A 57180-nucleotide genomic window follows, 5' to 3' on the forward strand; every position below is an offset into this window, starting at 1 on the left:
CCTTGGTAGGCCATTACCCCACCAACAAGCTGATAGGCCGCGGGCTCATCCTGCACCGCCGGAGCTTTCCACCAACCCCCATGCAGAGGAAGGTCATATCCGGTATTAGACCCCGTTTCCAGGGCTTGTCCCAGAGTGCAGGGCAGATTGCCCACGTGTTACTCACCCGTTCGCCACTGATCCACCCCGAAGGGCTTCACCGTTCGACTTGCATGTGTTAAGCACGCCGCCAGCGTTCGTCCTGAGCCAGGATCAAACTCTCCGTGAATGTTTACCCGTAGTCGGGTCCACACTCGCGTTGAGCGGCACGGCAACCACCGGAATAGGGTGATCCCGCGCACTGCGTCCTCGCTAGTGTTTGTTTCAAAAGGAATCTCCAACCCCAGGAAACCTGAGGCCGGGGATGTCAACATATCTGGCGTTGACTTTTGGCACGCTGTTGAGTTCTCAAGGAACGGACGCTTCCTTCGGACTGCCTTCCAGCAGGCCCTCCGGGCTTCGTTCTTTCGTGTTTCAAGCTTATCAGATGTTTTCCGCTCCGTTTCCGGGGCTTCGTTCATCCAACTCGCCGGTGTCTTCGAGGCTTTGACGCCCTGTCCGACGTTCCAAACTCTAGCCGATCCCCGCTCCGAAAAGCGAATCCGGCCGCAATCCGATAAAACGCGCACGCCGAATATGCCCCAGGCCGTCACGCGGAAAAGCGAAACGACCGGCACGAACCGGAAGTGGTGATTCAAAGGATTGGCCGCTCCGGGACCGTCCGCGCAAACGCGTGTCCGGTGCTCCCTGTCGAGCGACTAGAAAACACTACCCCTGTCCGGCGCCGGAGGCAAACCCGTCCCGGAGACGGTCCTGGTGCAGAGCGCCCGGCCGGGCTTCACGTACTCGCCGTTGGGGTGGTCGTTGCCGGTGACCCAGTGGCGGGCGGTGGTCTCGTCGCGGCCGCCGTCACGGTGGCGGCGGAGCAGGCGCTCCTCCCGAACGGTGTCGTCGGTGTGCACGTACCAGAGTTCGTGCAGCAGTCGGCGGGCGTCCGGCCAGGGGGCGTCGGCGGAGGCGAGGTAGTTGCCCTCGGTGATGACGAGGCGGGTGTGCGGGCGGACGACGTGGCGGGCGGCGACCGGTTCGTCCAGGGTGCGGTCGAAGTCCGGGACGTAGATGTCCTGGAAGCGGTCGCCGGCGATGCGGCGCAGCAGGGCGACGTACCCGTGGGCGTCGAAGGTGGCGGGGGCGCCCTTGCGGTGGGTCAGGCCGAGGCGGTCGAGCTGGGTGCCGGAGAGGTGGAAGCCGTCCAGCGGAACGTAGGCGGCGGTGCCGGGGCCCTCGGCGCGCTCGACCTCGGCGACCAGGTGGCGGGCCAGGGTTGACTTGCCGGCGCCGGGCGGGCCGGCGAGTCCGAGGATCGTACGGGCGTTGCTTCCCGGGCCGTGGAGGAAGCCGAGGGCAAGGGCGGTGAGGCGGTCCTCGTTCATGGCCGCACCCTACTCAGCGCGCACACCCTGCTCAGCGCACACCCTGCTCAGCGCGCGCTCTGCCCGGCACGTGCTTCGCCCTGCGCACGCCCTGCTCGGCCGGGCACGCTCCGGGCGCTCCGGATCGGGACGGCTCAGCGGTCGGCCAGGGCGGGCAGGTCCAGGGTGAGGGTGCCGGCATCGGCGTCGAGCAGGGCGGGAACGCCGAGCGGCACGGTGAGGGTGGACGGGCAGTGGCCGAAGCCCAGCTCCCAGAGCACGGGGATGCCGAGCCCGCCGAGCCGGTCGAGCATCACCGCGCGGACCCGTTCGGGCCGTCCGCAGCCCTCCCAGGAGCCGAGGGCTATGCCGGCCACGCCGTCGAGGGCGCCGGAGCGCCGGAGCTGGGTGAGCAGCCGGTCCAGTTGGTAGGGGTGCTCGTGCACGTCTTCGAGCACCAGGACGCTGCCCGCGAACGAGGGGCGGGCGGCCGGCGTGCCGCGCTCGGCGGTGAGGACGTGGAGGCAGCCTCCGGCCGTGACCCCGCGGGCCCGGCCGGGGACGAGCGGGGCGGCGGTGGGCGAGGTGAGGACGGTGGTGGACGCGGGGTCGAAGAGGGTGCGGCGCAGGTGCTCGGCGGTCGGACCGTCGTCGACGAAGGTGGCCCCGGCGGCCATCGGTCCGTACAGGGTGGCGAGGCCGAGGCACTGGGCGAAGGCCTCGTGCAGGGAACTGACGTCGCTGAAGCCGATGAAGGGTTTGGGCCGCGCCGCGCGCATCGCGGTCCAGTCGAGCAGGTCGACCATGCGGTGCACGCCGTATCCGCCGCGGGCGCACATGACGGCGTCGACGGTGGGGTCGAGCCAGGCGGACCGGAGGTCGGCGGCGCGGTCGGCGTCGGTGCCGGCCAGGTAGCCGAGGGCGGGGTGGGTGTCGAGGACGTGCGGGGCGACGGTGACGCGCAGCCCCCAGGAGCGGAGGATCGCGCAGCCGGCGCTGAGGCGTTCGGCGTCGATGGGGCCGCTGGGGGCGACGACGGCGATGTGGTCGCCGGGGCGCAGGTGCGGCGGGCGGGTCAGCCCCTGGCCGGGTGTGGTCGGGTGCTGGTCCATGGGCCGGGCCGCCTTTCGGGCGCGGGAACGGGGTACGGGCGGCCGCGCCGGTGGCGACCGCCCGGTGACGATATGCCCCGTGTCGGCCGGCCGATGTCCACCGGCCCGATGTCCTCCGGACGCCGATGCCTGCCGGACGCGGTCCACGGCCGGGACGGACCCGACGGAGGGCGCGGACGGACATCCGCGGCCGCCGGCAGGTTCCGGCCGGCGGGCGCTCCTCAGATCGCCGCCCCCATCACCTCCCGGACCTCGGCGAGGGTGGCCTCCGCGACGGCGTCGGCGCGTTCGGCGCCGTCGCGCAGGACCTGCCGCAGGTGGCCGCGGTCGGCGGCGAACTCGGCCCGGCGGGCCCGCATCGGGCGGAGGAACTCGTTGACGGACTCGGTGACGGTGCGCTTGAGCGCGGCGGCGCCGCCGTCGCCGATCTCCTCGGCGACTGCCTCGGGGGCACGGTCCTGGCAGAGCGCGGCGAGCAGGACGAGGCCGGCCACCCCGGGCCGGTTGGCCGGGTCGTAGTCGATCCGGCGGTCGGCGTCGGTCCTGGCGCCACGGATGATCCGGGCGGTCTCGTCCTCGGTGGCGCCGAGCGCGACGGCGTTGCCCCGGCTCTTGCTCATCTTCCCGCCGTCGGTGCCGAGCACCATCGGGGCGTCGGAGAGCAGGGCCTCCGGGCGGGGGAAGACGGCGCTGCCGTCGGCGTGCGGGTAACGCTCGTTGAAGCGGCGGGCGACGGTGCGGGCGACTTCGAGGTGGGGCAGCTGGTCCTGGCCGACGGGGACCAGGTCGGCCTTGCAGAAGAGGATGTCGGCGGCCTGGTGGACGGGGTAGGTGAACATCAGCCCGCTGACCGCGGACTGCCGGGAGTGGGCGATCTCGTCCTTGACGGTGGGGTTGCGGCCGAGTTCGGCGACGCTGACCAGGCTGAGGAAGGGGAGCAGCAGCTGGTTGAGGGCGGGGACGGCGCTGTGCGGGAAGATCGTCGCCCGCTCGGGGTCGAGGCCGGCGGCGAGGTAGTCGAGGACGAGGTTCTCGGTGTGCTCGGCGAGCCGGTCGGCGAGGTCGCGGTCGGTGATGACCTGGTAGTCGGCGACCACGACGAACATCTCGACGCCTTGGTCCTGGAGCCGGACGCGGTTGCGCAGGGTGCCGAAGTAGTGGCCGAGGTGCAGCGGCCCGGTGGGGCGGTCCCCGGTGAGGACACGGTGGGCGGTCGGGTCGTCGGACGGCACGGACGTGGCCGCGGCGGGAACGGGGGCACCGGCGGGAACGGCGGCGGCGATGGCAGCGGCAGTGGCGGCGGCGGTCTCGGTGGTCAAGGTCTCTCTCCTCGGTACGGCGGTGGTGGCGGCCGTCCGGGGCAAGGGGCCCGTCCTGCGGTGAGCGGTGGAAACGCAGCAGGGCCGTCCGTTCCGGACGGCCCTGCTCAGGCGAGTGGGGTGGCCGTCCTAGGACGGCCACCAGCACAGGCCCGTGAAGCGCTTCATGGACCCGAGGGTAACGGCGTCAGTCCTCCACGACCAGCGCCTGGGTGTCCTTGGTCAGCGTCTCGCCGCGGAAGAACTCCGGTCGGATGACGCCGTACCAGGTCATCAGGCCCGCGCCGAGCAGCAGGATGCCGACGCCGATCACGAAGACCGAACCGATGCCGAAGACCGACCCGCTGCCGTAGTCGGGGGCCCAGGCGTCGGTGAGGGTCTGGAGGAAGACCGCGCTGAGCAGCACGCCGCCGAGGAGCGGCGCGACGCCCTTGAGCAGCAGGTCGCGCACGCTGGTGCGCAGCGAGCGGCGGAAGTACCAGACGCAGGCGAAGGCGGTCAGCGCGTAGTAGAAGCAGATCATCAGGCCGAGCGCCAGGATGGTGTCCTGGACGACGTTCTCGCTGATCAGGCTCATGCCGACGTAGAAGACGGCGGTGGCGATGCCGGCCGCGACGGTGGCGTAGCCGGGGGTGCGGAAGCGCGGGTGGACGGCGCCGAAGCGCGGCGGCACGGCGCGGTAGGCGCTCATCGCGAGCAGGGTGCGGGCCACCGGGATGAAGGTGGTCTGGAGGCTGGCAGCGGCGCTGGCGACGACGGCCAGGAAGAGCAGGATGCTCCACGGCGAGCCGAGCACCGGGCGGGCCAGCGCGGCGAAGACGTTGTCCGCGGTGGCCGGATTGCCGAGGCCGTTGCCGGTGCTGCCGACGCCCGCGAACATCTGGGAGGCGATCGCGACCAGCAGGTACGAGCCGACCAGGGTGACCATGGAGATCATCGCGGCGCGGCCGGGGGTCTTGGCGCTGCCCTGGGTCTCCTCGTTCATGGTCAGGCAGGTGTCCCAGCCCCAGTACATGAAGATCGACAGCGACAGTCCGGCGGTGAACGCGCTGAACGAGCTGACCTCCAGCGGGTTGAGCCAGGAGAACGAGAAGCCGACCGAGTCGGGCAGGTCGCCGGTCACGGCCTTGCCGATGGCGATGGCGGAGAACAGCACCAGCACGGCCAGCTGGAGGCCGACCAGGCTGTACTGGAACCACTTGGTGGCGGTCATCCCCCGGTAGCTCATCGCGGTGGCGCCGGCGATCAGCAGGACCACGGTGAGCAGGTGGACGGCCTTGTTCTGGTCGAGTTCGGTGACCCAGCTGCTGCCGGTCATCTCCCCGAGCATCAGGTACAGGAAGTCGGTCGCGACCCCGGCCAGGTTGGAGAGGACGATGATGGTCGCCACCGTCAGGCCCCAGCCGGCCATCCAGCCGACCCGGGGGCCGAAGGCCCGGACGCCCCAGGTGAAGGACGTGCCGCAGTCCGGGAAGTCCTTGTTCAGCTCCTTGTACGCGAACGCGACGAGCAGCATCGGCAGGAAGCCCGCCAGGAACACCGCGGGCATCTGCACGCCGACCGCGGTGACGGTCGGGCCGAGCGTCGCGGTCAGGCAGTAGACCGGGGCGACCGTCGAGACGCCCAGCACCACGCTGCTCAGCAGGCCGACGGAACCGCCCCGTAGACCCTTGTCTCCCGCTCCCCCAGCGGTCCCCTGATCACCGGGGACTCCACCACTGATGCCACTGACCGGGGCACCCTGCGGAGCGCCGGGCGCCATTGCCCGGCCACTGCTCGTGTGCTCTGAGAGCTGCTGATCAAACACCAGCGCACCCTAGATGGGGGCATGGAAGGTTGAGTAGACCAACCCTTGGTGATCTAAACCACTTGCTTCGATTCGTTCCCACCAAGGGCAACAGGGCTGATGTATTAACGGCTTGTTAACCCCATGTACCTTTGTTTCCAAGGACTTGAGCCAAGGAAATTTCTCCTGTTTGCCAAGGTTTGACACGGTTTGACCCCCCGGGACGAGTGGGCCGCGACCCCGCCACTCCCACATCGGATAGGTTTGCCTAACCTAATTTCGATCGTGAAAAGGAGCGTCGCGTGCCCCCCACCTCCGACGACCTGGCCCCCTCCACCCGCACCCCCGGCCGCCGCCGGTTCCTCACCGCGGGGATCGCCGGCAGCGTGGTGCTCGGCCTCGGCGGACTGCTCACCGCCTGCGGCAGCTCGGGCGGATCGGGCGGCAGCGGCGGTTCGACCCCGGCCGCCGGCGGCTCCTCCCCGGACCAGAAGTCCGTCAAGCAGGGTGGCGACGACTACGCCACCGTGATCGAGAAGATGAAGGGCTTCGGCACCGACGCCGCCCCCGGCGTCTACCCGCGCACCCTCAGGCACGCGATGGGCGAGACCGTCCTCCCGGCCAGGCCCACCCGGGTCGTGGTGCTGGACACCGGCGAGCTCGACAACGTCGTCGCCCTCGGCATCCAGCCCGTCGGCATCGTCCACGCCGACGCTTCCAAGTCCCTGCCGTCCTACCTCAAGGACAAGGCCGGCAGCCCGGCCGCCGTCGGCACCATCAACAGCCTCAACCTGGAGGCGATCGCCGCGCTCAAGCCGGACCTGATCCTCGGCAGCCAGCTGCGCGCCCAGGACCAGTACGCCCAGCTGTCCAAGATCGCACCGACCGTCTTCTCGCTGCGCCCCGGCTACCCGTGGAAGCAGAACTTCCTGCTCAACGCGAGCGCGTTCGGCCTGGAGACCGAGGCCAAGGCGCAGCTCGACGCGTACCAGGCGGCTGCCGCGGCGATCGGCGCGAAGCTCGGCGACAAGCGGCCCACCATCACACCGCTGCGCTTCATGCCGGGCCGGACCCGGCTCTACGCCGAGCTCTCCTTCATCGGCACCATCCTCACCGACGTGCCGCTGCCGCAGCCCGGGATCGAGCAGGTCAAGGAACTCGCGGTGGAGGTCAGCCCGGAGCAGATCGACAAGGCGGACGCCGACTGGATCTTCTACGGCGTGTACGGCAGCCCCAGCTCCACCAACCAGGACACCGTGCTGGGTGGCGCGCTCTGGAAGACGCTCGGCGCGGTCAAGTCCGGTCAGGCGCGACCGGTTTCGGACGAGACCTGGTTCCTCGGGCTCGGCGTCATGGCGGCGAACGCGGTGCTCGCCGACCTCAAGGGGTTCGTCGCGCCCGGGAGTTGAGCCGGCCCGGCGGGCCCGGGGCTGATCGGGGCCGGGCCCGGGCAGGTCGCGAGCGGGCCTGGAGCGGGCCTGGGAGCGCGGGTCCGGGGCGGGTCCTCGCGGGACGCGGGGCGTCCTTCCGTCCGTACGGCAACGGTGTTCGCCCGGCGCGGTCTTGGGCGGTCCCGCGGTGATTCCACGGTGATTCCGCGGCGGTCCTGCGGGGGTGTCGCGGTGGTATCGCGCACACCATCGGGTCGGACGCTTGGAGCTGATCGCGTGGTGCGGGAGGATCGTCGGGACCGTTCCCCGAAGGGCCCGCAGATGACCTCGCTCCACCCTGCCGCAACCGATCCCTCCCTGCCCGGCCCGCCCCGGGACGCCGCCGGATCCTCGCCCCCGCACGCCGTACCCGGCCCGCCCGACCCGATGGCCCCGGCGATCCCGACCGTCCCGATGGTCCCGGCCGTCCCGATGTGTTCGATCGCGACCGCCGCCGAACCCGGTGCCACCACGCCGGGCACTCCGGACGGGGCTGCCCGCCAGGGCTGCGCCTCGCGCCACGACTCGGTGCCGCAGCCACGCAGCCGCAATGACGTGGAGGCAGCGGGCCCGTCTGCGCCCGGCCCGGAGGCGGACGACCCGGAGACGGACGACCCGGAGGCGGGCGGCGATCCGACCACGACGCGTCTGCGGGCGGCGTTCGCCGACCGGCTGCGGGCCGCACACGCCCAGGGCCGCTCCGTCGCCGAGCTCGCGCAGGCGTGCCGGCGGCCGCTCGCGGAGGTACGGGTGCTGCTCGGCCTGGACGCGGCTGCCGAGGACGGTCCGGCCGCGCCCGACGGCCCCTCCTCCGACGCCGTCATCGTCGATGTCGATGTCGACGGCCGGGCCGGAAGCGAGGCCGAGGACGGGTTCGTCCGGTTCCGGCCCGCCGACGCCCCGCCGGAGGGCGGACCGTCCGTACCGAAGCCCCGGACGGGGCGCGAAGACCAGCGGATCCTGGGGTCCCGACGACCGTCACCCTCGCGGCGGCTGCGCCGGATGCACCCGCAGGCCGCCCGGACCGGGCAGGGGGCGACCGCACGGGAGACGGCCGCGACCGACCCGACCGGGGCGGGCCTGCCGGACGCTGCCGGGTGGACGGACGGATCCGCCGGTACGGCGGGGACGGCTGAACCCACCACCGGCGCGGTGGTAGCGGCGGCGCAGGTGCCGCCGTCCGCGACGGGCACCGGGTCCTTCGGTGTGACCGCCCCCGCCACCGGATCGAGCCCCGCCACGACCGACTCAGCAGCAGTCGGCCCCGCCGCCGTCGAATCCACCGCGGGGACCCGGTGGGCCGAACCGCAGCTCGGCATCCTGATCGGCGGCAGCCCCGGACAGGCCGACGCCCTCGGCCGGCCGGAGGAGCGCGCACCGGTCCGGGTGGCGGCCCGGCCGATCAGGGTCGGCCGCGGCACCTGCCTGGTGGTGCTGCCCTCCTGGCGTCCCGCCATCGCCGTCTCGGTGTCGACCGAGCTGCTGCTGTCCGCGACCGGGCTCGGCTTCGGGCAGCTGGCCGACGCCCGGCTGACGGTGCTGATGAATCCCGGCGCACTGCACGACCGGGAGCTGGAACTGCACGGCTGGGAGTCCGGTCCCGCCGGGCGGCCCCGGCGCGGCGGGCGCCCGTAGCCGCGCCGTCCGGCGCCGTTCAGCGATGGGGAGCGCGGGTCTGGCGGGCCTGGCGGGGCTGAAGAGTCCGGCGGGCCCGGGGCCTAACGGGCGGCCGGGGCGTTCGGAACGTACCCGAGGTCGACGGGCACCGGCGGCCGCCCGTCCACGGCCCAGCCGGGGCGGACCGCGTCCAGCAGTTCCGGCAGCGCGGGCGGCCAGAGGGCGTCGGCGTTCTCGTCGGCCAGGTCGGCCGGGGTCCACCAGCGCCAGTCCAGGATCCGGTCGACGGCGTGCACCGCGCTGACGTCGCCGACCGGGCCCCGGTGCGGTCCGCCGGCGAGGTAGATGTGCTCGTGCTGGCGGACCGGGGTGCCGTGCCAGGTGAAGTCGTGCTCCCAGGTGCAGAGCAGCGGGCCGGGTTCGAGGTCGCTCCAGCCGGTCTCCTCCCACAGCTCTCGGCGGGCGCCCTCCCACGGGGTCTCGCCCGGCTCCAGTCCGCCGCCCGGCATGGTCCAGTGCACGCCGACCTCGTCGTTGTCCGAGCGGAGCAGGAAGACCGAGCCGTTCTCATCCAGGACCACCGTGCGGGCGGCCTGCCTCGGCTTGCGCTTGTGGGGTCGCAGCAGATTTCGCATCGGGTCACTCTCGCAGTGGCCGTCCGGGGCGTCGAGCGGTTTCGGCACTCCGGTCGGGTGCTTGCGCCGGCGGGCCCGTCGTGCCGGACGCGGGGCCCGCCCGTCGGCCGTACCCTGACGGCCATGCCCGTACCAGCGATCATCTTCCCCGCCGATCCGCTCAACCCGCGCCGGCCCGACCCGCACTTCGCCTGGGAGGCCAGGATGGTGCGGGAGCTGGGCGGCGAGCACCACCTGGTCGACCACGACGTGCTGCTCGCCGGTCCGGCCGAGGAGGCGGTCCGGCGGGTGCCGCGGGACAGCGGCCCACTCTGGTACCGGGGTTGGATGCTGCCCTCCGCCCGGTACGCCGACTTCGCCGCCGCGCTCAGCGCCCGCGGCGGCAACCTGCTGACCAGCGCGCCCGGTTACACGGTGGCCCATGAACTGCCGGGCTGGTACGACGTGTTCGAGGGCGCCACCCCGGCCAGTACGTGGATCCCGTCCGACGGGCCGGTGGTACCCGGGCCGGAGGAGCTGGCGGAGGCCGCGGCCCGGCTCGGCGGGCACGGGCCCGCGATCGTCAAGGACTACGTGAAGTCGCGCAAGCACGAGTGGCACGAGGCCTGCTACGTACCCGAGTTGGCCGACCTGACGGCCGTCGGCCGGGTGGTGGAACGGTTCGTCGAACTGCAGGGCGAGTTCCTGGCGGGCGGCGTGGTGCTGCGGCGGTACGAGGAGTTCGAGGGCACGGACGCTTCGACGGAGGGCCCGGTCGGCGCGAGTGGCGCGGCTGATGGAGCTGTCGGGGCCGGCGCGAACGGTGGGACCGGGGTGGTGCGCGCGGACGGCGGCGCGCCGGATGCCGGCGGGCGGGCCGTGGAGGCCCGGGTGTGGTGGCTGGACGGCCGGCCCGTCCTGGTCGGACCGCACCCGGACGCCCCGCGCCAGGCCGTCGAGCCCGACCTCACCGACGTCCGGGCGCTGGTGCGCAGGCTCGGCTGCCGCTTCGTCACCACCGACCTCGCCAGCCGGGCGGACGGCTCCGGCTGGCGGGTGGTCGAGGTCGGGGACGGGCAGGTGAGCGACCTGCCGCGCGGGATCGACGCCTCGGGGCTGCTGGCGTCGCTGATCGCCGCCTGACGGACCCGGAATGACGAACCCGGGATGACGGCCCGCCAGGCGGCTTACGGGCGAGTGGAGTTCCGCGCGGGCCCGCGCTATCCGGCGGCGACGGCCTCCGCCGCCGGGTGGCCGTCGGCGATGAACGCCTGCCAGAGCCGGGCGTAGGTGCCGCTCCGGGCGAGCAGTTCGGTGTGGGTGCCGTCCTCGACCACCCGGCCGTGGTCCAGCACGACCACCCGGTCGGCACGCTCGGCGGTGGTCAGCCGGTGGGCGATGACCAGGGTCGTCCGGCCGCCGCTGAGCCGGTCCGCGGCCTGGTTGACCACCGCCTCGGTGGCCAGGTCGAGCGCCGCGGTGGCCTCGTCGAGCAGCAGGATGTCCGGGTCGACCAGTTCGGCCCGGGCCAGCGCGATCAGCTGGCGCTGGCCCGCCGAGAGGTTGCGCCCGCGGCCGGCCACCTCGTGGTCGTAGCCGCCCGAGAGCCGGACGATCATGTCGTGCGCGCCGACCGCCCTGGCCGCCGCCTCCACCTCGGCCGCCGAGGCGTCCGGCCGGCCGTACGCGATCGCCTCGCGGACCGTGCCCGCGAACAGGTACGCCTCCTGCGGCACCACGCCCAGCCGGTGGCGGTACTGCGCCAGGTCGTAGCGGGTGAGGTCGACCCCGTCCACCCGGACGGTGCCCTCCGTCGCGTCGTAGAACCGGGCGACCAGCTTCACCAGCGTCGACTTGCCGGCGCCGGTCTCCCCGACCAGGGCCACCGTCTGCCCGGCCGGGATGTGCAGGTCCACGCCGCTCAGCACGGTCGGGGCACCGTCCGCGCCGCCGTTGTAGGCGAAGCCGACCCCCTCGAAGGAGATCTCGCCGCGCAGGCCCTTGGCCACCGGGACCGGGTCGGCCGCCTCGGCGGTGGTGGTCGGGGTGCGCAGCAGCTCGCGGATGCGGCCGAGGCCCACCGAGGCCTGCTGGTAGCCGTCGAACACCTGGGACAGCTGGTTGACCGGCGCGAAGAACAGGTCGATGTAGAGCAGGTAGGCGACCAGCGCACCGACCGTCAGCGTCCCGGCGTCGACCCGGGCGGCTCCGACGATCAGCACCAGCGCGGCGGCCACGCTGGAGAGGAACTGGACGAACGGGAAGTACAGCGAGATGTAGAGCTGGGCGCGGACCCGCGCCTCGCGGTACGCGATGCCGCGCGCCACGAAGCGGTCGGTGTTGGTGTCCAGGCGACGGAAGGCCTGGACGATCCGCATGCCGGCCACGTTCTCCTGGAGATCGGCGTTGACGGCGCTGATCAGGTCGCGGGAGCGCTCGTACTGGTCCCTGGACTTCCTGCGGAACACCAGGGTCGCGATCACCAGCAGCGGCAGCACGGCGAAGACCACCAGGGCCAGGCCGGCGTCGATGATCAGCAGGGCGGCGAAGATCCCGGCGAAGGTCAGCAGGCTGACCACCGCGGTGACCATCCCGGTCTGGAGGAAGGAGGTCAGCGAGTCCAGGTCGGTGGTCATCCGGGTCATGATCCGGCCGGTCAGCTCGCGCTCGTAGTAGTCCAGGCCGAGCCGGTTGAGGTGGGCGAAGATCTTGAGCCGGAGCGTGTAGAGGACGCGCTCGCCGGTACGGCCGCTGACCCGGTTCTCCGCGCCCTGCACCACCCAGTCCAGCAGGACCACGACGAGTGCGGTGAGCGAGGCCACCGCGACTCCGCCCATCACGCCCTTGCGGACGCCCTCGTCGATGCCGTGCCGGATCAGCACCGGCAGGACCAGTCCGGCCGCCGCGTCCAGGGCGACCAGCAGGAGGGCGATGAGCAGCGGGGTGCGGAAGGGGCGCAGCAGGCGGCGCAGGGTGAAGTCGGGGTCCCCTGCCTCGGCCTCGGCGCGGGGGACGGCCGGGACGTCCGAGGCGGGCGGGAGGGCCGCGACCTTGGCCAGCAGGTCGGGGTCGGCGGTGCGGGCGGCCTTGGTCAGGGCGGGGGTGGCCTGAGGTGCGGGGGCGGTCCTGGCCCCGGACGTGGCGTCCGCGGGAGTGCCGTCGGTGGACTGCGGCTCGGTGGACTGCGGTTCAGCGGTTTGCGGTTCAGCGGGCTGCGGCCCGGTGGGCTGCGTGCCGGCCTCGGGATCGGTGATCAGGGCTCGGTACCGGGGACATCGGGCTTCGAGTTCCTCGTGGGTGCCGAGGTCCAGCAGCCGGCCGCGGTCCAGGACGGCGATCCGGTCGGCGAGCTGGAGGGTCGAGCGGCGGTGGGCGATCAGCAGCGTGGTGCGGCCGGCCATCACCGAGCGCAGCGCGTCGTGGATCTCCGCCTCGATCTGCGGGTCCACGGCCGAGGTGGCGTCGTCCAGCAGCAGGATCCTGGGGTCGGTGAGGATCGCCCGGGCCAGCGCGACGCGCTGGCGCTGGCCGCCGGAGAGGGTCAGGCCCTGCTCGCCCACCTTGGTGTCGTAGCCGTCCGGCAGCGCGCGGACGAACTCGTCGGCCTGGGCGGCCCGTGCCGCGGCGACCACCTGTTCGTCCGTGGCGTCCGGGCGGCCGTAGGCGATGTTGGTGCGCACCGACTCGGAGAAGAGGAAGCTCTCCTCGGGGACGATGCCGACCGTCGCCCGGACCGAGTCCAGGGTGAGGTCGCGCAGATCGTGGCCGTACAGGCGGACGGCGCCGGCGGCCGGGTCGTAGAAGCGGGGCACCAGCTGGGCCACCGTCGACTTCCCCGAGCCGGAGGCACCGACCAGGGCGAGGGTCTCGCCGGGGGCGATCCTCAGGCTGAGGCCATGCAGGACGGGGGCGGGGTGCTCGGGGTCGTAGCGGAACTCGACCCGGTCGAACTCCAGGGCGGCGTCAGGGGTCTCGGCGTGCGCGAGGTCGAGGGTGCGGGCGTCCGGCCGCTCCTGGACCAGCGGGCGCTCGTCGATCAGTTGCAGGACGCGCTCGACACCTGCCCGGGCCTGCTGGCCGACGGTGATGACCATGGTCAGCATCCGCACCGGGCCGGTCATCTGCGCGACGTAGGTGGAGAAGGCGACGAAGGTCCCCAGCGTGACCCGGCCGTCGACGGCCAGCCAGCCGCCGAAGGCCAGGACGGCGACCTGGGCGAGTGCCGGAATCGCCTGCATCGCCGGGTTGTAGCGGGCGTTGAGCCGGATCGAGCGGAGCCGGGCGGCGAACAGGCTGCGGGAGACCCCCTCCAGCTTGTCGAGCTCCTGCGCCTCCTGGCCGAAGCCCTTGACCACGCGGACGCCACCGATCGCACCGTCCACCACGCCCGCGACGGCGGCCGCCTCCTGCTGGGCCGCCCAGGTGGCGGGGAAGAGGCGCTTGCGGCTGAGCACCGAGACCCCCCACAGCGCGGGGGCCATCACCAGGGCGATCAGGGTGAGCGGCGGGGACAGCCAGACCATCACGACCAGCGACATGACGAACATCAGCAGGTAGCCGGTCATCATCGGCAGCATGGAGAGCAGGCCGTTGACCAACTGGAGGTCGGAGGTCGCGCGCCCGATCACCTGGCCGGTGTCCAGCCGGTCCTGGCGGTGGCCGTCGAGCCGGCCGAGCGAGCGGAACAGGTCGCTGCGCATGTCGTGCTGGACGTCGAGCGCGAGCTGGCCGCCGTAGTAGCGGCGGACCTGGGTGCAGCCGAAGACCACGAGGGCGCCGAGCAGCAGCAGCACCGCCCAGGGGGCCAGCGAACGGGTGTGGGCGACGATGACGTCGTCGATGATCAGCTTGGTGACCAGCGGCACCAGCGCGGTGACGGCCATGCCGAGGAGCGACGCGCCGAAGGCGAGCAGCAGGCTGCGGCGGGACCGCCAGCTGTAGCCGATCAGGCGGCGCAGCCAGCCGGCCTGCTCGGTCTGCTCGGCCGGATCAGTCGGCTCGGCCTGCTCGGCCTGCTCGGTCGGCGTCGTGTGTGCGGCGGTGGTCTGCGGGCTGTCGACGGGGACCTCCGGGGTCGGGCCGGGGGCCGGGGGGCCGCTCGGGGATTGCTCCACCGTGGATCCGTGAGTCTCAGGCATATTTAGGAATGCTAACCATTTCGTCGGGTGGCCGCCACGGCGTTTCCGCCCCGGGTGGGTCAGGGGCGGGCCAGGGCAGCCCGGATCGTCCGGTCCAGTGGACTGGCCAACAGCCTGCGGCCTGCCGTGATTCCCGGCCGGGAGCCCACGCGGGCCACTCTCCCCCGACCGCTTCCAGGGTCGCCGACGGCCTTCCGGGCGCCCAGCGGCCAACGGGTGGGCGGGCGCCGTCCTTTGGGCCTAGGACTCGGGACGGGCTTCCGCCGGCGGCCTCACTCCGGGCTCCGGCAAGGCGCATCGCTCCGCTTCGATGTCGCCACAGACGCCGGAAACGGGTCCGGGAGCAGGGCGAGCGCGAGGCCGGGGCCCAGGGCGGGGCGCGGGATTCAGGCCCCCGCGGACGCCGGACCGCCGGCGGGCTCGACGGCCGGGTCGGCGACCGAGGCGGCCGCCGCCGCGAATGCGCCGTGGGCAAGGGCGTGGAGCAGCGCGGCCATGCCGTCGCGCTGGAGCGCCGGGCGCTCGCCCTGGTCGGGGTTCGGGCCGAGGCTGTGCGGGGTCGAGTTGATCAGACCGAAGACGGCGTGCACGGTGGCCCGCGCCACCGGCTCGGCAGCGGGGCCGGCCAGCGGCGGGTAGGCCTGCCGGACCACGTCCACCCACAGTTCGACGTAGCCGCGCTGGAGCCGGCGGACGGTGCGCCGGTCCTCCTCCTTGAGGTTCAGCAGCTCGCGGTCGTGCAGGGTGATCAGGTCGCGGTCGTTCAGGGCGAAGTCGACGTGGCCGCCGATCAGCGCGTTCAGCGCGGCAGCCGGACCGTCACCCTCGCCCGCCCGGCGCCGCCCCTCCTCCAGCAGCCGCTCGCTGATGCCGATCAGCAGGTCCGCGAGCATCGCGTCCTTGCCGGCGAAGTGGCGGTAGAGCCCGGGGCCGCTGATCCCGACGGCCTTGCCGATCTCGTCCACGCCCACGCCCAGGAAACCCCTGGCGGCGAACAGCCTCGCGGCCTCCCGGCGGATCTGGTCGCGGCGTGGGAGCGCGGAGGCTGCGGGGGCGTTCGACATGTCGACCATCGTAGACAGTCGGGTTATCGGCCGTTAACCTGGGCGCGTAAGTTAACGTTAATTAACGTGCGATGCCAGGCAGACCGCACCCGGCCGCCCACCTGGTGCCGAGGGCAAGGGAGCTCTTGGGAATGGTCATCTCAACCACCGGCGCACCCACCGGTGTCCGGTTCAACGCAGCGACCGGCACGGCGCCCGGCGCCGCACCGTCCGCGACCGCCGCACCGGCACCCCGGCTCGGCACCTCCGCCGACCCGGGCTCCGAGGCCTACCGCGCCAACACCGAGGCGCACCGGGCCCTGGTCGCCGAGCTGCGCGCGAAGCTCGACGCGGCCGCCCTGGGCGGCGGCGCCAAGGCCCGGGCACGGCACGCCTCCCGCGGCAAGCTCCTGCCCCGCGACCGGGTGGACACCCTGCTCGACCCGGCCTCCCCCTTCCTGGAACTGGCCCCGCTGGCCGCCGACGGGATGTACGAGGGCGCGGCCCCCGCGGCCGGGGTGATCGCCGGCATCGGCCGGGTCGCCGGGCGCGAGGTGGTGGTGGTCGCCAACGACGCCACCGTCAAGGGCGGCACCTACTACCCGATGACGGTGAAGAAGCACCTGCGCGCCCAGGAGGTCGCACTGGAGAACCGGCTGCCCTGCGTCTACCTGGTCGACTCCGGCGGCGCCTTCCTCCCGATGCAGGACGAGGTCTTCCCCGACCGCGACCACTTCGGCCGGATCTTCTACAACCAGGCCAGGCTCTCCGCCGCGGGCATCCCGCAGATCGCCGCCGTGCTCGGCTCGTGCACGGCCGGCGGCGCGTACGTCCCGGCGATGAGCGACCAGGCCGTGATCGTCCGCGACCAGGGCACGATCTTCCTCGGCGGTCCGCCACTGGTGAAGGCCGCCACCGGCGAGGTGGTCACCGCCGAGGAGCTGGGCGGCGGCGACCTGCACTCCCGCACCTCGGGCGTGACGGACCACCTGGCCGAGGACGACGCCCACGCCCTCTCCATCGTCCGCACGATCGTCGCCGGACTCGGTCCGCGCGCGGCCAAGCCGTGGCCGCTGACCCCGGTCGAGCCCCCGGCCGTCGACCCGGCGGGCCTGTACGGGGCCGTGCCGGTCGACCCGCGCACGCCCTACGACGTGCGCGAGGTGATCGCCCGCCTGGTGGACGGCAGCCGGTTCGCCGAGTTCAAGGCCGAGTACGGCGCGACCCTGGTCACCGGCTTCGCCCGGATCCACGGCCACCCGGTCGGCATCGTCGCCAACAACGGCGTGCTGTTCTCCGAGTCGGCCCTCAAGGGCGCCCACTTCATCGAGTTGTGCGACCAGCGGGGCATCCCCCTCCTCTTCCTCCAGAACATCACCGGGTTCATGGTCGGCCGGCAGTACGAGGCGGGCGGTATCGCCAAGCACGGCGCCAAGATGGTCAACGCCGTCGCCTGCACCCGCGTCCCGAAGCTGACCGTGGTGGTCGGCGGCTCCTACGGAGCCGGCAACTACTCGATGTGCGGCCGGGCCTACTCACCTCGCTTCCTGTGGATGTGGCCGGGGGCCAAGATCTCCGTGATGGGCGGCGAGCAGGCGTCCTCCGTCCTCGCCACCGTCCGCCGCGACCAGTTCGAGGCGCGCGGCGAGCAGTGGCCGGCCGAGGCGGAGGAGGAGTTCAAGCGCCCCGTCCGCGAGCAGTACGAGCGCCAGGGCAACGCCTACTACGCCACCGCCCGGCTCTGGGACGACGGTGTGATCGACCCGATGGACACCCGCACCGTCGTCGGCCTCGCGCTCACCGCCTGTGCCAACGCCCCGCTGGCACCGCCCGCCCCGTACGGCGTCTTCCGCATGTGATGCCTCCGGGTGTCACCCCTGGGTCCGCGACCCCTCCCTTCCGGTCCCTTCCGGGTGTGACTCCCCACGGCGCCGGCCCACCCGGGCCGGCGCCCCGACCGCCCACCGCCACCTCCTTCGTACGGCTCCCCTCGACCCGGAGGAACCCCTCCCATGTTCGACACAGTTCTGGTCGCCAACCGCGGCGAGATCGCCCTCCGGGTGATCCGCACCCTGCGGCGGCTCGGCGTCCGCTCGGTCGCCGTGTTCAGCGACGCGGACGCCGACGCGCCGCACGTCCGCGAGGCCGACGCCGCGGTCCGGCTCGGTCCGGCCGACCGCAGCGACAGCTCGGCTGCCGAGACCTACCTGCGGACCGACCAGATCCTCGCCGCCGCCCGCCGCACCGGCGCCCAGGCCGTCCACCCCGGCTACGGCTTCCTCGCCGAGAACCCCGGCTTCGCCCGCGCCTGCGCCGACGCGGGCCTCGTCTTCATCGGGCCACCTCCCGGTGCCGTCGAGCTGATGGGTGACAAGATCAACGCCAAGGAGGCCGTCCGGGCCGCCGGCGTCCCGGTGGTCCCCGGCAGCCGGGCCACCGCGCCCAGCGACGGGGATCTCGTCGCCGCGGCCGACGAGATCGGCTACCCCGTACTGCTGAAGCCGTCCGCCGGTGGCGGCGGCAAGGGCATGCGCCTCGTCCGGGACCGCGCCGACCTGCCCACCGAGATCGCCGCCGCCCGTCGCGTCGCCCGCACCGCCTTCGGCGACGACACCCTGCTGCTGGAGCGCTGGGTCGACCGGCCGCGCCACATCGAGGTGCAGGTGCTCGCCGACGCCCACGGCACCACCGTCCACCTCGGCGAGCGCGAGTGCAGCCTTCAGCGCCGCCACCAGAAACTGATCGAAGAGGCTCCCTCCGTTCTCCTCAATGCCGAGACCCGTGCCGCGATGGGCGCCGCGGCCGTCCGCGCCGCGGAGTCCTGCGGCTACACCGGCGCCGGCACCGTGGAGTTCATCGTCCCCGGCATCGACCCGGACGCCCCCGCCTCCACCGACGCCTCCACCTCCGAGGGGGTGCGGGACTTCTTCTTCATGGAGATGAACACCCGTCTCCAGGTGGAACACCCCGTCACCGAACTCGCCGTCGCGGTCGGCCCGGACGCCGCCCGGCTCGACCTGGTCGAGTGGCAGCTGCGCGTCGCCGCCGGCGAACCGCTCTCCTTCACCCAGTCCGACATCTCCTTCCTGGGCCACGCCATCGAGGCCCGCATCTGCGCCGAGGACCCGGAACGGGACTTCCTGCCCACCGGCGGCCGCATCCTCACCCTGGACGAGCCCCGGGGCGAGGGCATCCGCGTCGACTCCGGGGTGACCCCCGGAACCGTCGTCACCAGCGCCTACGACCCCATGCTCGCCAAGGTCATCGCGTACGGGCCCGACCGCCCGACCGCGCTGCGCCGGCTCCGCGCCGCGCTGGCCGACACCCGCATCCTGGGCGTCACCACCAACACCGGCTTCCTGCGCCGACTGCTCGCACACCCCGAGGTCGCCGCCGGCCGGCTGGACACCGGCCTCGTGGAGCAGACGGCCCAGGAGCAGCCGGCCCTGCTCGCCTCGCCGTACTCCCCCACGAACGCGACCACCCCGGACGCGACCGTGGCGGCCGAACCGCCGTCGCCCGCTCACCTCCTCTACTACGCGGCCGCGCTGGCACGGCACCTGGAACTCGTCCCCGCCGCTCGCCCCGGCGGCTGGACCGATCCGTTCTCCCTTCCCTCCGGCTGGCGCCTGGGCGGCACCCCCGCCTGGACCACCCACCGCCTCCGCACCCCCGGCCAGGACCCGGTGGCGGTGCGCGTCCGTTCGATCACTGCGGGCAACGTAGCCGATGCCACTGACAATTCCGCCGGGCCGACCCGCGAGGTGGAACTCCGACTCGACGAGGGCCCCGCGCACCGCGCCCGCGCGACCCTGGCCGACGACCGGCTGCACCTGACCGTCGACGGCCTCAGGACCACGTTCGCGCTGGCCACCGACACCGCTCCCGGCCTCGCCGCAGGCCCGGTGACCTGGCTCGGCGTCGAGGGCGACGCCTGGCCGCTGCACGCCTACGACCCGGTGGTCGAGAGCGCCGCCGGAGCCGGCGCGCACCACGGTGCCCTGACCGCCCCGATGCCCGGCACCGTCACGGTCGTCAAGACCACGGCGGGCGAGACGGTCCGCAAGGGCCAGGCCCTGCTCGTGCTGGAGGCCATGAAGATGGAACACGTGATCGCCGCACCGCACGACGGCGTGGTCGCCGAACTGCGGGCCACGGCCGGCGCCACCGTCGCGATGGAGGACCTGCTGGTCGTGGTCGCCCCGGTCGAGGACACGACGGCCGAGGGCACGACCAGTGGGGGCGCAACGGGCGGGGACGCCACGGCCGAACCGGCCGACGCTCCCGCCGAGCCCGCGGAGGTGCGGTCGTGACCGCCCGCGAGCCCGACGCCCTCGACCTGGGCCTGCCGGAGCCGGTCCGCGCCCCCGGCCTGCCCGAGGAGGTCCGGATCCACGAGGTCGGACCGCGCGACGGCTTGCAGAACGAGAAGTCCCTGGTGCCGGTCGAGGTCAAGGCCGAGTTCATCGCCCGGCTCGCGGCCGCCGGCCTGCGCACCGTCGAAGCCACCAGCTTCGTTCACCCGAAATGGGTACCGCAGCTGGCCGACGCCGAGGATCTGGTCCCCCGGCTCGCCGAGCTGCCGGAGCGTCACCCCGGCCTGCGGCTGCCGGTGCTGGTGCCCAACGAGCGCGGCCTGGACCGCGCGCTCGCCCACCACGCCTCCGACATCGCGGTGTTCGCCAGCGCCACCGAGACCTTCGCCCGCCGCAACCTCAACCGCTCGGCGGACGAGGCCATGGAGATGTTCCGGCCGGTCGTGGCCCGGGCCACCGGGGCGGGGGTCGCGGTCCGCGGCTACCTCTCGATGTGCTTCGGCGACCCGTGGGAGGGCCCCGTCCCGGTCGACCAGGTGGTCCGCTACGGCGTGCAGCTGCTGGAGCTGGGCTGCGCGGAACTGAGCCTCGGCGACACCATCGGGGTGGCCACCCCCGGGCAGGTCGCCGCCCTGCTGGCGGGCTTCGCGCGGGCCGGCGTCCCGGTCGGCCGGCTCGCCGTGCACTTCCACGACACCTACGGCCAGGCGCTCGGCAACACCCTGGCGGCACTGCGCGAGGGCGTCACCACCGTGGACGCCTCGGCGGGCGGCCTGGGCGGCTGCCCGTACGCGAAGAGCGCCACCGGCAACCTGGCCACCGAGGACCTGGTCTGGATGCTGCACGGACTCGGCATCCGGACCGGCGTCGACCTGCGCGCCCTCGTCGCGACCAGCGGCTGGATGGCCGGACGGCTCGGCCGCCCGAGTCCCTCCCGCACCGTCCAGGCGCTGCTCGGCTCGACCGGGGGCTGACCCCGCCCGCTCCACCTCCGGCGCCGGTCGCCCGTACCCGTCCGGCCGGCGCCACACCGCATCGCACTACCGCATCACCGCATCACCGCTCGACACCCATCCCTCAATCGCACCGTGCGACCGTCACACCTTCCGACGAACGCCGGTCATTCCGCTCACGTCCGCGGCCGCCCCGGCCGGGCGCCAGGAGGATCAGATGCTCGACCACCGACTCAGCAGCGAGTACGAGGAACTGCGGCGCACCGTCGCCGAGTTCGCCCAGGACGTGGTGAAGCCGAAGATCGGCGAGTTCTACGAGCGGGAGGAGTTCCCCTACGAGATCGTCCGGGAGATGGGGCGGATGGGGCTCTTCGGCCTGCCCTTCCCCGAGGAGTACGGCGGCATGGGCGGCGACTACTTCGCCCTCGGCATCGCCCTGGAGGAACTCGCCCGCGTCGACTCCTCGGTGGCGATCACCCTGGAGGCCGCCGTCTCGCTCGGCGCGATGCCGATCCACCGGTTCGGCACCGAGGAGCAGAAGCGCGAGTGGCTGCCCCGGCTGACCTCGGGCGAGCTCCTCGGCGCCTTCGGCCTCACCGAGCCGGAGGGCGGATCGGACGCGGGGGCCACCCGCACCACCGCGCGGTACGACGAGGCCACCGACGAGTGGGTCATCAACGGGACCAAGTGCTTCATCACCAACTCCGGCACCGACATCACCGGCCTGGTCACCGTCACCGCGCTCACCGAACCGATCGCTCGTTCGAGTGAAGAGGGCGAATTCCGCTCGCCTGTGCGGGAGATCTCCTCCATCATCGTGCCCACCGGGACCCCCGGCTTCCAGGTCTCGAAGAAGTACTCGAAGGTCGGGTGGAACGCATCCGACACCCGCGAACTGTCCTTTACCGACTGCCGCGTTCCCGCGGCCAACCTGCTGGGCGAGCGTGGCCGAGGCTACGCCCAGTTCCTGCGGATCCTCGACGAGGGCCGCATCGCGATCGCGGCCCTGGCCACCGGCCTGGCCCAGGGCTGCGTCGACGAGTCCGTGAAGTACGCCGGCGAGCGCCGGGCCTTCGGCCGGCCGATCGGCGCCAACCAGGCCATCCAGTTCAAGCTCGCCGACATGGAGCTGCGCGCCCACACCTCCCGCCTGGCCTGGCGGGACGCCGCTTCCCGGCTGCTGCACCGCGAACCGTTCAAGAAGGAGGCCGCGATCGCGAAGCTGTACTCGTCCGAGGCCGCCGTCGACAACGCCCGCGAGGCGACCCAGATCCACGGCGGGTACGGCTTCATGAACGAATTCCCGGTCGCCCGTTTCTGGCGCGACTGCAAGATCCTGGAAATCGGGGAGGGCACGTCGGAAGTCCAGCGCATGCTCATCGCCCGGGAGCTCGGCATCGGTTCGTGACGATCACTTCCTGATGGTCACCTCCTGGGCCGAGTCCACCGGGGTGGTGGACCAGTTCGATTCACCGCTCGGCGCGCCACTCAACGCTCCGCTTCACAGGCAGAGTTGTGGCGCCCGGTGGCACCCGGTGGCGAGCGAGGCATCAGGAGGAGGCCTCTGGAAGGGATTTCGAAGGAAGACGCGGGAGCAGGGCTTCAGGGGATCACGATCACCGGGCGGTTGGCCCGCCGCGCCAGCCGTCCGGAGACCGAGCCGAAGATCTTGCCGAGCAGGCCGTGCGTCGTGCCGACGACGATCGCGTCGGCGGCGTACTCACGGCCGACCTCCTCGATCTCGTGGCAGATGTCCCCGCCGCGCTCGACCAGGATCCACGGCACCCCGGTGAGGAAGTCCGCGCAGGCGAGTTCCAGTCCGAGGACCTCGGTCCGGTGGTCGGGGAGGTCGACGAAGACCGGCGGCTCGCAACCCGCCCAGACCGTCGCGGGCAGGCGGTTGGCGACATGCACGATCACCAGGCCGCACTGCGAACGGCGGGCCATGCCGACCGCGTAGGCGAGGGCGCGCTCGCTCGACAGCGAGCCGTCGAAGCCGACCACCACGCCGTGCTGGAACACCGGGTCGAGGGACGGCGCCGGGGTGTCCTGCCCGGACGGTTTGGTGGGCCCGCCCAGCGGACCGGCCGAGCCGGCGGCTGTCTCCGGACGCTCGGCACCCGGGCCCAGGCGGCCCGTCACCGGAAGATCCGCAGGGTCAGCCGGGGGTTCGCCACGCCGCTGGCGCGGCCCCGGGCGGTCCCCTCGGGCGGCGAGGCCGCCCCGGCGGCCGAAGCCGCGCAGAGCACGCGCGAAGCCGCTCCGCGGGTCGTCATGCCCCGGGTCGGGCTCCCCTGGCTCCGTCGGCTGTCCCGCGTCAGCATGTCCGTCCGCACGCCCGCCGGCGGACTCGTCCGCACCGTCGCCGCCACGGCCGTCGCACCCACTGCCGCCTTCCCCCCGGTCGTCACCCCTGCGATCGCCACCACGGCCGGCGCTGTGCCCGTCACCGCACCCGCCACCGTGCCCAGCACTGTGCGCGCCGCCGCGTCCGTCACCGTGGCTCTCGCTGCGGCCGTCGGTCCGGCGATCCGATCGGCCCTCGGCCCGGCCGTCGGGGGGATCGGAGGCAGACCCGCCGTCCGGGCCCACGCTGCGGGGTGTGTCCGGTTCAACCGGTCGGGGAGGCTCAAAACCAGCCATGGCTCACGGCTCTTCGATGGAGAGGGGCCGACAGAAGAGGAGGACAACGCTGCCCGGGCAGCAGGCCCGCCCACGGGATGACGTCGGTCTGCGCCGCGCAGCACCGTATGTGACCTGTTCCTTTCAGAGTACGACGGGCGCGGGGCCCAGCCCAGCGGCGAAGCCCCGGAGCGACGTTGTTCCCGCGAAAGAGGGATGCGCCCGCCGGGGCAGTGCGCCCCGTTCACAGGTGATCGCGCCCCCTCCGGAAAGGAGGTTCCCTGGAGCTTGACTGAGCGGACCGGGCCGCGCAACAGCCTCACGGGACACCGTGACCGGACTGTCATGGATCGGCGACGATCCGTTGCGGCACGTCGCGAACCGTGACGTCCGGGCTGCCCCAACAGTCCCCGTCCGTCCGGGGAATCGCCACTCGTCACGGGCGTGCGGAGGCCGTTTCAGCCACTCCGTACGGCTTCGCGACGCCGTCTGGCATTTGCCAGATGCATGGGCGCGGCCGCTGGCACCATGCTCGGCATGCCCCTGCTCCTGTTCGACCTCGACAACACCCTGCTGCCCCGGGACGCCGCGTTCCGGTCCTGGGCGCAGGACTTCCTGTCCGACCACCGGCTGCCACCCGGAGACCTCGACTGGTTCGTCACCCTCGACGGCGGCGGCTACGTACCGCGCAGCACCGTACTGTCCGCCGTCCGGCGCCGCTACGGCCTGGACGTGTCCGCCGAGTTCCTGCACGCTCACTACCGACGCGGCATCAACTCCCACATCCACTGCCCCCGCAGGAACATCGAGGCACTGCGGGCCGCCCGGGCCGCCGGGTGGACGCTCGGCATAGTCAGCAACGGCGGCACCCGCCCGCAACTGGAGAAGATCCGGCGGACCGGACTGGGCCCGCTGGTCGACGGCTGGGTCATCTCCGAGGAGGCCGACTGCGTCAAACCCGACCCGTTGATCTTCAGGATCGCCGCCCGGCGGTGCGGCATCGTGCCCACCGGGGACTGGGCCGCGCACACCTGGATGATCGGCGACCACGCACCCGCCGACATCGCCGGTGCCGAGCTGACCGGGCTGCGCAGCGTCTGGCTGCACCACGGCCGGCCGTGGGCGGAGAACGGCTACCGCCCGACGCTGAAGGCGGCCGGCCTGCCGGAGGCCGTCGGTCAGGTGCTCTCCGCGCGGAACGCGCCCTCGCCCCGGCCGGGCGTCCGCTCCGCCGGGACGCTCCGACGGGCAGCGGCGGGAGTGCTCGCGGGGGCGCCGACGGGGGTACCGGCGGAGGTGCAGGCACGCGCGACGGCGCTGGTCGGCGCACGGTCCGGCGCACGTCCCGCGGTGGCCGCCCCGGACGGTCCGAGTGCATCCGGTGCCGCCGACGCCGGGAGGGCCGGCGAACGCGTTCCCGCAGGCAGTTCCGGTGTCCGAAACCGATCCGGCGGATTTGCCGTGATCACCGAGGCCGGCACCGGCGCCGGAAAGGGCGCCGACGCCGCCGCGGCCACCCGCGCCGCCTTCGTCCCGGTCCCCCTCGCAGCACCCGCAGCCCCCACAGCACCCGCCGCGGCATCGACCGCAGTCGTGTCCGGCACCGCGGTGGCGGCCGCCCAGTAGCACCCCGGTCGACGCCCTACGACGATCCTGCCGCCACGACGGCCGGCGCCCGCACACCCCGGCCTCCCGACGCCCCGGCCCCCAACACCCCGACGTCCGCCCCACCCTCGCCCCGATTCCCCTCCGCCCCAGCCCCGGCTCCCCTTCACCTCGCGCCCCGGCCACCTTGCTCCGGTTACTCCGCCCGCACCACCGACGTACGGGTCCACCAGCAGGTGCGCGCCCGCTCGACGAACCCGAGCTTGCGGTAGAGCGGCTCGCCGAGCGAGGTGGCGACCAGGGTGGCCGGGCGGTCCGGGTGCGCGTGGGCCAGGGCGGTCCGGAGGACGGCGCGGGCCACCCCCCGACCGCGCCAGTCGGGCATGGTGGCGACCCAGTACACGCCGGTGGCCTGACCGTCGTCATAGGTGAGGCAGGTACCGGCCACCGTGCCGTCGACCCGGCCGAGCCACCCCCGCCAGCCGGGGACGTCCAGCAGCTGTTCCGGAAGGGCTTCGCCGCGGACCCAGGGCTGTCGGGCGGGCAGCGGGAAGCCCTCCACTATCGCCCGCTCGACCATGGCGAAGCTCTCGCCGCCTCCGGCCTCATCGACCGTCAGGACGCCACCGCCGTGTGCCTCCGAGACCGCGGGCAGGACGGTGGTCGCGTCCTCGACCGGGCCTGGGTCCCGGACCATCACCGGCATGAGCGGCATCCGCGAGGCCCCGAGGCCGGAGAGGTCGAGGCCGTCGTACGGGTCCTCCACGGTGCAGCGCACGGTCGACCACTCGGCCAGAAGGTCGGCCAACTCCTGCTCCACGACGCCGGGTTCGTCATAGGGGCGGGTCAGCACGATACGGTGCGCGTCGTCGGGGGTGCGGGCGCAGCGGACCGCGGTCAGCCCCGGTCGGGTGCGGGTCTGCCAGCCGTGGACACGGGCCTGGGCGAGCCAGAAGGCGGCGGCGTTGTCGTTGGCCCGTTCGAGCCGGCTGTTGGTGTTCACGGCAGGACCGTAACCCGGCGGTCCGGTTCCCGGTTCTGCCGTCTCCCGCTTGGCCGGATGAAGCCTGGGAGGCGCACGACTTCTCCCTGTGCGCCCCCTCGTGCACCGCCGATTTTCGGTCAATTTCACGCCGGTCCCTCCCGCTTGGGCAAATCCGCAGCCCAGACCAGCCGGCCGGGCGCGCCGGAGCCGGACGCCCCAGGAACGGCCCCGCGACAACCAGCCACCGTTACCCCGGCCCTCTTCCCAGAAAGGTCGACGGGTGCCACGCTTCGTGATCGAATGCATCACGCCAAATTGCCATGTCGACATAGCGTCGGATGGTGAACTTGTCACAACGGCAACGGTCCACCCGATAGATTTCGATCTTGGCCAGCAGTGCCGCACCACCCACACCACACCACCGAGGGGGCTTGAGCGCCTTGAGCAGGGTGAGCAGGAGCGACGCGGGTCCTGACAGCGGCCAGGCGGTGGCCGGCAGCACCGGCCGACCCGCGAGAAGCACCGGCACCTCCGCGATCGCCACCACCCGCGCCCCGGGCGCCGCCTCGCACTCCTCGTACCCCGCGGTGCCCTCCCCCGGGGCGGGCACCGGCGTCGGCCCCGGTGCGGCACCGGCCGCCGAGTACGGTGCCGCGACGCCCTACGGAGGCCAGCCGGCCTTCGGCGGACCGTCCTTCGGAGGGCAGTCCCTCGGCGGACCGCCCGTCAGCCGAGGACCCGTCAGTCCCGGCCAGTCCTACGGCGGCGAGCACCCGGGCCATTCCGGCCACCCGGGTTACGGCGGCCACCCCGGCCATGCCGGTCATCCGAACCACCCCGGCCACGCGAGCCATTCCGGCCATCCCGGACACTCCGGCTACCCCGCCGGCCCCCCGGGCCTGAACGGTGTCCCCGGCGGGCCCGTCCCCGGAGCGGGCAGCGGTCCGCTCGGCGGCCTCGCGCTCGGCGCCTCCGGCCACGGCCCGATGGGCCACGGCGGGCCCGGCGCGAACGGCTCCCCGACCCCGGTGACCGCCTCCGCCCCGCGCAAGCTGTCCGGCCGCCGCCGCCGGGAGACCGTCGCGGTCCTGATCTTCGGCGGCGCTCCGATCTTCGAGAGCTCCATCCCGCTCTCGGTCTTCGGCGTGGACCGCCAGGACGCCGGAGTGCCCCGCTACCGCCTGCTGGTCTGCGCCGGCGAGGAGGGCCCGCTGGCCACCACCGGCGGCCTGACCCTCTCCGCCCCGTACGGCCTGGAGGCGCTCGCCCGGGCCGGCACGATCGTCGTCCCCGCCTGGCGCTCGATCTCCCAGCCGCCGCCGGTCGAGGCGATCACCGCCCTGCGCAAGGCCCACCACGAGGGCGCGCGGATCATCGGGCTCTGCACCGGCGCCTTCGTCCTGGCCGCCGCCGGCCTGCTCGACGGCCGCCCGGCGACCACCCACTGGATGTACGCGCCGACGCTGGCCAAGCGCTACCCGCGGGTGCACGTCGACCCGCGCGAGCTGTTCGTCGACGACGGCGACGTGCTCACCTCGGCCGGCACCGCCGCCGGGATCGACCTGTGCCTGCACGTGGTGCGCAGCGACCACGGCGCCGAGGCGGCCAACGCGCTGGCCCGCCGCCTGGTGGTGCCCAGCCGTCGCGGCGGCGGAGGACAGGCCCAGTACATCGATCAGTCTTTACCTGAAGAGATCGGCAACGACCCGCTGGCCGAGGTGGTCACCTGGGCGCTGGAGAACCTCAACCAGCAGTTCGACGTCGAGGTGCTGGCGGCTCGCGCCTACATGAGCCGACGCACCTTCGACCGGCGGTTCCGCACGCTCACCGGCAGCGCGCCGTTGCAGTGGCTGATCACCCAGCGGGTGCTCCAGGCGCAGCGGCTGCTGGAGACGTCGGAGCTGTCGGTGGACGATGTCGCGCGCCGTTGCGGGTTCCGTTCGCCGGTGGCGCTGCGCGGGCACTTCCGCCGCCAGCTCGGGGTCTCCCCGGCCGCGTACCGGACCAGCTACCGGGCCCGCCGTCCCGGTCAGCAGCCGACCGCGCCGGCCGGTGCGCTCGGCGACCTGCGGCTGTCCGGAGCACTGCCGCACCCCTCGGCGGGCGCGGTCGCCGCGACGGGCGGACCGCTGTTCGGCGGGGCGCACGGCATGCCGTCGGCGCAGCCGTTCCCGGCCGGGCCGGGGGCACAGGTACCGGGCGGCCCGCACGGGCAGCCGGTTCCGCACGGCCAGCACGGCCAGCAGATCGGCCACGGGCAGCCGGGAGCGCACGGGCAGCCGGGCGGGTTCGGTCCCGGCCAGGTCGGGACGCCGGCCGGTCAGGCCTTCCACGCCCGCGCCGCCCAGTCGTACCCGCACCAGCAGGCCGCGCAGCAGTCGCACCCCGGGCAGCAGGGTGCGACCGCGCGCGGTCCGGTGCGGCCGCCGGTGATCCCGCCGCAGGCCGGACCGGGCGCGGGGACGGGGCGTCCGCCGCGCACCGCCGAGCACGCGGCGGCGGAGGACGGCCTCCCGCAGCCGGGGGCGCGCGGCCAGGGCCAGGGGCACCGGAGCGCGGTCGAGCGGTCCGCGGACGAGCCGGGTGCGGCCGGACGCGGTCACGGCGCGGGCGCCGGACGGATGCCGGCTCCGGCCGGGCAGCCGGGTTCCGGCCCGGGTGAGCTGCGCGGTCGCCAGGCGCGGGTCCCGCAGGTCCGCGGCCAGGCAGGACGGCCCGCGGCCGAGGGCGCCAGGGCGGCGCGCGAGGCCAGGACCGGACGCGACGGCCACCCGGTCAGGACCGGCCGGGAGGGCGAGCTCCCGGACGGCCACGGCTCGCACGACGGGCCGGAGGAGCACCAGGCCGAGGCCCCCCGCTCGGCTCCACCGGTCCCCGCGGCGCGGGATCGCGCCGTAGGGTGAGTTGTGTGAATGACCGTTTGGTATGGATCGACTGTGAGATGACTGGCCTCGACCTCGACCGGGACGCCCTGGTCGAGGTCGCGGTGCTGGTGACGGACTCCGAGCTGAACATCCTCGGCGAGGGCGTGGACGTCATCATCCGGCCGCCGGCGGAGGCGCTGGCGAACATGCCCGAGGTGGTGCGCACGATGCACACCGCCTCCGGGCTGCTGGAGGAGCTGGAGCAGGGCGTGACCCTGGCCGAGGCCGAGGAGCGGGTGCTCGCCTACGTGCGCGAGCACGTGCCGGAGGCCGGGAAGACGCCGCTGTGCGGCAACTCGGTGGCCACCGACCGCGGTTTCCTGGCCCGGGACATGCCCGCCCTGGAGAAGCACCTGCACTACCGGATCGTGGACGTCTCCTCGATCAAGGAGCTGGCCCGCCGCTGGTACCCGAAGGCGTACTACAACAGCCCGCAGAAGGGCGGCAACCACCGGGCGCTCGCCGACATCCGGGAGAGCATCGACGAACTGCGGTACTACCGCGAGGCGGTGTTCGTCCCGCAGCCCGGCCCGGACGCCGACACCGCGCGGACGATCGCCGGGAAGTACCGGGCCCCGGCGAGCTGAGCCCCCTGCGCCACCCCGCGCGCCGACCCGGCACCGCACGCCGGGATCCCGCCGGAGGGCCGGGAGAGGGTGCTCGCGTTCGCCGGAACGAAACCCTGGCGCGAGCACCCTCCCGGATCCTGTAGAGTTCTTCCTGTCGGAACGGGAACGCGGAAGCGGGAACGAGCCGGACAGATGGTGGGTGTAGCTCAGTTGGTAGAGCACCTGGTTGTGGTCCAGGTGGCCGCGGGTTCAAGTCCCGTCACTCACCCCAGAGCCTGAGGGGCCGATCTCTTCAAGAGATCGGCCCCTCAGGCGTTTTCGCGTTCCCTCAGCCTTGTGGAGCCTCAGCTGTCCGCCCCTCACGTCCATGTGCGCCGCCTCACACCCGCGCGACCGGCCGGTTTTCGGCGCACCCCTGCCACCCGAAGCTACTCACTAGTAACATCGTCGCCATGACCACACCCACGATCGGCCAGATGCTCGACTCCACCGTGCCGATGGCGCACACCCTGAAGCTGGAGTACCTGGAGACCACCGCGGAGCGCGCCGTGCTCCGGCTGCCGGACCAGCCCGCGTACCACAACCACGTCGGCGGCCCGCACGCCGGCGCGATGTTCACGCTGGCCGAGTCCGCCAGCGGCTGCGTCGTGATCGCCGCCTTCGGCGACCAGATGTCCCGGGCCGTGCCGCTCGCCGTGAACGCCGAGATCGCGTACAAGAAGCTCGCGATGGGCGACGTCACCGCCACCGCCGTGCTCGGCCGCCCGGCCGCCGAGGTCGTCGCCGAGCTGGACGCCGGCGGCCGCCCCGAGTTCCCGGTCACCGTCGAGATCACCCGCGCCGACGGCGCCGTCACCGGCGTGATGACGGTCACCTGGACCCTGCGTCCCAACTCCTGACCGCCACGCGGTCGGTGGCCCCGGGAGCAACGGCCCCGGGGCCATCCGTACGATGACCGTCCGTGACGGCGGGCGTGACCTCACCGCCCGGCCGCTCGTTCTCGACTCACGTGCGAGCCAATCACGCGACCAAGCCCCAGGAACCCGCCCCCCGCGGCGTCGCCGGTGCCCGCCGTGGGATCGCCCGGTGGCTGCCCCGCCCCCGCGCCGTCGCGGCCGCCGGGGCCCTGCTCGCACAGCTCTGGGGCTTCGGCGCCCCCGGGGCGTACGCGGCTTCCGCCGACCCGCCGCGCGGCCCCGCCCAGTCCGCCGCCCGCCGCGCGCTGCACGGCGCACCGGCGCTCGGCCGGCCCACCCTCGAGCGGCCGGTGCTCGACGGGATCGCCCTCGACGGGCAGTCAGCCGAACGTCCCCTCGGGTCGGGGCAGTCGGCGAACGGAACGGCCGAACACTCCCCCGGGCTCCTCGGGGAACCGGCCGCCGAGGGGCCGGTCGGCGGGGTCGCGGGGGCCGCCGGGGTCACCGGCGCCGTCGGGGCCCTCGGCGACACCCTCCAGGACCGGATCCGGGCCGGCGGACTGCCCCTGCCCGGCCAGCGCGCGGCCGTCCCGGACGCCTTCGCCCTCGCCTCCGGCCTGCTCGGCACCACCCCCGCCCAGGCCGTGCCCGCCGAGACCCGCGCCCCCTCCGTCGGCGAACCCGCCGACCGGCCCAGCGCCGCCCGCCGCCACCCCGGCACCGACCGGCCCGCCGCCGCTCGGCAGCGCGAGGCCGCGGAGGCTCCGCCCGTCCAGGAGGCGGCGTCCACGGCCGCCGCCGAGTCCGGGCCCGCCGGGCCCGAGGGGGCGGCGGCCGCCCCGCCCTCCCCCCTGCCGGGCGGCGGCGGGCCACCGGGGACGGTGGCCATCGCGGACACCGCCACCGTGACCGCCCCGGGTCACGGCTCCGCGACCGCGACCGCCGTCCTCGCCCCCATCGCCGCCGGACTGCTGCTCACCGGGGCGGCCATGTGCAAGCACCGCGGACTGCCGCGCGGACACTGACCGGACCGGACCGGACCGGACCGCGCCGCGCCGCGCCGGCCCGACCGCCCCGGCTAGGACCTCGCCGGTTCCAGGACCAGCAGCGGGAGTTCGCGCCCCGGGATCGAACCGGACCGGACGCTGCCGATCCGGGTGGCGCCCATCGCCAGGTAGAACGGCTCGGCGTTCGGATCGGAGGCGATGGTGAACCGGCGCAGCCCGAGCGCCACGGCCCGGTCCCGGGCCCGCTCGAACAGCGCCCGGCCGACGCCCCTGCCCATCGACGCGGGCTCGACGAAGAGCATGTCCATCGACCCGGTCGGCGGCGTGGCGGAGAGCGAGACGAACCCCAGCACCCGCCCGCCCTCCTCGGCCACCACCGTGGCCGAGCGCTCGATCACGTCGGCGTCCATGGCCAGTTCCTCCCGGCAGGCGGCCATGAACGCCTCGTCGTAACCCCAGTAGGCCTTGGCCCGCAGCGCGAGGTCGGTGAGCAGCGCGGCCTCCTCCGGCCGGGCCGGTCTGATCTCCATGGCGTCCCCCTCGGGTCGGCGGCCGGTCGGTGGCACCATCGTCGGGCGCGATCCGGTCGTCCGGCAACGGTTTCACAGCGGGCGGACGAGCGGTTCCGGGCCGCGAGGGCCTCGAAAGCCGCGAGGACCGCGAGGGCCACGAGGGCGGCTCACGACAACCGCGGCCGGCACCGTCAGCCGGGCAGCACCGTCAGCCGGGCCTCCCGCTCAGCGGAACACCCCCGGCGGCGGTTCCGGGGACGGAGCCGCCGTGGCGTCCGTCGCCGGGGCGGCGCCCGCCGCGAAGTCGGTGAGCGCACGGCCGTGTTCGACCCGGGCGTGGGCGGAGTCGGAGGCGGCCCTGCGGGTGAGGTCGGCGACCGGGAGGGGGGCGTGGGCGGCGGCCAGGACGAGATTGCCGAAGCGCTTGCCGCGCAGCACGGCGGGGTCGGCGATCAGGCACAGCTCGGGGAAGACCGCGCCAAGGGTGGCCACCTGGGAGCGGGCGAAGGGCAGGGCGCCGCCGTCGGCGATGTTCGCGGTGTACCAGCCGCCGGGGGAGAGGGCACGGGCGGCGAGGGTGGTGAACTCGACGGTGGTGCAGTGGGCCGGGGTGCGGGCCCCGGAGAAGACGTCGGTGATCACCAGGTCGACGCTGCCCTCGGGGGTGCGCTCCAACACGCCGCGGGCGTCCGCGCCGCGCACCTTGATCTGCCAGCCGCGGTCCAACGGCAGTTCGGCGCGCACCAGTTCGGTGAGCGCCGTGTCGATCTCGGCGACCTGCTGGCGGGAGCGCGGCCGGGTCGCGGCGACGTAGCGGGCCAGGGTGAGGGCGCCGCCGCCGAGGTGCAGGACGGTCAGCGGCCGGCCGGGCGGGGCCACCAGGTCGATCAGGTGGCCGAGCCGGCGCTGGTACTCGAAGCCGAGGTGGGTGGGGTCGGCGAGGTCGACCAGGGACTGCGGGGCGCCGTCGATCAGCAGCGACCAGGCCGCGGGGCGGTCGCGGTCGGGTCGCAGCTCGGCGACGCCGGAGCCGACGGGACGACTGAGCGGGCCCTGGGCGTGGGTACGCCCGGCCTCGCCGGTGGTGGCCGCCGTTTCACTGCCGCGGGCGGCTCTGCTGCTTCGTCCCATGTCGGCCATTATCGCCGCCGCGCGGGGGACGGCCCCGGCGGCGGGGGGACGGCGCCACAGGTCAGCGGGACGGCGCCACGGGTCGGCGGCGTGCCGCGGGGACCCGGCCGGTGGCTCACGGGCCCGGCCGGATCCGCGCGGCACGCCCGCTAGAACGGACCGAGGCCGCCTGCGGTGAGCGTGCAGGCGGCCTCGCAGAGGGCGGAGCGGAGCACCCAGGCGTCGGTGGCGCGCGCGGTGCGGCCGGCACCGGAGGGCGGGATCACCCAGCGCGGGTCGGTGGCGGTGGGCACCAGGGCGCCCGCCGTACAGGAGCTGCCGGGCAGGTGCCAGGTCTCCCAGGTGCCGGCCGGGACGAGGAAGGAGACGGTGCTGTCGTTGCGGCTCTGCAGGACGACTCCGCAGGCGCGGCGCAGTCTGAGGATGTCGACGGCCTCCAGCCCGTGCCGTAGGGCGACGGTCACGGTGTCGCAGGCGGTGACGCGGGTGCCCTCGTCGGGGGTGGTGCGCTCGCGCCGGTGGCCGCCCCAGCGGACGTGTCCGCCCTCGACCGGCCCCCGGCCGGAGGCCCGGTCGTCACCGGGTTCGGGGAGCAGGGCGGGAGACGCGCCGGCGAACACTTCCCCGGGGACGGGGCGGTGCTGCGGCAGTCCGGTGGCCATCATGAGCCCTCCTGTACCTCGTCGGGTCCGGAAGCACAGCCGCTGGGAGGGGCCGCCGGGCTGGGACGGGCCGGGGCGACGGCATGGGCTTTCCTCGTACCAGCACAACGGAGCGGGCGCGCCGCAGGCCACGGGGCGCCTTACAGCAAGGCATGGCATTTCATGGCAGATATCCCGCAACATGGCCCACTTTGCCCCGACTTGATGGCAATTATCCCGCAAACCGAATGTGGCCGACCGGTGACTCCGAGTACTCTCGGCGCCATGGCAGCCACCCCACCGGCCGAGCCGAACCGACCGTCCCCCAACACCGCGATGCGCGCCCTGCGCGGCGACCGCTCACCCGGGGAGTTCGCCACGGCCGTCCGCAGGGCGGCCCGCGAGATCGGCGAGCACGTGTCCTGCGACGCCCGCTACGTCGGACGGGTCGAGTCCGGTGAGATCCGCTGCCCCAACTACGCCTACGAGCGGGTGTTCCGGCACATGTGGCCGGACCGCACGCTCACCGACCTCGGCTTCGCCCCCAGGACCTCCGTCCGCGGCCGCCCGGCGGGCGGCGGCGGGCGGCCCCAACCGCCTCCGCTCCACCCGACGTTCCCGCCCCTGCCCGCCCCGCGCTCACCACTCTCCACCCAACTCCCGTACGCTGCCTCGCCGTACGCGGATCCAGCCGCTCCGGACGGGCCCCCGTGGCCGAGCCCAGGCACGGTGCCCCGGGGGCCCGATGGATCGCCCTATCTCGACGAGGAGAACGACGACGTGCGTCGCCGTACGTTCCTGGCCGGCGGCACCACCGCGCTGGCCACCGTGATCGGCATCGACCGACCGGCCGCGGCCGCCGGCCGGCCGGCCGGCACCGCCGGCGCCTCCGGTGTACTCGCCGGCCAAGGTGCCCTTCCCGGTGCGGAGTTCACCGCGCCGTCACTGCTCGGCACCGAGCCGGTGGTGCCCGGCCGGCCCGGCCCGGTGGGGCCGCTGCGCCGGGTGGGCGCCGCCGAGGTGCTCCGCGTCGAACAGGCCGTCCGGGAGATCCGGCTGGCCGACGACGCGCACGGCGCGGACGCCCTGTACGAACTCGCCGGGCAGTCGCTGCGCAACGCCTACGTGCTGCTCAACGAGTGTGAGTACAGCACCGAGACGGAACGCCGGCTCCAGGCCGGTGCGGGCGAACTCGCCATCTCGGTGGGCTGGTTGGCGCATGACTCGAACCGGCTCGCGGACGCCCGCTCGTTCTACGCGGAGGCGCTCGCCACTGCCAGGATGGCCGGGGACTCCGCGATGGAGGCGCACGTCTTCTGCAACAGCGCCTTCCTCGCCCGGGACGCCGGCCGGCCGCGCGAGGCGCTGCGCGCCGCCCAGGCCGGGCAGGTCGCCGCCGGGGGGTTGGGCTCCGACCGGCTGATCGCCCTGCTGACCATGCGCGAAGCCGGCGCCTGGGCGCTGCTCCAGGACCGCGCCTCCTGCGAGCGCGCGATCGGCCGGGCCTACACCCTGTTCGACCGCGGCCCCGGCGAGCAGGACCCGGAGTGGATGTCCTTCTTCGGCGAGGCCGAGTTCGCCGGCCTCCAGTCGCAGTGCTGGTCCGCGCTCGGCGACTGGGACCGCGCCAGTGAGCAGGCCGGGCTGGCGATAACGCTCCAGAAGCCGCACTTCGTCCGCAACCGGGTGCTGTACACCGCCGAACTGGCCCACGACCGGCTCGGCCGGGGGGACCTCGCGGGCGCGGCGCACCACGGCTCGGCCGCCGTCGCCCTGTTCGGCGCCGTCCGCTCGGCCCGGATCCGGTCCATGCTCGCGGACACCGCCGGGCGGCTGCGCCCGCACGTCACGGTGCCCGAGGTGCGCCGCTTCCTGACCGAGTACGACCGGGCGTCCGCCGCCTGAGCACGCTCCGGGAGACACCGGCGAGGCCCGGCGAGGCCCCGCGGGGCGCCGCGGAGACACCGGCGAGGCTCCGCGCACACCCCGGGGAAGCCGTCCGACGAGCCGGGTCGACGGGCCGGGGGCGACGGGCCGGGGATCAGTGCCCGGCGGTCAGCCCCTCCAGGTGGGACAGGTCGTTCCAGACCTCCACCGCGGGGGCGCCGTACTCCCAGGACAGCACGCAGAGCGCGGCCGTACCGAGCTTGAACCGCTGGGCGAACTCGGGCGGCAGGCCCAGCCAGCGGGCGGTCAGGATGCGCAGCAGGTGGCCGTGCGCGAAGAGGATCACGTCCCGGTCGGCGCAGTGCATCACGGTGGTGTCCGGCTCCGGGACGCCGTGCTCCTCGTTGAGGCCGGCGAGGAAGGCGTCCACCCGGGCGGCCACCTCGGAGAGCTTCTCGCCGCCGGGCACGCCGTCGCGCCAGATCAGCCAGCCGGGCTGGTCGGTGGCCCGGATGTCCGAGCCGGTGCGGCCCTCGTACCGGCCGTAGTCCCACTCCATCAGCTCCGGGCGCTCCACCGCGCGGTCGCCGAAGCCGGCCAGCTCGCAGGTCTCCCTGGCCCGGCCGAGCGGGCTGGTGTAGACGAGCGCGTCCGGCAGCCCGTTCCAGGGGGCCTTGGCGAGACGGGCGCCGAGGGCCCGGGCCATCGCGCGGCCCTCCTCGGTCAGCGGGATGTCGGTGCGGCCGGTGTGGCGGCCGGTGGCGGACCACTCGGTCTCGCCGTGGCGGACCAGCACGATTCGGGCGGGCATGGGGGCTCCTCGCGACAGGGCGGTCAACGGTCGGTCTCACCATTGAGCACCGGGCTCCATGATCCCCCACCCGGGTGCCCGCCACGATCGCGGGGCCGCGGACCCGGGGCGGCCCACGGCCCGCGCGGCGTCGGGTCAGGGCCGCCGGCGCGTCGTCCGGTGGCCGGTCCGCACCGCGCTGTCGGACCGGGATGCGAGACTGGGCCGCACCATGAACGTCTCGACGAACGTCCCGCCCGGCGGGTCCGCTGAGCCGCTCGCCCAGCGGCTCGCGGAGCTGCGCGGACCGGCCCCGCAGCGCAGTCTGAACGCCCGCTCCCTCGCCGCGCTCGCCGCCAATCCGGGCTGCCGGCGCCGCGCCGTGCTCGACGCGGCCGGGGTGGACAAGTCCGCGCTGGCCGCCCGGCTCGGCCGCCCCGCCCCCTTCGGTCAGTCCCCGTTCGCCATCGCCCGCGGCGTGATCTTCGAGTCCCGGCTGAAGGCGGACGGCTACGCCCCCCTGCTGGAACCGCTCCGCCACCACCTGGGCGTCCCGGCGGACGGCCACGCCCCGCTCCTGGTCCCCGACCTGCTGCACCGCTCCGGCCCGGCCGTGCGGGCCGACCGGACCGTCGAGGCGCTGGCCCTGGCCGCCGCGGAGCCGGAGGCCTGGACGCTGCTGGACCACCCGATGCTGCGCCTGGAGGTGGCCGGCAGCACGGCCTACCTGGAACCGGACGCGCTGGTGGTGCACGGCGGGCGGTGCACCGTGGTCGAGATCAAGTCCTTCCCGGTGCTGGACGGCAGCGCCGACCCGGCGAAGGTCGGCGCCGCCGCCCGGCAGGCCGCGGTCTACGTGCTGGCGCTCCAGCGGGCCGCCGCCGCGGCGGCCGGGCAGCCGCTCGCCGAGGACCCGTACACCGAGCAGCGGCTGCCGGGCAGCCCGCGCACCAGCGTGCTGCTGGTCTGCCCGAAGGACTTCGGCAACCGGCCGACCGCGGTCGCCGTGGACGTCCGCCGCGAACTGGCCACCACCCGCCGCCAGCTGAGCCGGATGACCGGCATCGGCCCGCTGCTGGAGGCGCTGCCGCCGACCGCCGACTTCGACCTGGCCACCGACGAGGACGGCGCTCCGGCCAGGACCGCCGAACAGCTCACCGCCTCGGTCGAGACGGTGCCCGCCGCGTACAGCCCGGACTGCCTCTCCACCTGCGAACTCGGCTTCCACTGCCGCGCCCGGGCCCGCTGCGACGACCGGGTCGAACAGCTCGGCCGGGGCGTGCGCGGCGAGCTGGGCAGCATCCGCACGGTCGCCGGGGCGCTGGCCGCCGCCGGTACGAAGAGCGGCGACCTGGACGGCGCGGACGACGCCACCGAGCGGCTGGCCTACGCGGCCGCCCTGCGGGCCGAGGCCCTCGGGGCGGCGGCCCTGGGCGCCGGCCCCCTGACGGCGCGGGCCCCGGGAGCGGGCGCATGAGCCTGCTCACCACCCTCGCCCGGCTGGAGGCCGTCCGCAGCGGCCGGGCCGAGCCGCTGGCCACCGTCCGGCACCGGCACCTGTCCGACCGGCCGATGGTGCTGGTCCCGCTGACCGCCGCCGGCGAGTCCGGCGCGCCGCTCGCGGTGATGCTCGGCACCGACCGGGATTCGCCCCGGCTGCACCTGGTGCCGCAACCGCTCAACCGCACCCTGCGGTTCGACTTCCTGGCCGAGCTGGCCGCCGACCTGCTGCCCTACCTGGAGTCCTACGCCGAGGACGTCGAGCAGATCGAGGGCTCCGAGAAGGACCCGGAGACCGGCGAGAAGACCCAGGTGTTCCGCGAGCTGTGCGCGGACGCCCCGCAGCTGGTCGTGCCGAACGGCGCGGGTGTGCACCACCTCGCCCTGATCGGCCGCTCGACCCGCTTCCGCCGCACCGTCGAGGACGAGGAGCCCGGCCCCTACCCGGCGCCGGTCCGGGTGCCGCTGCTCGGCCGCTGGCTGACCCACCTCACCGACCGCGCCCAGGTGCCGGGCTCCTCCCTGCTGCTGCCGATGACCGGCCTGCTGGCCAGGCACTGGGCGACCGGCCAGAGCCACCTGGAGGACCAGCACCTGGCGGCCAGGCTGGCCTGGCACCGCCCGCCGGACGGCCTGTCCGGCGCGCAGGCGGCCGAGCTGGCCGAGTCCGCCCGGGATGACCGGGGGCAGTTGCTGCACCCGCCGGCCGGCCCGGCCACCGACCCCCGCTTCGACGAGTTCGTGCTCGCCCCGGCGATCGCCCGCTACGACTCCGCCGTGGGCGCCCTGCAGCACAGCACCGAGCAGGACGACGAGGCCGCCGCCGGGCGCGCCAGGGCGGCGGTACGGGCCTCGGTCACCGCGCTGGAGGAGGCGCTGACGGCCGTCCTGCTGCCCACCTGGCAGGACGTCTGGCAGGGCCTGGACCTGCTGCGCGCGCTGCCGCCGGCCGGCCACCTGGCGGAGCGCTGGACCGGCGACCGCTGGTCCTACACCGGCCACCGGGACCGGCTGGCGGCCGGCGAGCCGCCGCAGCCCCGGCAGGACGACGCCGTCACCGCCGCCCGCAAGCTCGCCCAGCGCGAGCGCGAGCAGACCCGCCTCGACGTTCAGGAGGCGCTGGACGACCCGCTGGCGATGGCCGAGCACCGGCTGGCCGGCGAGGCGTTCAGCGGCGTGGTGACGGAGGTGGTGCCGGACTGGGACACCACCGGCCGCTCCCCCAAGCCGCGCCCGCTGGTCACCCTGCGGACCGTCGACCGCCCGCACGCGGACCTCGGCCGGGAGGTGCACCGGGTCTGGGGGTCCCCCCGGCCGGAGGCCGGAGGAGGCCCTGCCGCGCAGAAGGCCGAGATCGTCGCGGTGGACACCGCCGAGGGCACCCTCACCCTGCGGGTGCTCTCCGGCATGGGCCGCAGGAAGGAGCCGGAGCCCGGCAGCCTGCCCGAGCCCGGCGAGACGGTCACCTTCACCCTGTTCGAGCTGACGGTGCGGCAGTCCGCTCCGCTGCCGGAGCCCGACGACACCCCCTGGACCCACGGCGGTCCGCCCGGCGCCGCGCCCGTGCCCGCCCCGACCGTCTCCGAGGAGTGGGAGTGAACCGTCCCATGACCCCCGAGCAGGCCCCGGGCGCGGCCGCCGACGCCGCGGTGGCCCGGATCCTCGCGGCCACCGTCCGTCCGCCGGCCGGCGCCCCGCGCGGTGTGGTGGTGGACTCCCCGCCCGGCGCGGGGAAGTCCACGCTCGTGGTGCGGGCCGCGCGTGAGCTGGTCGAGGCCGGCGAGCGGCTGATGATCGTCGCCCAGACCAACGGCCAGGTGGACGACCTGGTCGGCCGACTGGCCGAGAAGGCGCCGGAGTTGACGATCGGCCGGCTGCACGCCGCGGATTCGAGGCCGGGCCCCGAGGTGCTGAAGCACGCCAACGTCACGCCCTCCGACAAGGTCGCCGACCTGGTCGGGCACGACGTGGTGGTCTCCACCTCGGCCAAGTGGCAGTGGGTGCGGACCGAGGCCCCGTGGCGGCACGCGATCGTCGACGAGGCGTACCAGATGCGCTCGGACGCCCTGCTCGCGGTGGCCCGGCTGTTCGAGCGGGCGCTGTTCGTCGGGGACCCCGGCCAGCTGGACCCGTTCACCGTGGTCGGCACCGAGCAGTGGGCCGGTCTGTCGTACGACCCGTCCGGCAGCGCGGTGGTCACCATGCTGGCGCACAACCCGGAGATCGAGCCGCACCGGCTGCCGGTCTCCTGGCGGCTGCCGGCCAGCGCCGCGCCGCTGATCTCCCGGGCCTTCTACCCGTACACGCCGTTCCGCTCGGGCACCGGCCCCGGGGACCGCCGGCTGACCGCCGCCGTGCGTCCCGACGGCTCGGCCCTGGACGCGGTGATCGACCGGGCCGCCGAGCACGGCTGGGCCCTGCTGGAACTGCCCGCCCGGCACACCGTACGGACCGACCCGCAGGCCGTGGCGGCGGTCGCGGCCACCGTCCGCCGACTGCTGGAGCGCGGGCTGACCGCGAGCTCCGAGCAGGGCGAGGCGCCGCTCACCGCGGACCGGATCGCCGTCGGCACCGCCCACCGGGACCAGGCGGCGGCGGTGCGCGCGGCACTGCTCAAGGAGGGCGTGCCGGTGGACGGCACCGCCGGCCCGGCCGTCACGGTGGACACCGCCAACCGCCTCCAGGGCCGCGAGTACGACGTCACCGTGGTGCTGCACCCGCTGTCGGGACGCCCCGACGCGACCGCCTTCCACCTGGAGACCGGCCGGCTCTGCGTGCTCGCCTCCCGGCACCGGCACGCCTGCATCGTGGTGGCCAGGGCGGGGATCGCCGGGCTGCTGGACGAGCACCCCTCGACCGAGCCGGTCCAGCTGGGCGTCCCGGTGACCTTTCCGGACGGCTGGGAGGCCAACCACCAGGTGCTGCACCACCTGAGCGGCCACCGGGTCCACCTGCGGTAGCGGCCGGGGTCAGTCCTCGGTCTCGCAGACCGCGAAGGCCGCCACGGAACCCCGCTCCACCTCCGCGCTCCACCCGCGCGCGTCGTCGGTGGGGCCGCTGGCGCGCACCGGGCCGTCCGCGTCCGGCTGGAGCCGGTAGCCGCCGCCGGTCAGGTGGGTGCCGGGCGGGCAGGTCGCCGTCGAGACGCCGCCGGGGCCGCTCGGCTCCCCGGCCACCACCAGCGCCGTCTCGGCGGCCACCGCGGCCGGGGCGACGGAGGCGGCGGCCGCGAGCAGGACGCCCAGCACGGACAGGACGGACAGGGCGAGGGCCGTGCGGCCCCTTCTCACACGCATGGGGGTTCTCCCGTTTCGCTGGGTGCCCGCGTCCGGCCGGCGGCCCACGGACCGGAACGACCCCGGACCGGAGCGATCCACGGACCGGAGGGGCCCACCGGCCGGAGCGGCCGGTACACCGGGACAACCGGTTCGCACCCGCCCCGGAAGCGCGGCGCCCGAGGCGCACGCCCGGCGCACATCCGGGAATAGCGCCCGCGTGCGCACCGTTCCGCTACCGGCCACCGCCGCGAGACAATGGACGGCGGCCACGACCGGGCGGCGCAGCCCGGAGCAGGTTCCGCCCACCCCACCCGAAACCCGGAGGTGTCCGTCCATGCCCGACTCCCCAGAGTCGTCCGAGCCCCCCAGGCGCCTGCGTCCGGTGCAGCTGCTGTTCGAACCGCAGTCCGCCGAACCCGAGCCGGAACGATTCTTCGACCTGGAGTCGATCGAGGACCCGGCGGAGCTGCTGCGCCGCTCCACGGAACTGGCCCTGGCCTTCCGGGCCGCCGCCGAACGGGCGACGGACTTCCAGGCGGTCGCCGCCGCCCAGCTGGCCGACCCACGCCGCTTCGACGCGCTCTCGGACACCGAGGTCGCGCAGCGGGCGGACTGGACCCCGGACTACGCCGCCAAGATGATCGAGTACGGCCGCACCCTGCTTCAGCCGCGCAGGCACGAGGACTGATCCCCCGCGCGCCGTCGCCGGACCGGGCCTCTGGCATATGCACGGCGGGGAAGGGTACGCCGTTCCCCGCCGCCCTGTCCGGCGAACCGCGCTTTCCGTCCCGCCCCGGGCGCGGGCCGCACAGGCTGCTCTCCGTGGAGATCTGGACACAGCAGTCGATGACACGACAACCGGTGACGCGGCAGCCGGTGATGTACCCGTCGGTGATGTCCCCGTCGGTGGAACACGTCAGCGCGGCCGGGGAGGCCTGGCTCGCCTCCGCCAGCGAGTACCCGCGCAGCATGCGCGCCCTGTGGGAGAGCCGCCCCTGGGCCCCCTCGGTGCTGCCCTGCGGTCGTGCCTTCGACGTGATCAGCATGCCGGCGCTGTTCGGCCGCCGGGTGCTGGACGAGCTGTGGGTCTCGGGACCCGGCTGCGGACCGGCCGCGAGCCACCGGGGGCGGATCCTGCTGTTCGTCCAGCCGGGCGCGGCGCCCCGGCTGCGCCGGCTGCTGGCCTGGGAGGAGTGGGCCAGGGACGTGCCGCCGCTGCTGTGCCACGGCAGGGGCGACGCGGTGACCGTGCCGCCCCTGCAACGGATGGTGAACAGCCCGGACTCCCCCGGGCGGGGCGCCGGCCGGTGGATCGTCGCGCCGGAGCAGCGGGAGCCCCGGCTGCCCGGCGCCGCGGTGGTGCTGTGGGCCTGTGTCCGGGCGGCGCGCGAGCCGGGTGCGGCGGCTGTCGCCGGGCCTGCCGTCGTGACCGGCGGGTGAACGCGGGGCGGCCGGTATTCGATTTTGGCCCGGCCGCGGGGCGCTGCTAGAGTCTTCTCTGTCAGCAGGCGCCGCTAGCTCAGTTGGTTAGAGCAGCTGACTCTTAATCAGCGGGTCCGGGGTTCGAGTCCCTGGCGGCGCACAGACAGCCGGAAGGCCCTTCGCGAGAGCGAGGGGCCTTCCGGCGTTTCGGCGTCCGACCACGCGTCCGACCACCCGGCGGACGCCCGCACGGCGGCCGGCAGGGCCAGGGCCGCCCGCCGGAGCGAGCGGCCCGGCCCCGGCTCAGCGGCCGCGCAGCGCCCGGTAGCGGGCGACCAGCTCGGCGGTGGAGCTGTCCAGCCGCTCGGTGCCCTCGCCGGTGAGCAGCACCGGCTCGATCCGCTTCGCGAGCACCTTGCCCAGCTCGACGCCCCACTGGTCGAAGGAGTCGATGTTCCAGACCGCGCCCTGGACGAACACCTTGTGCTCGTAGAGCGCGACCAGCTGGCCGAGCACCGAGGGGGTCAGCTCGCCGGCCAGGATGGTGGTGGTCGGGTGGTTGCCCTTGAAGGTCTTGTGCGGGACGAGTTCGGCGGGCACGCCCTCGGCCGCGACCTCCTCCGGGGTCTTGCCGAAGGCCAGTGCCTGGGTCTGCGCGAAGAAGTTGGCCAGCAGCAGGTCGTGCTGGGCGACCAGGCCGGGCAGCAGGTCGGCGACGGGCCTGGCGAAGCCGATGAAGTCGGCCGGGATCACCTTGGTGCCCTGGTGCAGCAGCTGGTAGTAGGCGTGCTGGCCGTTGGTGCCGGGGGTGCCCCAGACCACCGGGCCGGTCTGCCAGTCCACCGGGGTGCCGTCCCTGGTCACCGACTTGCCGTTGGACTCCATGTCCAGCTGCTGGAGGTAGGCGGTGAACTTGGACAGGTAGTGCGAGTAGGGCAGCACCGCGTGCGCCTGGGCGTCGAAGAACGCGCCGTACCAGACGCCCAGCAGGCCGAGCAGCAGCGGGACGTTCTGCTCCGCCGGGGCGGTGCGGAAGTGCTCGTCGACCAGGTGGAAGCCGTCCAGCATCTCCCGGAAGGCGTCCGGGCCGATGGCGATCATCAGCGAGAGGCCGATCGCCGAGTCGAAGGAGTAGCGGCCGCCCACCCAGTCCCAGAACTCGAACATGTTGGCGGTGTCGATGCCGAAGTCCTGCACGCCCTGGGCGTTGGTGGACAGCGCGACGAAGTGCTTGGCCACCGCGTCGGTGTCGGCGCGCAGCCCGGTGAGCAGCCAGTTGCGGGCGGAGACCGCGTTGGTGATGGTCTCGATGGTGGTGAAGGTCTTCGACGCGACGATGAACAGCGTCTCGGCCGGGTCGAGGTCGCGGACCGCCTCGTGCAGGTCGGCGCCGTCCACGTTGGAGACGAAGCGGACGTCGAGGTCGCGCTCGGCGTACGAGCGGAGCACCTCGTAGGCCATCGCCGGGCCGAGGTCGGAGCCGCCGATGCCGATGTTGACGACGGTGCGGATCCGCTTGCCGGTGTGGCCCTTCCACTCGCCGCTGCGGACCCGGTCGGCGAAGGCGGCCATCCTGTCGAGGACGGCGTGCACGGCGGGCACCACGTTCTCGCCGTCGACCTCGACCACGGCGCCGCGCGGGGCGCGCAGCGCGGTGTGCAGGACCGCCCGGTGCTCGGTGTTGTTGATCTTCTCGCCGCGGAACATCGCGTCCCGCAGCTCGGCGACGCCGGTGGCGGCGGCCAGCTCGCGCAGCAGCTCCAGCGTCTCGTCGGTGACCAGGTGCTTGGCGTAGTCCACGTGCAGGTCGCCGACCTGGAGCGTGTGACGGCGGCCGCGCTCCGGGTCGGCGGCGAACAGCTCGCGCAGGTGGGTGTCGCCAAGTTCGGCGCGGTGCTTGGCCAGGGCGGCCCACTGCGGGGTGCGGTCCAGCGGGGTGCGGGCGTCGGCGCGGGTCTCCGACATCGGTGGGTCCTCGATTCATCTGGGTGCAGAAACCGGCAGGGCCAGGCGTGAGGGCCAGGCCGTGGCGGCCTGGATGCGAGGTCGTGCGGGTACTCGTGGTGCGCCGACTCCGTTGACGGCCTGCCCGGGTTCAGCCTATGCAACCCCGGAGCCGGTCGCGCACATTCCGCCCGGCGGTCCTGCGGCCGGGTGTGTTCCGCTCCCGCGGGGCGGACGCCCCGCCCCGCGGGAGCGGACGCCCCGTCACTTCCGTTCGGAGCGCAGGTCGAGGCCGCGCAGCACCTCGTCGACCATCTCGGGATCGGCGCCGAGTTCGCTGCGGGCGGAGAGCATCTCGCGCCGGGAGGCGGCGATCATCTCCTGCTCGACGTCCCTGGCGGCCCGCCACTGGGCCATCCGCAGCTTGGCCTCGGCGGCCTCCTCCTCGGCGTAGTTCTCCGGGCAGAGCCTGGCCAGCCGGTCGTGCTGACGGTCCCGCAGGCGGTCGGCGACCTCCGCGGGCAGCCGGTCCTGTTCCTCCAGCTCGCCGAGCCGCTTCAGCCCGGCCTTGGCGGCCCGCCACCAGAGCTGCCGCACGGCCTGCTCGTGCTGGTCCTGGTCGATGTCCAGCTCGAACCGCTTGGCCAGCCAGGGCAGCGTCAGGCCCTGGACGAGCAGGGTGAACAGCACCACGCTGAAGGCGATGAAGACCAGCCGGCCGCGCTCGGGGAAGTCCTCGCCGGAGTGCAGGGTGAGCGGGATGGCGAGCGCCAGGGCGACGGTGGCCACGCCGCGCATGCCGGACCACCAGAGGATCACGCTCTCCTTCCAGCTGAACGGGGTGTCCTCCTCGTCGTTGGAGCGCAGCTTCTTCGACAGCCAGCCGGCCGGCAGCAGCCAGAGCAGCCGGACCCCGACGACCACCGCGATGACCACGGCGGCGTCGCCGATGAAGCCGGTCCAGCCGCTGCCTGCCTCCTTGAGCACGGTGGCCAGCTCCAGGCCGATCAGGCCGAAGGCGACCCCGGTGATCAGGATCTCGACCACCTCCCAGAAGGCGTTGCCGACGAGCCGGTAGGCGACGGCGTCCGCGTCGGAGGCCCGCTCGGCGAGGTAGAGCGCGCAGACCACGACGGCGAGCACGCCGGAGCCGTGGATCTCCTCGGCGAGGGTGTACGCGGCGAAGGGCACCAGCAGGTTGAGCGCGACCTGCTGGGTCGGGTCGTCCAGGCGCTCGGCGAGCTTGGTGTTGACCCAGCCGAGCGCGACGCCGACCACCACGGCCAGCACCGCGGACAGGACGAAGCGCAGCACCGCGTCGCCGGCCGAGAAGTCGCCGCTGACCATGGCCTCGATGGACAGCGAGTAGATGACGATCGCGGTGACGTCGTTGAACAGCCCTTCGCTCTCCAGGATCGCCACCAGGCGGCGGGGCAGCCCGACGCTGCCGGCCACCGCGACGGCGGCCACCGGGTCGGGCGGGGAGACCAGTGCGCCGACCGCGATGGCGGCGGCGAGCGGCAGGGTGGGCAGCAGCCAGTGCACGGTGCCGGCCACGGCGACCGTGGTGACCGCGACCAGGGCGACCGCCAGCAGCAGGATCGAGCGGGCGTTGGCCTTGAAGTAGCGCACCGAGGAGCGTCTGGCCACCGCGAAGATCAGCGGCGGCAGGACCAGCGGGAGGATCAGCTCGGGCTCGATGCTGACGTCCGGGATCTGCGGGACGAGTGCCATGACGATGCCGAGCAGGGTCATCAGCACCGGTTGTGGCACTCCGGTCTTCCGCCCGAGCGGCATGGTCACCACGGAGGCGAGCAGCACCAGGAAGAACAGGGGCAGCTGGCCCACGGGGAGGTTCCTCTCGACGATCGACGGACGGCTGAGCGCCGCCCAGGATAAATCTGACAATGCGCCCATCAGTATCGACACGCTGAACAAAAGCTTGACCTCAAGCGCACTTCACATCCGATGATCGTAGAAGTCGAAGTGTCGAGGAGGGGTGGGGACAGGCATGAAGGCGGTCACCGTGACGGGGAACGGCGGTCCCGAGGTGCTGCGGGTCACCGAGGTGCCCGACCCGGAGCCCGGGCCGGGCGAGGTGCGGGTCCGGGTGTACGCGGCGGGAGTGCAGCCGGTGGACCTGGCGATCCGCGAGGGGTTCCGTCCACCGGGGATGGCGGTCGAGCCGCCGTTCGTCCTCGGCACCGAGTTCGCCGGGGTGGTGGACGCCCTCGGTCCTGACGCCGGCGACTGGCGGGTCGGGGACGAGGTGCTGGGCTTCCGGACGCTGGGCTGCCAGGCCGACCGGGTCACGGTGGACGCCGGCCGGCTGGTGGCCAAGCCCGCCGGGATGCCCTGGGAGCAGGCCGGCTCGCTCTCCGCCTCCGGCCAGACCGCTCACCTGGCGCTCACCGGGCTGGGCGTCGGCCCGGGCGACACGGTGCTGGTGCACGGCGCCTCGGGCGGGGTCGGCACGGTCGCCGTCCAGCTGGCCCGGACCTGGGGCGCCACGGTCGTCGGCACCGCGAGCGAGCGCAACCACGGGTACCTGCGCGAGCTGGGCGCGGTGCCGGTCGCGTACGGCGAGGGGCTGGTCGAGCGGGTCCTGGCGGCGGCGCCGCAGGGGGTGACCGCGGCCTTCGACGCCGCCGGGCGGGGCGCCCTGGAGGCCTCCGTCGAGCTGGTCGCCGACCGGGACCGGATCGTCACCGTGGTCGACTACCCGGGCGCCGAGCGACTGGGCGTCCGGGGCCTGCGGGGCGAGCGGACGGCCGCGCGGCTGGCCGAGCTGGTGAAGCTGTGGGAGACCGGCGGGCTGCGGCTGGAGGTCGAGGAGGCGCTCCCGATGGGGCGGGTCGCCGAGGCCCACCGGCTGGTCGGCGCCGGGCACGTCCGGGGCAAGGTGGTGCTGGTCATGTGAGCCGGCCGGGCTCCGCGCTCCGGCCCGATTGTGAGTTTCGGTGGCTGACCGGGTAATGTTCTCCAGGTCAGCAGGCGCCGCTAGCTCAGTTGGTTAGAGCAGCTGACTCTTAATCAGCGGGTCCGGGGTTCGAGTCCCTGGCGGCGCACAGACAGCCGGAAGGCCCTTCGCGAGAGCGAGGGGCCTTCCGGCGTTTCGGCGTCCGGCCACGCGGCGGCAGGGCCCAGCGGGTGGCAGGCCTCAGCGGATGGCAGGAAAGGTGGGAAGCAGGTCATTGCTGCCGCCGCTCCCCCTTGGGAGGCTGGCCGCATGAGAGCGCGCAGCGTGGTCATCGTCCTCTTCGAGGGCGTGCAGAGCCTCGACGTGACCGGCCCCCTGGAGGTGTTCGCGGGAGCGGACAAGGCCTGCGGACAGCCGGGGACGTACCGGGTGACCACCGCCTCCCCCGGCGGTGCTCCGGTGCGCTGCCACAGCGGACTGCGACTGCTGCCGGACGCGGACCTGGCGCAGGCCGGTCCCGTGCACACCCTGCTGGTCCCCGGCGGGCAGGGCACCGTGCAACCGGACCCGGCGCTGGTGGCGCGGATCCGGGAGCTGGCCGGACGGGCCGAGCGGGTGGTGTCGGTGTGCACCGGGGCCTTCCTGCTCGCCGAGGCCGGGCTGCTGGCCGGGCGCCGGGCGACCACCCACTGGGCGCACTGCGACGCGCTGGCCCGGCGGTTCCCCGACGTCGAGGTGGACCCGGACCCGATCCACGTCCGGGACGGGCACGTCGCCACCTCGGCCGGGGTCACCGCCGGGATCGACCTGGCACTGGCCCTGGTCGAGGAGGACCTGGGGCGCGACACGGCCCTGCTGGTCGCCCGCCACCTGGTGGTCTTCCTGCGCCGGCCGGGCAACCAGGCCCAGTTCAGCACCCAGCTGGCCGCCCAGGTGGCGGCCCGGCAGCCGCTGCGCGAGGTGCAGCGGTGGATCGCCGAGCACCCGGAGGCCGACCTGTCGGTCGAGGCGCTGGCCGGCCGGTCGGCACTGTCGCCGCGGCACTTCGCCCGGACCTTCGCCGCCGAGGTCGGGGTCACCCCGGGCCGGTACGTGGACGGGGTCCGGCTGGAGGCCGCCCGGCGGCGGCTGGAGGACACCGCCGACGGCGTCGAGGAGATCGCGCGCTCCTGCGGCTACGGCACCCCGGAGGCGATGCGGCGCGCCTTCGTCCGGGCCCTGGCCGCCCCGCCCGCCGAGTACCGACGCCGCTTCCGACCCGAACCCACCGGAGGTCACTGATGCGCATCGCCATCCTGCTCTACCCCGAGTTCACCACCCTGGACGCGGTCGGCCCGTACGAGGTGCTGTCCCGGATCCCCGGCGCCGAGGTCGTGCTCACCGCCGCCGAGCGGGGGCCGGTGCGCAACGACCTCGGCAGCCTGGCGATCACCGCGGACGCCGCCCTGGACGAGGTGGACTCGGCCGACCTGCTGCTGGTGCCCGGCGGGCCCGGGACGGAGGCCCAGCTCACGAACGAGGCGCTGCTCGACTGGCTGCGCCGGGTGGACGCGACCACCGCCTGGACCACCTCGGTCTGCTCGGGCTCGCTGCTGCTGGGCGCCGCCGGGCTGCTCAGGGGCCGCCGGGCCACCAGCCACTGGGGCGTCCTGGACCGGCTCCCCGCGTACGGGGCGGAGCCGACCGGCACCGACCGGGTCGTCATCGACGGCAAGTACGCCGTCGCCGCCGGGGTCTCGGCCGGGATCGACCTCGCGCTGACGCTGGCCGGCCGGATCAGCGGGGACACCACCGCGCAGGCGATCCAGCTGCTGATCGAGTACGACCCGCAGCCGCCGTACGCGTCGGGCTCCCTGGCGACGGCGTCTCCCGAGGCGGTCGAGGCGGTGAACGGGCTGACGCTGGGCCGGGCGCGCTGACCACCGCCGTCGGTGACCACGACGAGGAGGGGCCGTGCCCGGACCTCACGGGGGTAGGTCCGGGCACGGCCCCGGAGGCCGTCGGGCCGGCGGATCGACGGATCGGCCGGCCCGGCGGATCGGCGTCCTGATCAGCGGCCGAAGTAGCCGTTGAAGTTCTTGGAGAACTCCTGGCCGCCGAACCGGTCCCAGTTGATCGACCAGGTCATCAGCCCGCGCAGGTTCGGCTGAGCACCCGAACGCGGCACGTACGTCCCGCAGTTGGCCAGCTTGGTGAGGCAGTCGAGCGCCTTGTTCACCTCGGCCGGGGCGACGTAGCCGTTGCCCGCGTTGGTGGTGGCCGGCATGCCGATGGCGACCTTGGAGGCGGGCAGCGCCGGAAACACGTTGTTCGCGTTGCCCGCCACCGGGAAGCCCTTGAGCAGCATGTCGGTCATCGCGACGTGGAAGTCGGCGCCGCCCATCGAGTGGTACTGGTTGTCCAGGCCCATGATGGAGCCGGAGTTGTAGTCCTGGACGTGCAGCAGGGTGAGGTCGTCGCGCATCGCGTGGATGACCGGCAGGTACGCCCCGGCCCGCGGGTCCTGGCCGCCCCAGGGGCCCGATCCGTAGTACTGGTAGCCGAGTTGGACGAAGAAGGTCTCCGGCGCCATGGTCAGCACGAAGCCCTGGCCGTACTTGGCCTTGAGGGTCTTCAGCGCGGAGATCAGGTTGACGATGACCGGGCTGGTCGGGTTCTTGAAGTCGTTGTCACCGGTGTTGAGGGAGAGCGAGTGCCCCTCGAAGTCGATGTCCAGCCCGTCCAGGCCCCACTTGTCGATGATCGCCGAGACCGAGTTGACGAAGGCGTCCCTGGCCGCGGTGGTGGTCAGCTGGACCTGGCCGTTCTGGCCGCCGATCGAGATCAGCACCTTCTTGCCCTGGGCCCGCTTGGCGGCGATGCCGGCCTTGAACTCGTCGTCCGACTCGACGCCCGGGCACTCGGTGGCCGGGCAGCGGTTGAACCGGATGTCGCCGGAGGTGACGGAGGTGGGCTCGCCGAAGGACAGGTTGATGAAGTCCCAGGAGTTCGGGACGTCGGCCATCCGGGTGTAGCCGGCACCGTTGGCGAAGCTCGCGTGCAGGTAGCCGACCAGGGCGTGGCTGCCGACCGGCGGGGTGGTGGGCGTGCCCGTGGGAGTCCCGGTGGGCGTACCCGTGGGCGTCCCGGTCGGGGTCGCCGTCGGGGAGGCGGTGCCCGTCGGGGTGGTGGTCGGCGTCGCGGTCGGCGTGGGCGTCGGGCTGGGCGCGCCCGGGCCGTCCAGCGAGACGTCGTCCGCGTAGTAGGTGCCCTGCCCGTACCAGCCGTGGGTGTAGACGGTGGCGCTGGTCTGGCTGGCGCCGGTGGTGAAGCTGACGCTCAGCTTCTGGTACGAGCCGCCGGTGCCCGGCGTCCAGGTGCTCGGGCCGCCGCCGTCCACGCCCAGGTAGACGTACGAGCCGTTGACGAAGGCGCTGAGCGTGTAGGTGGTGTTCGGGGCGACGGTGACGGTCTGGCCGCACTGGGCGGTGTCACCGGCCGAGGCCGCCGCGGCGAGCGCGCGGCTGCCGCCGTGCACCGGGCTGGTGACGACGCTGCCGGAGTTGCCGGAGCAGCTCCAGGGGCCGAGCGAGCCGGACTCGAAACCGCCGTTGACCAGGAACTCTCCGGCCGAGGCGGCGGGCGCCAGGCCCAGCGTGACGCCGACCAGGGTGGCCGCGGCGACGGCGGAGGCGGTTGCGGCGGCGACGGCCGCGCGGCGGCCGGTGGCCGGGGTTCCGGGGGTGGGTGTTCTGCGCATGCGGGTGCTCCTGCGATGGCGCGGTCGTGGGGGACGTCCGAGGGCACGCCGGAGCACGCGCCAGTGGGGGGAACGGCGCGGCCTCGCACCCAAGTTGGACTAGACCACTGAAGTGGATCCGGCCCTGTGGTGTCAATGGTCCAGACCGGTTGCCGCCTCCTCCGGTTGCCGGTGGTGACGCCCCGTCGAAGGATGGAGGCGTGACCCCGCCCGGCTACCTCCGCCACCCCCACCTGCACGGCGGCCTGCTCACCTTCACCGCCGAGGACGACGTCTGGATCGCCCCGCTGGACGCCGACGGCACCGGCACCGGCCGGGCCTGGCGGGTCGGCTGCGACCGCACCCGGGTCAGCCACCCCCGCTTCTCCCCCGACGGCACCACCCTCGCCTGGACCAGCTGGCTCGGCCCGACCCCCGAGGTGTGGACCGCCCCGGTCGAGGGCGGCGAGGCGAACCGGCTCAGCTTCTGGGGCAGCCAGGACACCCGGGTGCGCGGCTGGCTGCCCGACGGCGAGGTGCTGGCCGTCACCTCCTACCACGAGCCCTTCGGCCACTACACCTGGGCGCACGCCCTGCCCCCGGACGGCTCCCCCGGTCGCCGGATGCCCTGGGGCCCGGTCGGCGACGCCCAGATGAGCCGCGAGCGGACCGTCCTGCTCACCGGCGCCGCCCCGCACGAGCCGGCCGCCTGGAAGCGCTACCGGGGCGGCGCCACCGGCCGGCTCTGGGTGGACGGCGAGCGGATCCTGCCCGGACACACCGGGCACCTCGCCGCCCCCATGCCGGTCACCGGCCCCCTCGGCGGACGGATCGCCTTCCTCTCCGACCACGAGGGCATCGGCAACGTCTACTCCTGCCGCCCGGACGGCACCGACCTGCGCCGGCACACCGACCACGCCTCCTACTACGCCCGCGAGGCCGCCACCGACGGCACCCGGATCGTCTACCAGCACGCCGGCGACCTCTGGCTGCTGGACGGCCTGGACGCCCCCGCCCCGCGCCGGCTGCGCGTCCCGCTCGGCGGCGCCAGGGCCGGCCGCCGCCCGTACCAGGTCAACGCCGCCGGCCAGGTCAAGGACCTCGCCTGCGACCAGACCGGCCGGGCCGGGGTGATCACCGTGCGCGGCAGCCAGTACTGGCTCACCCACAAGGACGGCCCGGCCCGCGCCCTCGCCGACACCCCCGGCGTGCGCACCCGGCTGCCGGTGGTGCTCGGGCACACCGGCGAGGCCGCCTGGATCACCGACGCCGAGGGCGCCGACGCGATCGAGGTGGTGCCGCTGCCAGGCCATGCCGCGCGGCCCGGCCACGGCGAACGGCCGGGCAGCGGCGAACCTCCGGGGCGCACCGAGCTGCCGGGCCACTCCGAACGGCCGGGCCACGGCGGGCCGGAGAAGCACCGCCACCGGGTGATCGCCGCCGGACGGATCGGCCGCGTCCTGGAACTCACCGCCTCACCCGACGGCAGCCGGCTCGCCGCCACCACCTCGAACGGACGGCTGCTGCTGGTCACCGCGGCCGACGGCGAGGTCCGCGAACTGGCCGCCTCCGGCTACGGGCCGGTCTCCAGCGCCCGCTTCTCCCCCGACTCACACTGGATCGCCTGGTCCGAGCCGGTCGCCGGGCGCTCACTGCGCCGCATCCGGCTCACCCGCGCCGACGCGCCCGCCCCGACCACCGAGATCACCGACGGCCGCTTCGAGGACGAGCAGCCGGTGTTCACCCGGGACGGCCGCTACCTCGCCTTCCTGTCCTGGCGAGGCTTCGACCCGGTCCACGACGTGCACACCGGCGACCTCTCCTTCCCGCTCGGCTGCCGCCCCTACCTCGTCCCGCTCGCCGCCGACACCCCCTCGCCGTTCGCCGCCCCGGCCGAGGACGGCGCCCCGCACGGCGACGGAGGCGGCGACGGCACCGTCCGGGTCGACCCGGCGGGCATCGGCGAGCGGCTGCTCCAGTTCCCGGTGATCGCCTCCAAGTACTCGGCCACCGACGCGGTGCGCGGCGGCCTGGTCTGGCTGCGCTGGCCGATCTCCGGCACCCTCGGGCAGACCTTCGCCGGCCCCGAGGACACCTCGGGACGCCCCGCACTGGAGCACTTCGACCTGGCCAGGGGCACCCGCAGCACACTGGTCGACCGGCTCGACGGCTACGCGGTCTCCGGGGACGGCGGCTCGATCGCCGTCTACTCGGCCGGGACGCTGCGGGTGATCCCGGTCGCCGCCCCCGCCGCCGGCACCACCGTCGACCTGCGCCGGATCACCCACACCGTGCGCCCGGCCGCCGAGTGGCGCCAGGCCTACCACGAGGCCGCCCGGATCGTCCGGGACCAGTTCTGGGACGAGCGGATGTCCGGCCTGGACTGGCCCGCCCTGGTCGCCCAGTACGAGCCGCTGCTGGAGCGGGTCTGCTCCCCCGACGACTTCGCCGACCTGCTGCGCGAACTCCTCGGCGAACTCGGCACCTCGCACGCCTACGTCACCCCGTCCCGGCGCGCCGAGGGCCCCACCCTCTCCCAGCAGCCGCTCGGCCTGCTCGGCGCCAACGCCCACCGCTCCCCCGACGGCCGCTGGCTGGTCGACCGGGTGCTGCCCGGAGAGACCTCGGACCCGCGCGCCCGCGCCCCGCTGGCCGCCCAGGGCGTGCGCGACGGCGACGAGTTCCTGGAGGTCGGCGGCCGCCCGGTCGACCCGCTGCGCGGACCGCTGCCGCTGCTGGCCGGCACCGGCGGCACCACGCTCGAACTGGCCCTGCGCAGCGGCCAGGACGGCCCGGTGCGCCGGATCGTGATCAGCCCGCTGACCGACGAACGGCCCATCCGCTACCAGGACTGGGTCACCAAACGGCGTTCCCTGGTAAGGGAGTTCAGCGACGGGCGGTGCGGCTACCTGCACATCCCCGACCTCGGCGGCTCCGGCTGGGCCCAGTTCAACCGGGACCTGCGCCGCGAACTGGACAAGCCCGCGCTGGTGCTGGACGTACGCGGCAACGCCGGCGGCAACGTCTCCGAACTGGTGCTGGAGAAACTCACCCGGCACGTCCTGGCCTGGGACTTCAGCCGGGACCGCAGGCCGGTGCGCTGGCCCAGGCACGCACCGCGCGGCCCGCTGGTCGCGCTGGCCGACGAGGCCACCAGCTCGGACGGCGACGTGATCATCGCGGCGATCAAGCTGCTCGGACTCGGCCCGGTGATCGGCACCCGCACCTGGGGCGGGGTGGTCGGGATGACCGGACGGCACACCCTCGGCGACGGCACCCAGATCTCGGTGCCGAAGAACGCCTCCTGGTTCAGCGGCGGGCTCGGCTGGTCGGTGGAGAACCAGGGCGTCGAACCGGACGTGCACGTGCTGCGCACCCCGCGCGACTGGGCCAGGGGCCGCCACCCCGAACTGGTCGCGGCCGTGCAGCTGGCCCTGGAGCTGCTGGAGGACGCGCCCGCCGCGGAGCCCCCGCCGGCGTCCACCCCCCGGCCGGACCTGCGGCGCCCGCCGCTGCCGCCACGGGCGCGGTGAGCGGCGGTTCCGTCCGGGCCTGACCGGCTTCGGCTTCGGCTTCGGCTTCGTACGGTGAAGCCGGCAGGGCCTCAGTCCCAGGGATCGCCCTCGGCCGTCATGTTCTCGGCGGCACGCCGGTCGGCCTCCTCCTGGGCGAGCCGTTCCTGCTGGTCCCGGCTGCGCTCGACCTCGTCGCCGTACGCGTCGGCGGCCTCGTCGTGGGCGAGGGCCGCGCGCTGGGCGGCCTCCTGCCCGACGGACTCCTGCGGCGGCCGGTGGAACAACCTGTCGAAGATGCCCATGACTCCTCCAAGCGGGACGGACGGGAGGTCGGATACCGGGCTTGCCCCCACTCTCACACCGGGTGCCCACGGGCGCACCTTGAGCCTTTGGTCCCTGGTGGACGCGCCCAACGGCCGTAGCCACGGGCCGTCGGCCGGGCGCACATTGGGGCTGTCGGCGAAATCGACGCCACCCTCTGGAGCCCGCAGTGACCGTCGTACATCCAGGAAGCCCCGCCCGACGCACCGCTGAGGACCCGCACGACGGACCGCGCCGACGGGTCGGCCCGCTGGCCGCCCTGGACGGCCGGCTGCCCGGCCCCCACGACCTGCTGCTGATGCAGTGCCCCAGCTCGCTGCGGCCCTTCGCGGGCGGCGAGCTGCCGGACTGGGCGCGGGCGGTCCTGCGGGCCCACCCCTGGGTCACGGTCGGCCGGGCCCCCGCCGTGGCCGGCAGCCCGGTCGACCTGCCGCACCCCCAGCGCTGCACCCGCGACGCGGAGGCGGCGCCCGAGCTGTGGTTCCCGGTGACGGTCCACGGCCCCCGGCCCGGCCTGCGCCTGGACGCCCTGGCCCCCTGGGCGGCGGTGGCCAGGACCCTGCGGCCCGAACAGCTGACCGAACGGCGCGGGCACCTGGCCCCCGAACGGCTGGCCGGCATCCCGGCCCTGGCGCTGCTGCCCGAGGTCGGCCGCCTGGTCGCCGACCACCGGCTCCCCTGGGGCCCGATCGGCGCGGCCGGCTACGAACTGGGCAGCGGCGTCCCGGTGACCGGGCCGCTCAGCCCGCTGCGGCTGGTGCTCCGCTCCCCCCAGCCGGTCAGCCGCCGCGACGCGCTGCAACTGCGGCGGGCGCTGACCAAGCTGCCGGTGCCGGTGCAGGCCGAACTGGAGACCCGGCACGGCTCGGTGCAGCTGGCGGAGTACGCCTCCGGCGCCCACAGCCTCACCCTGCTCACGCCGGACGGGCCCCGCGAGGTCCACGACCCGTGGTTCCCCCGGGGCCCCTTCGCCTGACGCTCCCGGGCCCGGCGCAGGCCAGGGACCAGGTGGCGCGCTTCCCGTCGCCGTCGACGCACCCGAAGGTCACGGCGGTGCGCACCATCGCGACCGTCTCGCGTCGCCGGGAGCCGGACCGGAGGACCGGCGGCGGGTAGCGGACACGGGACGCTCCTGCCCGGGCAGGGGCGTGGTGTTCCGGATGCGGGTCAGGGCAGGACGTGGGCGAGGCGTTTGACCTCGCGGAGGGTGGGCGCGGTCTCGATGTTCTGGATGCCCGGGAGGGGGCCGATGCGCTGGTCGAGATAGCTGTAGAGGTCGGCGGGCGTACGGAAGACGCCGCTGGCGACGAGGTTGGCGGTGCCGGTGATGGCGGCGGCGAAGGCGATCTCGGGGTGGGTGGCGAGGGCCTCACCGACGGTGCGCAGGTGGACCGGGACGACGTTCAGCCACAGCTGGGTGGTCATCCGGTAGCCCAGGAGCTGGGGGTCGAAGTCGACGGAGAAGCCGAGAGCGCCTTCGTCCCGGAGCCGGTCGAGGTGGCGCTGGACACTGGAGGCGGAGCGGTCGGCCGCGGTACCGAGTTCGGAAAGGGGGGCCCGGCCGTCGCGGGCCAGTTCGGCGAACAGCACCCGGTCGGTGGCATCCAGGGGCAGCGGTTCCGGCGCGGGGGACGGCTCGGTCGGGGCCGGGGCGTGGAAACGGGTGGCGTGCCAGGTGCTGGTGGTGCCGACGAAGATCCGCATCATGCAGTGGGCGCTGACGGACAGCACGTGCGGGGTGCGTGGGAGCTTCTGCAGCAGGAGGGCGTTGCGCTCGTCGGCGGTGCGGGTGTTGAGGGCGCAGTAGAGCTCGGTGCCGCCGGAAGCCAGGGTGACCCAGCTGGTGTCGGGACGGCGGGCCAGCGCGTCGGCGATGGCGGCGGCCGCGTCGGGTGTGCAGCGCAGGCGCAGCAGCCAGCGCACCAGGCCCAGACGGTCGGGCACCGGTTGGCCCACGATGCGCAGGCCCATGGTGCGCAGCCGTCGGTAGCGACGGGCGACGGTCCGCTCGGAGACGTCCAGGTCCTGGGCGAGGCGGCTGAAGGGAGCCCGGCCGTCCAGTTGGAGGCCCTGGAGCAGCCGCTGATCGAGCTCGTCGAGCCTGTCCGAATCCACCGCGATACCTCGTCTGTGTGCCGGATCCTTCCGTCCCGCAGGGTATGGCTTGGGGTGCCTGCGGCGGGGCGCAGAGGG

At 74.2% G+C, this 57180-nt stretch carries 40 protein-coding genes, 3 tRNA genes, 1 rRNA gene and 2 pseudogenes; 26 read left to right on the forward strand and 20 right to left on the reverse strand.

Features of this window, described 5'->3' with window-relative positions; all coding sequences use genetic code 11:
* The 5 genes from ACIQOW_RS36015 to ACIQOW_RS36035 all read right to left on the reverse strand — a co-directional run.
* Positions 1–268, reverse strand: a 16S ribosomal RNA gene (locus ACIQOW_RS36015); the annotation flags it as partial.
* A gap of 529 nt (positions 269–797) precedes the next feature.
* The gene (locus ACIQOW_RS36020) at positions 798–1472 is read right to left on the reverse strand and encodes a nucleoside/nucleotide kinase family protein (RefSeq protein ID WP_401092067.1); all 675 of its coding nucleotides are present in this window, start codon (positions 1470–1472) and stop codon (positions 798–800) included.
* 134 nt (positions 1473–1606) lie between these two features.
* A complete protein-coding gene (locus ACIQOW_RS36025; protein WP_401092068.1) occupies positions 1607–2563 on the reverse strand; it encodes an LD-carboxypeptidase in 957 nt (318 codons plus the stop codon).
* A 221-nt stretch (positions 2564–2784) separates the two neighbouring features.
* Complete coding sequence (trpS, locus tag ACIQOW_RS36030; RefSeq protein ID WP_401092131.1) at positions 2785–3795, reverse strand: tryptophan--tRNA ligase; 1011 nt, start codon at positions 3793–3795, stop codon at positions 2785–2787.
* A gap of 274 nt (positions 3796–4069) precedes the next feature.
* Complete coding sequence (locus ACIQOW_RS36035) at positions 4070–5644, reverse strand: APC family permease (protein ID WP_401092132.1); 1575 nt, start codon at positions 5642–5644, stop codon at positions 4070–4072.
* Between the two features lie 326 nt (positions 5645–5970).
* Here ACIQOW_RS36035 and ACIQOW_RS36040 point away from each other — a divergent pair, with 326 nt between their 5' ends.
* Both ACIQOW_RS36040 and ACIQOW_RS36045 read left to right on the forward strand, forming a co-directional pair.
* Positions 5971–7077, forward strand: coding sequence for an ABC transporter substrate-binding protein (locus ACIQOW_RS36040; RefSeq protein ID WP_401092069.1), 1107 nt, complete (start codon positions 5971–5973; stop codon positions 7075–7077).
* A gap of 303 nt (positions 7078–7380) precedes the next feature.
* The gene (locus tag ACIQOW_RS36045; protein ID WP_401092070.1) at positions 7381–8733 is read left to right on the forward strand and encodes a hypothetical protein; all 1353 of its coding nucleotides are present in this window, start codon (positions 7381–7383) and stop codon (positions 8731–8733) included.
* Positions 8734–8816: 83 nt separating this feature from the next.
* Here ACIQOW_RS36045 and ACIQOW_RS36050 read toward each other — a convergent pair whose 3' ends face one another.
* Positions 8817–9350: an NUDIX hydrolase gene (locus tag ACIQOW_RS36050; RefSeq protein ID WP_188298924.1), complete on the reverse strand. Its 534-nt coding sequence runs from the start codon at positions 9348–9350 to the stop codon at positions 8817–8819.
* A gap of 123 nt (positions 9351–9473) precedes the next feature.
* Here ACIQOW_RS36050 and ACIQOW_RS36055 point away from each other — a divergent pair, with 123 nt between their 5' ends.
* Positions 9474–10472: an ATP-grasp domain-containing protein gene (locus tag ACIQOW_RS36055; RefSeq protein WP_401092071.1), complete on the forward strand. Its 999-nt coding sequence runs from the start codon at positions 9474–9476 to the stop codon at positions 10470–10472.
* Positions 10473–10549: 77 nt separating this feature from the next.
* On the opposite strand, the gene ACIQOW_RS36060 is transcribed toward ACIQOW_RS36055, so the two are convergent.
* Positions 10550–14467, reverse strand: a complete 3918-nt coding sequence (locus ACIQOW_RS36060; protein WP_401092072.1) for an ABC transporter transmembrane domain-containing protein — start codon at positions 14465–14467, stop codon at positions 10550–10552.
* A 386-nt stretch (positions 14468–14853) separates the two neighbouring features.
* Positions 14854–15531: a TetR/AcrR family transcriptional regulator gene (locus tag ACIQOW_RS36065; protein WP_401092073.1), complete on the reverse strand. Its 678-nt coding sequence runs from the start codon at positions 15529–15531 to the stop codon at positions 14854–14856.
* A 131-nt stretch (positions 15532–15662) separates the two neighbouring features.
* On the opposite strand from ACIQOW_RS36065, the gene ACIQOW_RS36070 reads away from it, so the two are divergent.
* From ACIQOW_RS36070 to ACIQOW_RS36085, 4 genes are all read left to right on the forward strand, one after another.
* Positions 15663–17369, forward strand: a complete 1707-nt coding sequence (locus tag ACIQOW_RS36070; RefSeq protein ID WP_401092074.1) for a carboxyl transferase domain-containing protein — start codon at positions 15663–15665, stop codon at positions 17367–17369.
* Between the two features lie 153 nt (positions 17370–17522).
* Entirely contained in the window at positions 17523–19823 is a 2301-nt protein-coding gene (locus ACIQOW_RS36075; protein WP_401092075.1) for a biotin carboxylase N-terminal domain-containing protein, read from the forward strand.
* Positions 19820–20800, forward strand: coding sequence for a hydroxymethylglutaryl-CoA lyase (locus ACIQOW_RS36080; protein ID WP_401092076.1), 981 nt, complete (start codon positions 19820–19822; stop codon positions 20798–20800). Before ACIQOW_RS36075 ends, ACIQOW_RS36080 begins: the two co-directional genes overlap by 4 nt.
* Before the next feature lie 196 nt (positions 20801–20996).
* Entirely contained in the window at positions 20997–22187 is a 1191-nt protein-coding gene (locus ACIQOW_RS36085; RefSeq protein WP_188298929.1) for an acyl-CoA dehydrogenase family protein, read from the forward strand.
* 194 nt (positions 22188–22381) lie between these two features.
* Here the strand turns inward: ACIQOW_RS36085 and ACIQOW_RS36090 are convergent.
* Positions 22382–22807 (reverse strand): annotated as a pseudogene (locus ACIQOW_RS36090) (universal stress protein); the annotation flags it as partial.
* A 1131-nt stretch (positions 22808–23938) separates the two neighbouring features.
* Here ACIQOW_RS36090 and ACIQOW_RS36095 point away from each other — a divergent pair.
* A complete protein-coding gene (locus ACIQOW_RS36095; RefSeq protein ID WP_401092077.1) occupies positions 23939–25027 on the forward strand; it encodes an HAD-IA family hydrolase in 1089 nt (362 codons plus the stop codon).
* Positions 25028–25202: 175 nt separating this feature from the next.
* Here ACIQOW_RS36095 and ACIQOW_RS36100 read toward each other — a convergent pair whose 3' ends face one another.
* On the reverse strand, positions 25203–26009 hold the full coding sequence (locus ACIQOW_RS36100) for a GNAT family N-acetyltransferase (protein ID WP_401092078.1): 807 nt from the start codon (positions 26007–26009) through the stop codon (positions 25203–25205).
* Between the two features lie 968 nt (positions 26010–26977).
* On the opposite strand from ACIQOW_RS36100, the pseudogene ACIQOW_RS36105 reads away from it, so the two are divergent.
* From ACIQOW_RS36105 to ACIQOW_RS36125, 5 genes and pseudogenes are all read left to right on the forward strand, one after another.
* A pseudogene (locus ACIQOW_RS36105) lies at positions 26978–28198 on the forward strand (helix-turn-helix domain-containing protein); the annotation flags it as partial.
* Between the two features lie 701 nt (positions 28199–28899).
* Positions 28900–29502 (forward strand): oligoribonuclease, encoded by a 603-nt coding sequence (gene orn / locus ACIQOW_RS36110; protein WP_401092079.1) that lies wholly within the window; start codon positions 28900–28902, stop codon positions 29500–29502.
* Between the two features lie 177 nt (positions 29503–29679).
* Positions 29680–29755 (forward strand) — tRNA-His (locus tag ACIQOW_RS36115).
* Positions 29756–29936: 181 nt separating this feature from the next.
* Positions 29937–30383 (forward strand): DUF4442 domain-containing protein, encoded by a 447-nt coding sequence (locus tag ACIQOW_RS36120; RefSeq protein ID WP_401092080.1) that lies wholly within the window; start codon positions 29937–29939, stop codon positions 30381–30383.
* Between the two features lie 110 nt (positions 30384–30493).
* Positions 30494–31426 (forward strand): hypothetical protein, encoded by a 933-nt coding sequence (locus ACIQOW_RS36125; protein ID WP_401092081.1) that lies wholly within the window; start codon positions 30494–30496, stop codon positions 31424–31426.
* A 53-nt stretch (positions 31427–31479) separates the two neighbouring features.
* On the opposite strand, the gene ACIQOW_RS36130 is transcribed toward ACIQOW_RS36125, so the two are convergent.
* From ACIQOW_RS36130 to ACIQOW_RS36140, 3 genes are all read right to left on the reverse strand, one after another.
* Positions 31480–31938: a GNAT family N-acetyltransferase gene (locus tag ACIQOW_RS36130; RefSeq protein WP_401092082.1), complete on the reverse strand. Its 459-nt coding sequence runs from the start codon at positions 31936–31938 to the stop codon at positions 31480–31482.
* 207 nt (positions 31939–32145) lie between these two features.
* The gene (locus tag ACIQOW_RS36135; RefSeq protein ID WP_401092083.1) at positions 32146–33051 is read right to left on the reverse strand and encodes a spermidine synthase; all 906 of its coding nucleotides are present in this window, start codon (positions 33049–33051) and stop codon (positions 32146–32148) included.
* A 149-nt stretch (positions 33052–33200) separates the two neighbouring features.
* Complete coding sequence (locus ACIQOW_RS36140) at positions 33201–33716, reverse strand: hypothetical protein (protein WP_401092084.1); 516 nt, start codon at positions 33714–33716, stop codon at positions 33201–33203.
* A gap of 261 nt (positions 33717–33977) precedes the next feature.
* On the opposite strand from ACIQOW_RS36140, the gene ACIQOW_RS36145 reads away from it, so the two are divergent.
* Positions 33978–35597 (forward strand): tetratricopeptide repeat protein, encoded by a 1620-nt coding sequence (locus ACIQOW_RS36145; RefSeq protein WP_401092085.1) that lies wholly within the window; start codon positions 33978–33980, stop codon positions 35595–35597.
* Positions 35598–35733: 136 nt separating this feature from the next.
* On the opposite strand, the gene ACIQOW_RS36150 is transcribed toward ACIQOW_RS36145, so the two are convergent.
* Positions 35734–36390 carry a histidine phosphatase family protein gene (locus tag ACIQOW_RS36150; protein WP_401092086.1) on the reverse strand — a complete coding sequence of 219 codons (657 nt, stop codon included), beginning with the start codon at positions 36388–36390 and terminating at the stop codon, positions 35734–35736.
* A 211-nt stretch (positions 36391–36601) separates the two neighbouring features.
* Between ACIQOW_RS36150 and ACIQOW_RS36155 the strand changes: the two genes are divergently transcribed.
* The 3 genes from ACIQOW_RS36155 to ACIQOW_RS36165 are packed head-to-tail and all read left to right on the forward strand — an operon-like array spanning position 36602 to position 40829.
* Positions 36602–37846, forward strand: a complete 1245-nt coding sequence (locus ACIQOW_RS36155) for a hypothetical protein (protein ID WP_401092087.1) — start codon at positions 36602–36604, stop codon at positions 37844–37846.
* On the forward strand, positions 37843–39468 hold the full coding sequence (locus ACIQOW_RS36160) for a hypothetical protein (RefSeq protein ID WP_401092088.1): 1626 nt from the start codon (positions 37843–37845) through the stop codon (positions 39466–39468). The genes ACIQOW_RS36155 and ACIQOW_RS36160 overlap by 4 nt, the downstream gene beginning before the upstream one ends.
* A gap of 8 nt (positions 39469–39476) precedes the next feature.
* On the forward strand, positions 39477–40829 hold the full coding sequence (locus ACIQOW_RS36165) for an AAA family ATPase (RefSeq protein ID WP_401092133.1): 1353 nt from the start codon (positions 39477–39479) through the stop codon (positions 40827–40829).
* Between the two features lie 9 nt (positions 40830–40838).
* Here ACIQOW_RS36165 and ACIQOW_RS36170 read toward each other — a convergent pair whose 3' ends face one another.
* On the reverse strand, positions 40839–41165 hold the full coding sequence (locus ACIQOW_RS36170; protein ID WP_401092089.1) for a hypothetical protein: 327 nt from the start codon (positions 41163–41165) through the stop codon (positions 40839–40841).
* Between the two features lie 316 nt (positions 41166–41481).
* On the opposite strand from ACIQOW_RS36170, the gene ACIQOW_RS36175 reads away from it, so the two are divergent.
* From ACIQOW_RS36175 to ACIQOW_RS36185, 3 genes are all read left to right on the forward strand, one after another.
* Positions 41482–41835, forward strand: coding sequence for a hypothetical protein (locus tag ACIQOW_RS36175; RefSeq protein WP_401092090.1), 354 nt, complete (start codon positions 41482–41484; stop codon positions 41833–41835).
* 191 nt (positions 41836–42026) lie between these two features.
* On the forward strand, positions 42027–42587 hold the full coding sequence (locus ACIQOW_RS36180; protein ID WP_223245445.1) for a bifunctional DNA primase/polymerase: 561 nt from the start codon (positions 42027–42029) through the stop codon (positions 42585–42587).
* Positions 42588–42655: 68 nt separating this feature from the next.
* Positions 42656–42729: transfer RNA gene (locus ACIQOW_RS36185), tRNA-Lys, on the forward strand.
* Positions 42730–42872: 143 nt separating this feature from the next.
* Here ACIQOW_RS36185 and pgi read toward each other — a convergent pair.
* Together pgi and ACIQOW_RS36195 are read right to left on the reverse strand one after the other, a co-directional pair.
* A complete protein-coding gene (gene pgi / locus ACIQOW_RS36190) occupies positions 42873–44534 on the reverse strand; it encodes a glucose-6-phosphate isomerase (protein ID WP_401092091.1) in 1662 nt (553 codons plus the stop codon).
* 243 nt (positions 44535–44777) lie between these two features.
* Positions 44778–46361 (reverse strand): Na+/H+ antiporter, encoded by a 1584-nt coding sequence (locus ACIQOW_RS36195; RefSeq protein ID WP_401092092.1) that lies wholly within the window; start codon positions 46359–46361, stop codon positions 44778–44780.
* A gap of 163 nt (positions 46362–46524) precedes the next feature.
* On the opposite strand from ACIQOW_RS36195, the gene ACIQOW_RS36200 reads away from it, so the two are divergent.
* The 4 genes from ACIQOW_RS36200 to ACIQOW_RS36215 all read left to right on the forward strand — a co-directional run bounded on the left by ACIQOW_RS36200 (position 46525) and on the right by ACIQOW_RS36215 (position 49352).
* A complete protein-coding gene (locus tag ACIQOW_RS36200; protein WP_401092093.1) occupies positions 46525–47433 on the forward strand; it encodes an NADP-dependent oxidoreductase in 909 nt (302 codons plus the stop codon).
* A 74-nt stretch (positions 47434–47507) separates the two neighbouring features.
* Positions 47508–47581, forward strand: a tRNA-Lys gene (locus ACIQOW_RS36205).
* 161 nt (positions 47582–47742) lie between these two features.
* Entirely contained in the window at positions 47743–48714 is a 972-nt protein-coding gene (locus tag ACIQOW_RS36210; RefSeq protein WP_401092094.1) for a GlxA family transcriptional regulator, read from the forward strand.
* On the forward strand, positions 48714–49352 hold the full coding sequence (locus ACIQOW_RS36215) for a DJ-1/PfpI family protein (RefSeq protein ID WP_401092095.1): 639 nt from the start codon (positions 48714–48716) through the stop codon (positions 49350–49352). The genes ACIQOW_RS36210 and ACIQOW_RS36215 overlap by 1 nt, the downstream gene beginning before the upstream one ends.
* 131 nt (positions 49353–49483) lie before the next feature.
* On the opposite strand, the gene ACIQOW_RS36220 is transcribed toward ACIQOW_RS36215, so the two are convergent.
* Positions 49484–51172 carry a chitinase gene (locus ACIQOW_RS36220; protein ID WP_401092096.1) on the reverse strand — a complete coding sequence of 563 codons (1689 nt, stop codon included), beginning with the start codon at positions 51170–51172 and terminating at the stop codon, positions 49484–49486.
* A gap of 200 nt (positions 51173–51372) precedes the next feature.
* On the opposite strand from ACIQOW_RS36220, the gene ACIQOW_RS36225 reads away from it, so the two are divergent.
* Complete coding sequence (locus tag ACIQOW_RS36225; RefSeq protein WP_401092097.1) at positions 51373–54684, forward strand: S41 family peptidase; 3312 nt, start codon at positions 51373–51375, stop codon at positions 54682–54684.
* Between the two features lie 71 nt (positions 54685–54755).
* On the opposite strand, the gene ACIQOW_RS36230 is transcribed toward ACIQOW_RS36225, so the two are convergent.
* Positions 54756–54968 carry a hypothetical protein gene (locus ACIQOW_RS36230; RefSeq protein WP_401092098.1) on the reverse strand — a complete coding sequence of 71 codons (213 nt, stop codon included), beginning with the start codon at positions 54966–54968 and terminating at the stop codon, positions 54756–54758.
* Between the two features lie 188 nt (positions 54969–55156).
* Here ACIQOW_RS36230 and ACIQOW_RS36235 point away from each other — a divergent pair, with 188 nt between their 5' ends.
* Positions 55157–55963, forward strand: a complete 807-nt coding sequence (locus ACIQOW_RS36235) for a phosphoribosyl-dephospho-CoA transferase MdcG domain-containing protein (RefSeq protein WP_401092099.1) — start codon at positions 55157–55159, stop codon at positions 55961–55963.
* 191 nt (positions 55964–56154) lie between these two features.
* Here the strand turns inward: ACIQOW_RS36235 and ACIQOW_RS36240 are convergent, their stop codons facing one another.
* Positions 56155–57102, reverse strand: coding sequence for an Lrp/AsnC family transcriptional regulator (locus ACIQOW_RS36240; protein ID WP_401092100.1), 948 nt, complete (start codon positions 57100–57102; stop codon positions 56155–56157).
* Positions 57103–57180 lie beyond the last annotated feature (78 nt).

This window comes from Kitasatospora sp. NPDC091335 (assembly GCF_044757205.1).
GTDB lineage: Bacteria > Actinomycetota > Actinomycetes > Streptomycetales > Streptomycetaceae > Kitasatospora.

Bases quoted from the DNA above. Each gene is read 5' to 3' on its own strand.
- ACIQOW_RS36170 (WP_401092089.1), bottom strand. From the start codon at position 41,165: ATGCGTGTGAGAAGGGGCCGCACGGCCCTCGCCCTGTCCGTCCTGTCC.
- ACIQOW_RS36045 (WP_401092070.1), top strand. From the start codon at position 7,381: ATGACCTCGCTCCACCCTGCCGCAACCGATCCCTCCCTGCCCGGCCCG.
- ACIQOW_RS36155 (WP_401092087.1), top strand. From the start codon at position 36,602: ATGAACGTCTCGACGAACGTCCCGCCCGGCGGGTCCGCTGAGCCGCTC.
- ACIQOW_RS36035 (WP_401092132.1), bottom strand. From the start codon at position 5,644: ATGGCGCCCGGCGCTCCGCAGGGTGCCCCGGTCAGTGGCATCAGTGGT.
- ACIQOW_RS36020 (WP_401092067.1), bottom strand. From the start codon at position 1,472: ATGAACGAGGACCGCCTCACCGCCCTTGCCCTCGGCTTCCTCCACGGC.
- ACIQOW_RS36075 (WP_401092075.1), top strand. From the start codon at position 17,523: ATGTTCGACACAGTTCTGGTCGCCAACCGCGGCGAGATCGCCCTCCGG.
- ACIQOW_RS36130 (WP_401092082.1), bottom strand. From the start codon at position 31,938: ATGGAGATCAGACCGGCCCGGCCGGAGGAGGCCGCGCTGCTCACCGAC.
- ACIQOW_RS36065 (WP_401092073.1), bottom strand. From the start codon at position 15,531: ATGTCGAACGCCCCCGCAGCCTCCGCGCTCCCACGCCGCGACCAGATC.
- ACIQOW_RS36140 (WP_401092084.1), bottom strand. From the start codon at position 33,716: ATGATGGCCACCGGACTGCCGCAGCACCGCCCCGTCCCCGGGGAAGTG.
- ACIQOW_RS36135 (WP_401092083.1), bottom strand. From the start codon at position 33,051: ATGGGACGAAGCAGCAGAGCCGCCCGCGGCAGTGAAACGGCGGCCACC.
- pgi (WP_401092091.1), bottom strand. From the start codon at position 44,534: ATGTCGGAGACCCGCGCCGACGCCCGCACCCCGCTGGACCGCACCCCG.
- ACIQOW_RS36210 (WP_401092094.1), top strand. From the start codon at position 47,743: ATGAGAGCGCGCAGCGTGGTCATCGTCCTCTTCGAGGGCGTGCAGAGC.
- ACIQOW_RS36175 (WP_401092090.1), top strand. From the start codon at position 41,482: ATGCCCGACTCCCCAGAGTCGTCCGAGCCCCCCAGGCGCCTGCGTCCG.
- ACIQOW_RS36055 (WP_401092071.1), top strand. From the start codon at position 9,474: ATGCCCGTACCAGCGATCATCTTCCCCGCCGATCCGCTCAACCCGCGC.
- ACIQOW_RS36160 (WP_401092088.1), top strand. From the start codon at position 37,843: ATGAGCCTGCTCACCACCCTCGCCCGGCTGGAGGCCGTCCGCAGCGGC.
- ACIQOW_RS36050 (WP_188298924.1), bottom strand. From the start codon at position 9,350: ATGCGAAATCTGCTGCGACCCCACAAGCGCAAGCCGAGGCAGGCCGCC.
- ACIQOW_RS36145 (WP_401092085.1), top strand. From the start codon at position 33,978: ATGGCAGCCACCCCACCGGCCGAGCCGAACCGACCGTCCCCCAACACC.
- ACIQOW_RS36120 (WP_401092080.1), top strand. From the start codon at position 29,937: ATGACCACACCCACGATCGGCCAGATGCTCGACTCCACCGTGCCGATG.
- ACIQOW_RS36165 (WP_401092133.1), top strand. From the start codon at position 39,477: ATGACCCCCGAGCAGGCCCCGGGCGCGGCCGCCGACGCCGCGGTGGCC.
- ACIQOW_RS36095 (WP_401092077.1), top strand. From the start codon at position 23,939: ATGCCCCTGCTCCTGTTCGACCTCGACAACACCCTGCTGCCCCGGGAC.
- ACIQOW_RS36215 (WP_401092095.1), top strand. From the start codon at position 48,714: ATGCGCATCGCCATCCTGCTCTACCCCGAGTTCACCACCCTGGACGCG.
- ACIQOW_RS36200 (WP_401092093.1), top strand. From the start codon at position 46,525: ATGAAGGCGGTCACCGTGACGGGGAACGGCGGTCCCGAGGTGCTGCGG.
- ACIQOW_RS36070 (WP_401092074.1), top strand. From the start codon at position 15,663: ATGGTCATCTCAACCACCGGCGCACCCACCGGTGTCCGGTTCAACGCA.
- ACIQOW_RS36150 (WP_401092086.1), bottom strand. From the start codon at position 36,390: ATGCCCGCCCGAATCGTGCTGGTCCGCCACGGCGAGACCGAGTGGTCC.
- ACIQOW_RS36220 (WP_401092096.1), bottom strand. From the start codon at position 51,172: ATGCGCAGAACACCCACCCCCGGAACCCCGGCCACCGGCCGCCGCGCG.
- ACIQOW_RS36180 (WP_223245445.1), top strand. From the start codon at position 42,027: ATGTACCCGTCGGTGATGTCCCCGTCGGTGGAACACGTCAGCGCGGCC.
- ACIQOW_RS36085 (WP_188298929.1), top strand. From the start codon at position 20,997: ATGCTCGACCACCGACTCAGCAGCGAGTACGAGGAACTGCGGCGCACC.
- ACIQOW_RS36025 (WP_401092068.1), bottom strand. From the start codon at position 2,563: ATGGACCAGCACCCGACCACACCCGGCCAGGGGCTGACCCGCCCGCCG.
- ACIQOW_RS36060 (WP_401092072.1), bottom strand. From the start codon at position 14,467: ATGCCTGAGACTCACGGATCCACGGTGGAGCAATCCCCGAGCGGCCCC.
- ACIQOW_RS36230 (WP_401092098.1), bottom strand. From the start codon at position 54,968: ATGGGCATCTTCGACAGGTTGTTCCACCGGCCGCCGCAGGAGTCCGTC.